Consider the following 51,700-nt stretch of genomic DNA (forward strand, 5'->3'; position numbering starts at 1 on the left):
TGTCTTCGCGGGTCGTTCCAGCCTTGCAGGCCCTGCGCAAGGACGGTGTGCAAATCATTCGTTCTTCCCACGTCAACGCCGGTGGTTTCGTACTGCGTAATGCGGAACAGCCTGACGACAAGAACGACTGGGTCGTGGCACATGACCTGAACCCGCAGAAAGCTCGCATCCTGGCCATGGTCGCGCTGACCAAGACCAATGACAGCAAAGAGCTGCAACGGATGTTCTGGGAATACTGATACACCCTCGCCCGACCCGTTCCGGTCGGGCACTGCTTCTCTCACTCGCCAGCCCCGGCGAGTGATCCCTCAGCTGATAAAAAAACTCTCTCTTCCTACACCAAACGGTAAAAACCGCTGTCAGAGGATTTTCTTGAATTTTAAGCGGTTGCGAAATTGCTTACAGTTAAATACTGTATGCACGTACAGCTTAATAAGGATAAATCCGTGGCCACGACTTCCGTCTCTCCCGACGCCTATCAACGCATGGGCATTCGCGTTCAGAAAATCATCAACTCCCCCACCGCCCAAAAAGCCAAAGCGGCGCTGATCTTCCGTCTTCCCGACGAGCCAGTGGATGAGTGGGAACAGTTGCTCGAAGAAATCGACGAAAACGACAACGTCACCCTCGCCTATCGCGACGATGGCGGTGTGCAGATTTTCTGGGTTGTGCCGAAGGAAGATTGAGTCAATGAGTGTTCGTTGTTTAGCTTTATTGTTTTTGCTGTTGGCGATGGGTGCCCAGGCAGACGCCCCGCGCACGTTCAACGAAGCCAAGAAAGTCGCCTGGAAGCTTTATGCCCCGCAATCCACCGAGTTCTACTGCGGGTGCAAATACACCGGCAACAAGGTGAACCTTTCGGCCTGCGGCTATGTTCCGCGCAAAAATGCCAAACGCGCTGCCCGCATCGAGTGGGAGCACATCGTCCCCGCCTGGCAGATCGGCCATCAGCGCCAATGCTGGCAGGAAGGCGGACGCAAGAACTGCACGCGTTACGACCCGACCTACCAGAAAGCCGAAGCCGATTTGCACAATCTGGTGCCGAGCATCGGTGAGGTGAATGGGGATCGCAGCAATTTCAGCTTTGGCTGGCTGCCGGAGCAATCCGGTCAATACGGCTCATGCCTGACCCAGGTCGACTTCAAGGCGAAGAAGGTCATGCCGCGCCCGTCCATCCGCGGCATGATCGCCCGAACCTACTTTTACATGAGCAAACAGTACGGCTTGCGCTTGTCGAAACAGGATCGGCAGCTGTACGAAGCCTGGAACAAAACCTATCCGGTCCAGGCGTGGGAACGCCAACGCAACCAAAGCGTGGCGTGTGTGATGGGACGCGGCAACGAATTCGTCGGGCCGGTGAACCTTAAAGCGTGTGGTTAAACGATCAGACCGTCACTGAGTCACAGGACGCTCTGTGACCAGTAACTCGATATTCTGTTTTTTCGCACGAGTCAGTGCCGCGCGCACCTCTGCTTCTTTGGCCTCAGCCTCGGCCTTCGAATTGAAAGGCCCCATCAGAATGCGGGTCTTGCCATTTTCCTTGACCACGCTGGAAACGAAACTGTGCTCAATCAGCCAGCCGCTCAGGTCACTGACCGCTTGAGTGATTTCACCGCGCACCTCCAGATCCCACTGGGGCGCGGAGGCGGCTGCGGGCGTTGCGATTGTCGCCGGTTGCGGTTTTTGCGCGTCAACGCTCTTGCCTTCACCACATCCCGCCATTGCCAGTACTGCGATTACCACGGCCATTTTGCGCACAACGCTTCCCTCTGAATGCTGAAAGCGGGGATTTTAACATTCATGAATACTTCCCGAGTGCCGCAAAATGGGCGCAAAACAACGAGAATCATGGATGCGGCCTCTGTATAGTTACGCCTTGGGAATTAATGCAGCATCTGCGCGTCAGAAAGAGGCACCCAAACCGTGAGACTTCGCACTAATCTATACATACCACCGACCTCTGCACTGTCCGAATCAGGTGCCCTACAAAGCAATCAAGGAGAAGACCATGCTGATACTCACCCGCAAAGTCGGTGAAAGCATAAACATTGGTGATGACATTACGATCACCATTCTGGGCGTAAGCGGCCAGCAAGTCAGAATTGGCATCAACGCCCCGAAAGACGTTGCGGTGCACCGCGAAGAGATTTATCAGCGCATCCAGGCTGGCCTGACCGCCCCGGACAAGCCGCAATCCTGAATCCGGCTGCAGTCCGTAGCCAGCCCGTTCGCCCCGGAACCACGGCTGGCTAAAATTCGAGTGTCGCCGGCAGCCCTGCACCTACCCACATCGTGAGCCGATACTAACGGCATGCCTCTGAGTCTGGCTGTCGGACATTTCCGATAAAACCGGGGGAAGTCGGTAATCGTACTGCGCTAACCAAACGTCACACCCCGCGCCATACCCGTGGCCGCCACCACCATCAACAACACCAGCAACGCTTCGATATGACTGATCCGCGCGAACAGCTTTGCACGGCCGGAATCGATAGCGGCACCGCGCGCCAGCGCAATGCGCCACTTGATCAGCGTTATCATCGGTGCAACTTCGAGCAACAGAATAAGAACGAAAAGCGTCATCTTCAGATGGAACAGCGGTTGGTGCAGGTAGTAGTCAGTGCCTTTTTCGTACCCGCCGAAGGCTCGCATCCCCCCGGTGACCAGCAAGATAAGTGCAGAAATCCCCCACAGATTGTCTGCAATCAATACGCCCCGCGCATCACCAGCCCCGGCAGCCAAGCGCCGGAACGCCGCGCTGCGAGTGAGGACTGCCCAAAATCCCAAGGCGAACGCCAGGAGGTGGATTGCGGCAAGAAACCAGTGCACAAGCATTTGAATACTCCCGTCAGGCCGACATTCAGATCGGCCTGAAAGTAGTAGTCGAAAAAACTGGAATGTGCCTGCAACCGGCGACCGAAGAGGGCTCGCAGAAAATTGCCAGCGCCCGCCCCGGCAACCCCGGTAAAGTCGAGAGGATTACTGACGCCTCTGCATCCACCCTATCAACATGAATGCGAGCCCGGGTATTAATAGTCCGGGGGCGACATACGCGAATGTCCCTTCGCTGATCAGCCCCGTCAAACCGAAGCAAAAGCCGCAAACCGTGAGTGGGATCCCGCAGAGAAACATCGGGTTTCGCAACGCCTTTTCCATGGCACATCTTTCCTTTCAATCAGGTCCGTGAAGAATTGAAAACAATTTTTTTAGAAATTACGTAATTCAAGACAAACGCGACGCCTTCGGTAAAAATCTTTGCAACGTACGGCCAGCCCGTTTCTGCACTCAATACTCCGACCAGGAGACTCGTAAAACACAGATTGATCGCCCACAGTATTAGGTATCGTTTTGCGCGCGTCGCATGCGCCCCCTGCTGATCCCCAAATGTGAAATGAGTGTGAACGTAGAAAGCAGTGACGCCAGAAAAAACCTTGGAAATCGCATTACTACCTGCAGATGGCAGTCCCAAGTGCAGGAGAACGGCAAAGATCAGGAAATCAAGGCCAAAGCATCCTATCTGAATGGAAAAATATTTGAGAAACCTTATCATTTTACAAGCTTGCGAAGAGATTTCTGACGCGGGCGCGTGGGTATGCTGCTCACGTCATAGGCAATAAAGGATAGAAGTAATTGAAGGCCTAGTATCACCGGTAGAGCAGACAGCATGACGGTGCCCGCGGTGGCAGGTACACCTGCGAAGAACGAAAGCGCCCAGGCGTAGCCCCCGAAGCCCAAACCGAAAAGAAACAGTGGCACCCCAAACAACAACTCGAACGTCGCGGCCGACATATCACGCAGAAAGTAGTTATAGCCCACGCGCTTCACAAAATTACGCAAATGACCAAAGCTGAAATCAACTAATGCGCGGCCATATCGTAAATTGCTGACCTCATCTCCATACACCGCATCCATGGGTATCTCGACAACAACGGCCTTAATTGTGCCGAGCCGGAATAGCATGTCGGTTTCAAAAAAATACCGGTTACTAATCTTTTCCAAGGGAAGATGCTGGACGATTTCAGCGTGAATAGCAGTATAGCCATTCGCCGGATCAAATATATTCCAGTAACCCGAAGACAATTTGTTCAACATCGAAAGTGCTGCATTCATTACCAGACGCAGACGTGGCATACGATGCAATTCGGTTGTATCAAAGAAACGATTGCCCTTTGTGTAATCTGCCTCTTTGTCGAGAATCGGCGCTACGAACATTGGAATCAGGCGCGGATCCATTTGACCGTCGCCATCCAGCTTAACAATCACATCAGCCCCGGCGGCGACCGCAGCACGGTAACCCGTCATAACTGCCCCGCCGACCCCCTGGTTCATTTCATGGTGAATAACCACTACTCGCGGATCCACCACGGTATCAATGACGTAATGCCCTGAACCGTCTGGACATTTGTCATCGATGACAAATATTGAGGTCACCTCGGGCCCGATTCGAGCGATCAAATCCGAAATATGCCTGACTACTTTGTACGATGGAATAACAACTGCAATGTGGTGATTCATAGATTAGCTCTTATTCACTCTTCAAGCGTTTAAGTCGCAGCGTGCCGCCATCTCTGGCAACGGCAAACGATGCCGGCGAAATCCCCTGATCCGCGGGAGCAAACCAACTGCCATAACGCACCCAAAACTCTGCATCCACTTTCCCCAGGGCCAGGAAATCGTAACCATCCAAAGCCGCATCAAGGGGAAGATCACACGCATAGATATCGTCCTTGGAGACAGGAACGCGGAGCACCCAGCATTTGGTATTGATCACCATTGGAGCCATCTCATACCGGAACATGAAGAACGTATAACCGGTCGAGTACGGATCGATGAAGTAGGTCTTTTGATTCGGTTTCGCAACAGATCGAATATCAATGGACAACTGACGAGAGATATCCCGCAAGCCAGATAGCTCTTGGTGCCTGGCCTTGCCTTCGTCTGTAAAGAAGGCAGCATGCACCTTCGGTATCAACACGAAAACCATCAGGAGGAGTGGCAGCATCACAAAAGACACAAGCCGTGATCGTTGCATTACTGCAATCTGTTGGCCGGCAGCACCTGCCAACGCAAAGCCCCATGCGAGCAGATAAGAACCAAAATATCGCTCAAAGGAAGCCAGCCGTACACTTTCGTAGTCTGAAAAATAAAAACCATAGCTCAGCAGCAGAAGACAGCTGAATGCGACGAGACCCGCCGCAACAATACTGAAGATAAATAGCTGGCGAACCCTGATAGCCGTGGGCAATAGCCACACGTGAATGCCTGTAAGCACAACAAGGATGAGCGCTTCTAATGCGGGGCTAATCAGAGACACCCCACTCGAAGCATCAGCGGGCAGTATTCGTTGCCAAAACTCGGCCCATACCGCTACATGCTTATCGGAAGTAGGGTTTATGAAAAACTCGAGCACGTTACTGATCGTCATCACTCTGGCATAAGGATCAGTCACACCAAGGCTAAGATAATAGGAATGCCAGCTCAATTGAGTGAACGCTACACCTGCGATTGCTGCGAAAACACAGGCAGCGATACGAATTCTCTGTTGCCGGCTCGGCAGGGTACGGCAATCAAAAACGGCCGCTACCACCATCGCGCCGAGCCCCACCAACGCAAACGCAAATCCGACGTGCTTCACTAACGGCAGAAACATCAACATCGGGATAACGATCAAATACCCTCTGATGTCAGATTTTTTTGCAAGCAAAATTGCTACTGCAGCACCTAACAAAGCACCCAGTATAAGATCGACGTAAATTTCGTATATATCGTAGCCAAGCCCATATATAACAACAAAACACACCATCAATATGGAGATAGCAACCAGTGGTTTTCGGGCAGAGTTACTGACCAAAGCCAAAACAGCTGCAGCAAGTAATGACATGTGCGCAAACAGGATCGTACCGTCTGCCGCTCCCATGACTTGCGCGAAATAATACTGAAACAGCGCTGTACCTGGCGGATAGGCCAAGAACATGATCTGCGAATCGGCGGTGAATAATCTATTTTCAGCGATCAGGTACTTGGCAACCAGTGCCCAGTGAGAAAACTCGTCCCAACCGAGAAACTGATAGCGCTTGTTCCATATAAAGCCGAAGACCACAAATGCGAGAATGGCGCCACAAACAAACACATTCTCTGTCAACTTCAATTGCCGGAATTTTAATCTCATTGCCGCCAAAACAGAGACTGCTGCACCGCACCACAACAAAACCATTGCTGTTTCATGTAAATACCCGAGCAACGACCCACAATAGAGCACAATGCTTATCGAGCAGAAAACCGCAAGTAAAGCTTCGCCGATAGAACTACGCGTTGCCTTGGCAAAAAAAACAACATACCCAAACATAGATATTGCGAAAAATAAAACCTTTAACAAGTGCATCTCCTAATTGAAAAACTTCGTGATGACGGCGATGAGACAAGGTCCTTGAAGCTCATTGACACCTATAAGAGAACCGTCATAACGTCCCTACTTGATAAAACTTATATTTCGCTTTCAATTTACGTTTTTGTTCAAGACGTGTTTTAGATCTTTTAGCCCTGCAGATCTCTCCCAAAAATGGGCGGCCTTGTCTGTAGGACGAATCTTACACGGCGCTGCCGAGTGTTGCTATTCTTTGCAGGATCCTCCGACTGGACTGCTTGAAGGGATTGCCAAGGTCTCTCACCGACGGCCCACCCCCTTCAAGCGAGCGATATCACGCAAACTGTCGGGCTACTACAACGGCAGGCCGCGCGGTTTGGTGAGTTGGTTTACTTGATCGTGGGCTGATCGAAGACGTGAAGCGACTGTAGCGGCCCATGAACGGCAAGGAAGGAGTTCATCTGACCCTAAGCAGGGTGCTTAGGCAGTAAGCGGTACCAAGACCGGGTGAACGCACTTACGTAGTTACGCACAACGCAACCGACAATCAGAAAACGCTCAAAAACTCTGCCTCGCGATTTTGATAATTCATCTACCAACCTGGCAGTACCAGCGGGCAAGGCGCATGAATGTGCGCGCAGCCGCATAAATACATCCGGGCGCTGATGGGGCATGCGAACGAGAAGATGACGAACCATTATCGGGCAGCACTACGAGAAGACGATTCGAGTACCGGGAGGTGTGCGCTGAGTTGGCGTTTTATGGAGATTGCAAAATTGCGACAACAAAAAAGGGCCCACCTTTCGGTGAGCCCTTCTAGACCGCCCAGCAGAGCGGATTTTGTTTGGTAGGCGCGATTGGACTCGAACCAACGACCCCCACCATGTCAAGGTGGTGCTCTAACCAACTGAGCTACGTGCCTGCTGTGAGGCGGCATTCTACGGAATTCCGGAGGGGTGTCAACACCTTTTTTCGAGCTAACCCTATGAATATGCAAAATATTTAATTTGGTTGCGACGACGTCGAATTTGCGGTGGCTGGCGGTCGATTTTTAACTCGGGTAGGATCGGAGCACTCGTAAAATATATTAAACAGAGGCTGCAGGATGGCGAACATTCCCTACCCAGAGTCCTATTACGCGGCGTCGGCCAATGCGGTTCCGCCCCGCCCCGCCTTGCAGGGTGAAGTAGAGACGGATGTCTGTGTGATTGGCGCGGGTTACACCGGTCTGTCCTCTGCCCTGTTTCTGCTGGAGAACGGTTTCAAGGTCACGGTGCTGGAGGCTGCCAGGGTCGGCTTCGGGGCGTCGGGTCGCAATGGTGGCCAGATTGTTAACAGCTACAGCCGCGACATCGATGTGATCGAGCGCACGGTCGGCCCCAAGCAGGCACAGTTGCTGGGTCAGATGGCGTTTGAGGGTGGGCGGATTATTCGTGAGCGGGTGGCCAAGTACAACATTCAGTGCGATTTGAAGGACGGCGGTGTGTTTGCCGCGATCACTGCCAGGCAGATGGCCCATCTGGAATCGCAGAAGCGTTTGTGGGAGCGTTTTGGTCACACGCAGCTGGAGCTGATGGATCAACGGCGCATTCGCGAAGTGGTCAGCTGCGAGCAATACGTCGGCGGCATGCTCGACATGAGTGGCGGGCACATTCATCCGCTGAACCTGGCGTTGGGCGAAGCGGCCGCCATCGAATCATTAGGCGGCACTGTCTATGAGCAGTCGCCGGCGGTGCGCATCGAGCGCGGTGCCAATCCGGTGGTGCATACGCCTCAGGGTAGAGTCCGGGCCAAGTTCATCATCGTCGCCGGCAACGCCTACCTCGGGAATCTGGTGCCGGAATTGGCGGCCAAATCGATGCCTTGCGGAACTCAGGTGATTACGACCGAGCCGCTGGGCGAGGCCCTGGCCAAGCGTTTGTTGCCGCAGGATTACTGCGTCGAAGATTGCAATTATCTGCTCGACTATTACCGTCTGACCGGCGACAAGCGTCTGGTGTTCGGCGGTGGTGTGGTGTACGGCGCGCGGGATCCGGCGAACATCGAGGCGATCATTCGGCCGAAGATGCTCAAGGCGTTCCCGCAGCTCAAGGATGTGAAGATCGATTACGCCTGGACTGGCAATTTCCTGCTGACCCTGTCGCGTCTTCCGCAGGTCGGGCGCCTGGGCGATAACATTTACTATTCCCAGGGTTGCAGCGGCCACGGCGTGACGTATACGCACCTGGCGGGCAAGGTGCTGGCCGAAGCATTGCGCGGCCAGGCTGAGCGTTTCGACGCGTTTGCAGATTTGCCGCACTACCCTTTCCCCGGCGGACAGCTACTGGGGACGCCGTTTGCGGCATTGGGGGCCTGGTATTACGGGTTGCGGGATAAGCTCGGGTTCTGACAGACACCCTAAACCCTGTGGGAGCGAGCCTGCTCGCGAAGACGGATAAACATTCAATATTGATTTTGAATGTGAAAACCGCTTCGCGAGCAGGCTCGCTCCCACAATGGCCGGGGTGTCAGAGCCGATGCCGGGGGATGCCGCTGCGGATCCGCAGGATGTCGGCGAGGACGGCCAGGGCGATTTCCGCGGGGGTTTTGCTGCCCAGGTTCAGGCCGATCGGTGCATGGATTCTCGCTATTTCGCCGTCGCCCAAACCACCAATCCTGCGTAGCCGCTCGAAGCGTTTTTGCGAGGTCTGCATCGACCCCATCACACCGATGTAGAACGCCTCGGTGCGCACCGCTTCCATCATTGCCAAATCATCAATGCGTGGATCGTGAGTCAGTGCCACCACTGCCGTGTCGCTGTGACAGCCGCCATCGGCGATGAACACCGACGGCAATTGTCGTCGAATCTCGACGTTGTCCAGCACCACGCCTTCGAGCACGTCATCGCGCGGGTCGCAGAGAATCACCTCGAAACCCAGGCCCACCGCAAACTCCGCACACGCCTGAGCAACGCTGGAGTACCCGGCGAGCAATAACCGCTGAGCCGCACCGATGCGCACGCGAACCCGGTCGACTTCTCGCTCGATGCGCACACCCTGCTCACGATCATCAAACAAAGTGCGCGCACCACTGGCCAGATCAACCTCACGAATCAACCGACGCTGGCCCAGCAACGCCGACTCCAGCTCGCGCAGATGCGCCTGAACCTCGCACTCAGGTTCAAGCTTTTCCACCAGTACATCGAGCACACCGCCACAGGGCAGGCTCACCCGGGAACGCGGATCATCGCCCTCGCCATACCGCACGACAGTCACGGATTCGAGAAACGCACCTTCGGCGACGCGCTCGAGAAAATCCTCCTCGACACAGCCGCCGGACAACGAACCGATCCAGTGTCCGTCTGCATTTACCGCCAACAGCGAGCCCGGCGCACGTGGCGCCGAGCCGTAGGTGGCAAGTACCGTGCACAGCCAGATGCGCTGCCCGGCCATTGACCATTGCAGCGCCCGGCGCACCACTTGCAGATCGAGATGCTGCATGTCAGTGCACCTTGTGCTCAAGCGGCGGGGCATCGGCCCGTAGCGTCTGCACGTCGCTCACTGCCAGATCACCCGGTTGACCACCCCAACCCTGACGCAGGTAGTTCAGCAGATCAGTCAGTTGTTCGTGGCTGAGTTTTTCAGCGAAGCCCGGCATTGGTTGCATGTGTTCGAAGCCGGAAAATTTCTGCTCCCCGATACCGTCGTCGATCACCCGCACCAGGTTGCGCGGATCTTCCAGACGCAGCGTTGTGTTGCCACGCATCGCCACCGCAATGTGCGGTTTGCCTTCGCCTCCCGCTGCGTGGCAACCGGCGCAGACGTTCAGGTAATCCTGACGACCTCGCTGGGCGCTGGCACTCAGTTGCTCCAGCGGCACGTCCGTCAGCACCTTCGCCGCTGGCGGTTGATCGCCGAGCAGGTAAGTCGCCATGGCCGCCAGATCCGGGTCATTGAGGCCTTGGGTGCTGTTGTGGAACACCGGGAACATCTCGTTGAACATCGTGCCTTGCGCGCTCATGCCGTGCTTGAGGAACGAGCTCAGGTCCTGATGATTCCAGCCGCGAGCGGCCAGGTCATTGGCCAGCAGGCTCGGCGCCAGATAGCCGTTGAGCAGGCCGCCGGTCATGCGCTTGTCCTGCTGCATCGCGCCGGGCAAACCACGCGGGGTGTGGCATTCGCCGCAATGGCCGAGCACGTCGACCATGTACTGACCGCGCTTGAAAGCCTCGCTCTTGCCTTCGGTGGACGACAGTTTCACGTCCTTGCCGTAGAGCATGTTCCAGCCCATCAGACCGAGGCGCACGTTGAACGGAAAGCCCAGACGGGTGACCGGCGCTGCACGCTCGATCGGCTCGACGGTTTTCAGGTACGCGTGAATCGCGTCCGAATCTGCACGCGGCATCAAATGATACGAGGTGTACGGCATCGCCGGGTACAGGTTGGCGCCATCGCGACGCTTGCCCGCGGTGAGCGCGGCGAAGAATTCGTCATCGCTGTACAGGCCGATGCCATGCTCTTTGCTCGGGGTGATGTTGGTGCCGTAGATCGTACCGAACGGCGAGACGATTGGCAGACCGCCCGCATACGGCGCGCCACCCGGTGCGGTGTGGCAGGCCATGCAGTCAGCGGCGCGGGCGAGATAGGCCCCGCGAACCACCTGATCATCCGCCTGCGCCAACAACACCGGCGCAGCCAGACCAACCGCCAACGCCAGGCGGGAAAGTAAATGCTTCATGCTTAACCCTCCTTGACCAGGCCGAGATCGGTCAACACATTGCGCGTCGCGCTGTAGTAGCGCACGTAGCCGGTGCAGCGGCAGATGTGGTGACCGAGGCTGTCTTCGATGACTTGTTCCAGCTGGCTTTTGACGATCGGCTGACGCTGCAATTTTTCCACCAGTACCGTCGCTGCATTGACGAAACCCGGCGCGCAATAGCTGCACTGGAAAGCGAATTCATCGACGAAGCGCTGCTGGATCGGGTTCAGCTCGGTGACCTTGCCCTGCTCGTCGCGGGTTGCGTGACCTTCAATGGTCCGGACTTTTTTGCCTTCGAAATAATGCGCACCGGTGATGCAGGTGCGCACTTCTTCGCTGGTGCCATCGGGGTTGTCGACGATGACCACGCAAGCGTGGCAGATGCCTTGACCGCAACCGAGGCGCGAGCCGGTGAGGTTTTTGTATTCGTGCAAATAGTCGATCATCGGCAGGTCATCAGGGATGTCCACCGGGCCGACGGCTTGACCGTTGAGGGTCAGTTGAAGCGGACGGTTAGGCATTGAGGGCCTCCTTGATGCGGGCAGCAGTGATAGGCAGGTCGCGGACCCGTTTACCGATGGCATGCGCCACGGCGTTACCGATGGCGCCGACCACCGGGATCATCACCACTTCGGCAATGCCCTTCGACGGATCGCTCGGCGACAGCGGCGGCAGGATCTCGGCCGTCTGTTTCCACACCGCGACATGGCGCGCCATCGGCAAGCGGTAGCGGTTGAAGTTCCAGTCCCCCTCCCCCGGTCCGCCTTCGTACAGTGGCATCTCTTCCATCAGCGCATGACCAATGCCCATGGCGATACCGCCTTCGAGCTGACCCTTGACCAACTCTTCCACCAGTACCCGACCGCACTCGACCCACGAGTGATGGTTGAGCACCTGCACTTCGGCCGTCCCTTTGTTGACTTTGAGTTCCACCAGCGTCGCGACCGGGCTGTAGTAAGTCACCGCCGCGTTGTTCAACTGCGTGTCCGGGTAGTGCACGTTCTGGCGGTCGAGCAGATGGAAACCGGCACTGTTCATCTGCGCCTTTTTCACGCTGGGCGCACCGTCGCCGTACTTCACCGCCAAGCTGTCGAGCGGCAGACGCTCGCGCACGCCATCAATGCTGAATTCGGCTTCGGCCCAGCTCCAGCGGTTGAAACCGTGCACGGTCGCGCCGGTCACCAGCCCTTTTTCGTGAGCATGCCTGGCCAATTGTTCGAAGCTCAGCGGTTGCATGCCGTTGGCGGTGAGTTTGCCGTCGACCCAATGCGCATCCTCGCGACGCACCACATACGGGTTGGCCTGGCCGCCGTAAGGGCCCTGCCCCCAGATCTGCAACGCTGCCGGCCACAAGCCATGGTTGAAAAGCACGCGCGCCGCTTCTCGGGTGGCGTGGCTGAAGTAGTACGCGGAGTTGGTCGCCGAGGACGCCGAAGCCAGTTTGCCGACCCAGCGCGGGTTACGCAGGAAGTTGTCCTGCTCGGCCTGACTCATGATGTACGGGTTGCCGCCGGTGATCAGCTGCAATTCCTTCCATTCGGTCTCGCCGGTCTTCACTTCAGTAGCCGGGCTGCCGAGGAAATCGGCCACCACCAGCGCTTGCGAAGTGGACATGCCGGTGCCGATTTCGATACCGATGTGGCGCAGGGTGATGTGCCCTTCAGCGGTGAATTCGATGCTCGCCATCGGCGCTTCGGAACCGGTGCCAAAATCTTTCTGGCAGATCGCGAAACCCACGCCGTACCAGTTATCCGGATCCTGGGCTTCGCGCTGTTGCTTGAGCACGTCGCGATTTTTCCAGACTTCGTTGACGGCCGCCTTGTCGAGAATCTCGTGCAGGCGCAAGGCACCCGCCGGCACCGCGCCCTGGGTATTTTTCATGCCTGAGAGCATGGCGTTTTTCTTGCGCAGGTCGATGGCGTCGATACCGAGACGACCGGCAATTTCATCGATCATCATCTCGGTGGCGGCCATGCTTTGCAGCGTGCCGTAGCCGCGCATCGACCCGGCCTCGACCGCACGCGAATGATAGGCGGTGACCTGCAGATCGTTCTGCGGCATGTAGTAAATCGACTGCGCGGCCGTGGCGCCCACCGCCGCCACCGACGGGCTGTAGTTGACGCGTCCGCCGCCGTCGACGCTCATCTCGGCGCGGAAAATCTTGAAGCTGTGATCGGTCTTGTCCACGGCCAGCTGGTAGCGGATGTCGAACGGGTGACGCTTGATGCCGCTCTGGAATTGCTCGTAGCGATCGTTGGCCAGGCGCACCGGCACACCGGCACCGTACAACGCCGCCAGCGCTGCGTAGTAGACGAAAATGTTGTGGTCTTTAGAGCCGTAGCCGACGGTGTAACCCGGGTGCATATTGAGGTTGGCCAGACCGAAACGCGACGGCGCGATCATCTTCGCGGTCTCGGTCGCGGTTTCCAGCGGGCACTGAGTGGCGACGACAAAATGCAGGGTCTTGGTCGCCGGGTCGTACCAGCCGTTGCCGTTGTCCGGCTCCATGGCTGCGGGTTCGATCGACGGGGTTTTGTAGCGCTCGTCGAACACCAGCCAGTTGTCTGGCGGGGCGTCGATCTGTTGTTTCATGCGCTCGGCGTAGAACAGGCCGCGCTCGGTCAGGTTGCCGTGCAGGTTCGGTTGCGAGTTCCACACCGGGCGACGGTTGCGCAGCATCGGGAACAGGATCGAGTCCTTGAGGCTGGCGAATTCGTCTTCATCCGCCGAGGTTGCACCGCCGACGCGCACGTAGCGAAAACTGCCGTAGGGGTCGCCTTCGTAGAACGGCGCCGTGTCGCCATAGCGAATGGCTTTGTCATTGAATTTGAGTTGGGCCTTGGCCTGGCGGAAGCGTTCGAAGTTGTTCCAGATCAGGATCGCCACCGGATGCCCGATGAACATCGGCACCTTGCCTTCGGGCAGCAGCGGATCAGGCGCGTGCTCTTCCGGGAACGCAATGCCGTCCTTCTCCAGGTCGGCGGCGGTAACGATGCGGTCGGGCTGCAAATCGGCTCCGAGCCACGACAGGTCGTAACCGGCGTAAATGCGGTCGGCCTTGATGGTTTTCAGCAGCATCGCGTGGCCCTGTTGCTGGGGCCAGCCCGGCATGTCCTTGGCGCGAATGTCGCGGGCAAACACTTTGCTGCCGCAGACTTTCGACAAGGCATCGTTACGCGAGCGCGCCTTGCCGTTGTTGCCAAGCCATTGCTCGGACGGCACGGTCACGCTGTTTTCCATCAAGGCGGCCAGGGCCTGACTGCTAAGCGGCGTGAGCGTCACGCTCACACCCGCCACCAGCCCGCCCTGAAGGAACGAGCGCCGGGATATATCACGGTTGGACATGGATCATCCTCTGGGCGGTTATAGGTCCGCCCTTCTGGTTATGTTCTGGAAATCTCGAGTCTTGCAGGAGCCCTTCTGGACGAATCAAAGGGCTGTGTTGACAGTGCAAAGCTGACCGAAAGGTTAACTTTATAGACTTCTGCACTTTTAGAAAACAACTGGTTACAAGTATCTGACTAAAGAATCAGAAAATCTTGGTTTGCGCCGTGGCGGATTGGCAGTCTGAGCCTTGGGGCGGTGATGCTGATGTCGCCTTCGCGAGCAAGCTCGCTCCCACAGTTGATTTGCATGCAACTCCGGTCAAGTGTGGGAGCGAGCTTGCTCGCGAAGGCGTCAGTTCATTTCAAGGAGAGGCTTCAGAAATCAACGGTCGCCGACAGCAGGTAGGTGCGTGGCGTCGAGAGCGTCAAGCCTGGCTCACTGTCATCCGAGGCACCGGCGGAACTCCAGTAGCGTTTGTCCGCCACGTTCTCGATATTGGCGCGCAGGGTGATGTTCTTGTCCTCGACCTTGAACGCATAACGCGCGCCCACGTCGAAACGCTCCCAGGAATCGATTTCCTTATTGTTGGACTGGTCCAGGTACTGCGAACTCGAATAGAGGCCGCGACTGGTCAGGGTCAGGCCCTGCACGGTCGGCACGTCCCACTCGGCGCCGAGGTTGACGTTGTATTTGGGCGTGGCCGGCGCGCGGTTGCCGTCGAAGGTGCCGTTGGTGGTGTGGGTCAACTCGCTGTCGATGTACATCACGCCGCCAAGCAGGCGGAAACCGGCGAGCGGTTCACCGAACACGGTCACTTCCACACCGTCGTTCTGCCGCTTGCCGTTCGGGCCGAAGACCCGCGTCGTGGCGTTGGTTTCGTACGCTGGCTGCTTGATCCGGAACACCGCCGCCGTCACGGCGAACGCCCCCGCGTCATACTTGGCGCCGACCTCAACCTGGCGGCTGACGAATGTCGGGAAGATTTCGTCCTCGTTGATCGAGGTCGACGGTGCGATCTTGCCCTGGCTCAGGCCTTCCATGTAGTTGGCATACACCGACAGCTTATCGGTGGCCTTGAACAGAATGCCTCCCGACGGCGAGACTTTTTCCTCATCGTAGGCCGTGTCGCCTTTGACGTTGTCCGTCCAGTCATCGACCTTGACCCGCTGCCAGCGCGCACCCAGCGTCAGCAGCAGCCGATCGTCGAAGAAGCCCAGCGTGTCGGACAGCGCCACGCCGCTGAAGCGGTTCTCGGTGTAGACCTTCGAATCGAGTCGAGTCGGCCGGACCGGCGTCGGTGTTTCCACCGGGTTGTAGAGGTTGCTGGGGGCCGCGGCATAACGGGCGCCGCCATTTTCGAAGTCCATGTAGAAATAGCTGGCCGCCAGGTTGACCTCATGGCTCACCGGGCCGGTATGAAACCAGTTACGCACCCCCGCCGTCGCCGTCCGGACATTTTCGTCGCGGGTGAAGTCACGCGGCTGCACGCTGAAATCACCGGCATTGTTGGTGACTGCAACGGCATGCCGCAGGAAGTCATGATTGCTTTTGCGCGCGCCGACACCGCCGTACAGCATCACCGAATCGCTGACATCGAATTCGCCGTTGACCGTGCCGAAGGTGTCGTTGGTGCTGGCCTTGCTCCAGGGCTGCGCATAGTTGTCGCGCACGTCGTTGGCATTTGGCACTTTCGCATTGGCACCGACCTGCACGCGCTCCTGCGGCGCATCGGTATCGCGCTCGGTGCGCCCGAAGTCAGTCGACAGGCGCAAACGCTCACCGCGAAAGTCCAGGCCCAGCACAGCCATCTCGCGATCGACATTCTGGTGATCCCATTCAGTGTCACCGGACTGCTTCACCCCGTTGAATCGAAGTCCGAACTTATTGTCCTCGCCGAAGCGTCTACCGATATCCACGGCGCCGCCGACCTGGCTGTCGGACGCGTAATTGCCGGTGAACGAAGTGATGGGCTTGTCAGTCGCGTGCTTGGGCACCACGTTGATCCCGCCACCGACGCTGCCCCGGGGCGAGATGCCGTTGATCAGCTGGCTCGGGCCCTTGATGATGTCGACGCGGTCGGCCATCTCCATGTCGATGGTGTAAGTCGGCAGCACGCCGTAAAGACCGTTGAAGGCGACATCACTGTTGAACAGGCTGAAGCCGCGAATGGTGAACTGCTCGTAACGGCCGCCCGCCGGGTTGGTGGCGCGCACCGACGGATCGCTGGCGATCAGGTCGCCCAGAGTCCGCGCCTGCAAGTTCTGCACTGCCTCACTGGTGTAGGTGGTCATGCTGAACGGCGTTTCCATGAAATCCTTCGAGCCCAGCAAACCTTGCGAACCACGGCGCGCCACCTGGCCACCGGCATACGCTTCGCCATCCGCCGAGCCGGTCGCGCCGAGAATCGACGTGGGGGCCAGTTGCAGGCTGCTTCCTTCCGGGGCCGGGGTCAGAATGTACGCTTGCTCGCCCACCGGTTGCAGTTGCAGGCCGGAACCCTTCAACAGTCGCGCAAAGCCCTCCTCGACCGCGAACTCACCGGAGAGACCGGAACTGCTGCGACCGCTGACCAGTGCCGGATCCACCGAAAGATTGACGCCCGACAGGCCGGCGAACCGGGTCAGCGCATCACTCAGGCTGCCGGCGGGCACCTGATACTGCCGGCGGCCAGTGTCCTCGGCCCAACTGGTGGTGACAAACATCGGACTGGCGCTCAAACCCAACAACAGGCTCAGGTGCAACAACGGACGCAGACGGAAGGAAGCCGGGCGTGGAAAGGCGGTGGGCATTGAATTTACTCTCTTGATTCGTTCACATGCCTTGAATGACAAGCGAGTCGAAAAAAGGGGACAGGCTTCACACACTATTTTTGCGCGGCAGCAACGTGACCCAGTAACGGGTTCGGGAATGCACCTCCAGCGGCAGGCTGGCCGCGAGCAATGCGAGGACGCGATCAGTGTCGTCCACACGGAAACTGCCGGTGACGCTCAGCGTTTCCAGCTCCGGCTCCCAACGCAGAACGCCGGGGCGGTACGCACTCAGCTCCCGGAGGAAATCGCCCAGCGGTTGATTGTTCGCCATCAGCACACCTTCGCGCCAACCGGGAGCAAGCGCATCGAATGGCGTGATCGATCCGGCGCCTGAAACTTGCAGGCTGACCTGCTGACCTCCGCGCAACAGCAGGGCAGGCCCGTGCAGGGGTTGTACCGATACGGATCCGTTGAACACCGACACCCGGCAGCCGTGGGCATCCTGACGAACGCAGACTTCGCTTTGGCTGACGACGACACTTGCGAACTTCGTGTGGATCGTCAGCGGCGACGTACCCGCCACCTTCAGCGACATTTCACCCTCTATCAACTTCAGCCGGCGGTTGTGCATATCCACATCAACGGCGCTGGCGGTGTTGAGTTGCAAGGCACTGCCATCGCCGAGCTGCACCTTTTTGCGCTCGCCGGTGGCGGTGTGCAGGTCGGCACGCCAGACATCCAGCGGCAGTTGTCGGCTGATCAGCCAGGCCGTCGGCACCAGCGCCACCGCTCCCAACGCGCGCTTGAGCAACACGCGTCGCCCCTGATCCGGTCGATCCAGACTGCTCAGTGCCAGCGCCGAAGGCAGATCGGCGAAACGCTGGCGCAAGGCTTGAGCCTTCTGCCAGGCCTGCTCGTGACTGGCGCACGCATCGCGCCAACGCTGCAAATTAGCCCGATCCTGCTCATTGGCGCCGCCTGACTCCAGCAGCGCAAGCCACTGCGCGGCGGCACGGACTGCCTGCCGGGCATCGCTGGCCTGACTGTTCACAGGTCCACCAGCAGGCAATGCTCATAGGCTTGGGCCATGTAGCGTTTAATCGTGCGCTCGGACACCCGCAGACGCTCGGCGATTTGCTGGTAATTCAAGCCTTCGAGCTGACTCCACAGAAACGCCCGCCGCACTGCCCTAGGCAATCCATCAAGCAGTTCATCCAGGGCTTGCAGGGTTTCCAGCCATAGCCAGCGCTGTTCAGGGGATGGCGCGCACGCTTCGGGCATCGACGCCAACGCGGCCAGATAGGCCTGTTCCAGGCTGCGGCGCTGGTAGAAATTACTCAGCAGGCGCTTGCCCACGGTCAGCAGATAGGCACGGGGCTCTTGCAGGTCGGCGATCCGCTGGGAGCTGGCGAGCAGACGCACGAACGTATCCTGGCTCAGGTCTGCGGCATCACAGCCGTTGCCAAGGCGTCTTCGCAACCAGTCTTCCAGCCAGCCACGGTGATCGCGGTACAGGTCGTGAAGGGTTTGCTCCTTCGGCATCGCTGCATCACTCATCTGGAAGCCCTGTGCCAAGGAGTTATCGTAAATGAGAGTGATTCTAATTAATGTTGATGCCGCGAAGGAAGCGCTTTCTGCGCCGACCGGGCAGAAAGGTGTGAATCGTGAAACCACCCCCCTGTAGGAGCGAGCTTGCTCGCGAAAAACGCCAACGATGACGCAGCACTTCTGTAAGCCCGCGCCGTCTGAACGTTTTTCGCGAGCAAGCTCGCTCCTACAGGGGGGCGGGGTTTCAGTTAGGGGAACGCTGAATCGCAGACACAAAAAACCCCGGTCTTTCGACCAGGGTCTTTGCTATCGACTCGAATAAGCCAGTGGCTTTCTTCGTAGCTTCAAGGCGTTCAGTGGGCCTTGAGGCAGATATGGCGCAGCGGACGGGACTCGAACCCGCGACCCCCGGCGTGACAGGCCGGTATTCTAACCGACTGAACTACCGCTGCGTATCGCTTTGGACTTGCGTCCAGGTAACTCGTCTGACTGGAAAGCTTCGAGGCTTTTCAATCTCGAACCAGTTAAAAACTGACTCGGTAAATATGGCGCAGCGGACGGGACTCGAACCCGCGACCCCCGGCGTGACAGGCCGGTATTCTAACCGACTGAACTACCGCTGCGCGTCGGTGGAGGCTTTTCAGCTTCCCTCTTGCTTTCGCAAGACTCTCAAGAAGTGGTGGGTGATGACGGGATCGAACCGCCGACATTCTGCTTGTAAGGCAGACGCTCTCCCAGCTGAGCTAATCACCCTTTGCTTCTCTGAGGCCGCGAAATTTACGCAGGTAACGAACCTAAGTCAATAGCAGGATTGAAGTTTTTCCGAGAAAGACAAAAATACTTCATTCCTGACAATGTCGGCTTTTGACAGACCGCATTCGCGAGCAGGCTCGCTCCCACATTGAAACGCGGCGCCCCTGTCGGAGCGAGCCTGCTCGCGAAGACGGCAGCACATTCAATACCAGTGCTGGATCCTGCTACTCGCTGTAAATCATCTTCTTGGTCATGCCACCATCGACCACAAACTCCTGCCCGGTAACAAACCCGGCATTCTTCGACAACAACCACGCCACCATCGCCGCAACGTCTTCGACCGTCCCCACCCTGCCCGCCGGATGCTGCGCGTGGTCGGCATCGGTGAGCGGCTCGGCACGTCTCACGACGGGATCCCGCGCATCGATCCAACCCGGGCTCACAGCATTGACGCGAATCTCCGGCCCGAGGCTGATCGCCAGCGCGTGAGTCAACGCCAACAGGCCGCCCTTGCTCGCCGCGTAGGCCTCCGTGTCGGGTTCTGACTGACCGGCGCGGGTCGAGGCCAGATTGACGATCGCACCACTGTGAGCGCGCAGGTATGGCGCACAATGCTTGGCTAATAACATCGGCCCGCTGAGGTTCACCGCCAGCACCCGATTCCAGTACGCCAGATCGAGACTTTCCAGGGTGATGTTGTGCGGATCAGCCACGGCAGCGTTGCACACCAGCGCATCCAGACGCCCGAACTGTCCCAGCACTTCGGCAACACCCAGCGCCACCTGCCCTTCGTTCGACACGTCCATGGCGATGAACCAGGCATTGTCGCCCAGCACTTTCGCCACTTTTGAACCGCGCACCCTATCCAGGTCCGTCAGTACCACCTGCCAGCCTTCGCTGATCAGCCAAGCGGCGATCCCCAGCCCTATGCCCCGTGCTGCACCGGTCACCACTGCAACGCGGCCATTGGCACCGGAGGTCGGCGTGGACAACTCGATCACAAGGCCGCCAACCCACGCGACAGATCGGCCTGCAGGTCGGCCACGTCTTCCAGGCCTACCGCCACCCGGATCAGGCTGTCGCGAATGCCCGCCGCTTCACGCTCTTGCGGCGCCAGACGACCGTGAGAGGTGGTGCTCGGGTGAGTGATGGTGGTTTTGCTGTCGCCAAGGTTGGCGGTGATCGAAATCAAACGGGTCGCATCGATAAAGCGCCACGCGCCCTCTTTGCCGCCCTTGACCTCGAAACTCACCACGGCGCCGAAGCCTTTCTGCTGACGCAAGGCCAGTTCGTGCTGCGGATGGCTCTTGAGGCCGGCGTAATGGACTTTCTCGATACCGTCCTGCTGCTCCAGCCACTCGGCCAGTTGCTGCGCGTTGGCGCAATGCGCCTTCATCCGCAGGCTCAGGGTTTCCAGGCCTTTGAGGAAGATCCAGGCGTTGAACGGGCTCAGGGTTGGCCCGGCGGTACGCAGGAAACCGACGATTTCTTTCATCTGCTCGCTGCGACCGGCGACGACACCGCCCATGCAACGACCCTGGCCGTCAATGAACTTGGTCGCCGAGTGCACGACGATGTCCGCACCCATCTTCAGCGGCTGCTGCAATGCCGGCGTGCAGAAGCAGTTGTCGACTACCAGCATCGCGCCTTTGGCGTGGGCGATTTTCGCCAGTTCGGCGATGTCCACCAGCTCGGCCAGCGGATTGGACGGAGACTCGACGAACAGTAATTTGGTGTTGGCCTTGATCGCCGCCTCCCAACCGGACAAATCCGCCAGAGGCACGTAATCGACTTCGATGCCGAAGCGTTTGAAGTATTTCTCGAACAGGCTGATGGTTGAACCGAAGACGCTGCGCGAGACCAGCACATGGTCGCCCGCGCTACACAGGCTCATCACCACTGCCATGATCGCAGCCATGCCGGTGGCGGTGGCGACCGCTTGCTCGGCGCTTTCCAGCGCGGCGATGCGTTCTTCGAACGCGCGCACGGTCGGGTTGGTGTAACGCGAGTAGACGTTGCCCGGTACTTCCCCGGCAAAACGCGCCGCTGCGTCGGCGGCGGTGCGGAACACGTAGCTGGACGTGAAGAACATCGGCTCACCGTGTTCGCCTTCCGGCGTGCGGTGCTGACCGGCGCGAACGGCCAGGGTATCGAACGCTACGCCTTCGAGGTCGCTGTCCAGCCGACCGGCATCCCAATCCTGACTCATGCTGTCACTCCTTGCCTTGCTCTTTTAGTAGATACAAAACCGGCCCCTCAGGGCCGGTAGTTACTCAGTTGTTATACAGATCAATGATCGCGCTGACCGCCTGCGTCTTGACCTTGGAGGCATCGTTGCGTGCCTGCTCGATCTTGTTCAGGTACGCCTCGTCGACGTCGCCGGTGACGTACTGGCCGTCGAACACCGCGCAATCGAACTTGTCGATCTTGATCTTGCCGCCACCGACCGCTTCGATCAAGTCAGGCAAGTCCTGATAGATCAGCCAGTCAGCGCCGATCAGGTCAGCAACGTCCTGGGTCGAACGATTGTGGGCGATCAGCTCGTGAGCGCTCGGCATGTCGATCCCGTAGACGTTCGGGTAGCGAACGGCCGGTGCCGCCGAGCAGAAATACACGTTTTTCGCGCCGGCTTCGCGAGCCATCTGGATGATCTGCTTGCAGGTGGTGCCGCGCACGATCGAGTCGTCCACCAGCATCACGTTCTTGCCGCGAAATTCCAGCTCGATGGCGTTGAGCTTCTGGCGTACGGATTTTTTCCGTGCGGCCTGGCCCGGCATGATGAAGGTCCGGCCGATGTAGCGGTTCTTCACGAAGCCTTCGCGGAACTTGACGCCCAGGTGGTTCGCCAGCTCCAGGGCTGCGGTGCGGCTGGTGTCCGGAATCGGGATGACCACGTCGATGTCGTGATCCGGACGCTCGCGCAGGATCTTCTCGGCCAGCTTCTCACCCATGCGCAGACGGGCTTTGTACACCGAGACGCCATCGATGATCGAATCCGGACGCGCCAGGTAGACGTGTTCGAAGATGCACGGGGTCAGGGACGGGTTGGTCGCGCACTGGCGGGTGTGCAGCTTGCCGTCTTCAGTGATGTAGACCGCTTCGCCCGGGGCGAGGTCGCGGATCAGGGTGAAACCGAGCACGTCCAGGGACACGCTTTCGGAAGCGATCATGTACTCGACGCCTTCGTCGGTGTGACGCTGGCCGAAAACGATCGGGCGGATGCCGTGCGGGTCGCGGAAACCGACGATGCCGTAACCGGTGACCATCGCCACGACGGCGTAGCCACCGACGCAACGGTTGTGCACGTCAGTGACGGCAGCGAACACGTCTTCTTCGGTCGGCTGCAACTTGCCGCGCTGGGCCAGCTCGTGCGCAAACACGTTGAGCAGCACTTCCGAGTCGGAATTGGTGTTGACGTGGCGCAGGTCAGATTCGTAAATCTCCTTGGCCAGCTGTTCAACGTTGGTCAGGTTACCGTTGTGCGCCAAGGTGATGCCGTAAGGCGAGTTGACGTAAAACGGTTGAGCTTCGGCCGAAGTCGAGCTGCCTGCGGTCGGGTAACGCACATGGCCAATGCCCATGTGGCCGACCAGGCGCTGCATGTGACGCTGATGGAACACGTCACGCACCAGGCCATTGTCCTTGCGCAGGAATAACCGGCCGTCATGGCTGGTCACGATACCGGCAGCGTCCTGGCCGCGGTGCTGGAGGACGGTTAGCGCGTCATACAGCGCCTGATTGACGTTCGACTTACCGACGATACCGACGATGCCACACATGCGACGCAACCCCTACTTAATGGATCTGAACTGAACACAACTCACTGAGGCGTTTTGGCCATCGGCAAGAGGTGTTCCTTGAACGGTATCTCAGCGGGTACGCTGATACCGCTGGCCAGCCACTGACTGCTCCACCCGAGGATCAGGTTTTTGGACCAGTCTGCAACCAATAGAAATTTTGGCACGAGTTGCGACTGTTGCCACCACCCGTCCTGCTGTACCGGCCCCAGGCTCAACAGCCCGACCGCCACGACCACCAGCAACACGCCACGCGCGGCGCCGAAGGCCATGCCGAGGAATCGATCGGTCCCGGACAAGCCGGTGACGCGAACCAATTCGCCGATAAGATAATTGATCATTGCGCCTACGATCAGCGTGGCGACAAACATAATTGCGCAGCCCGCGATCACGCGGGCCGAAGGTGTTTCGATGTATCCGGCGAGGTATTCGGACAATGCACCACCGAACATCCAGGCGACGACTCCTGCGATGATCCAGGTCACCAGCGATAACGCTTCTTTGACGAAGCCGCGGCTCAGACTGATCAATGCGGAGATGGCGATGATTGCAACGATCGCCCAGTCAACCCAGGTAAATGGCACAGTGCAGCCTACAGACGGATAAGGCGGCGCATTTTAGCAGAGCCCATGCTTATCGGTAAGCTGCGATTGTCAGTGCATTTCAAATCGGGGCGATAGTTTTTAACCGCGCTCAGGCTGGAAGCGCACGACAAAACCCTTGAGGTTCTGCTGCCGGTTCAACAAGTCACGCAGACGATCGGCTTCTGCCCGCTCGATCAGCGGCCCGACGAACACCCGATTCTTGCCGTCCGCGGTGCGAATGTAGGCGTTGTAGCCTTGGCTGCGCAGGGTTTTTTGCAGGTTTTCCGCACTGGCGCGATTCGACAGGCTGGCCAGTTGCACCGACCAGCTGACCGACAGGCCATTGGCATCGACGCGGCTTTGCGTGGTGTCAGGTTTGCCGGGGGTGGCAGTGATTGGCTGGCTCGGCGCGGTCGTGGGTTTGCTCACCGGAGCCGGTGCCGGCGGTGGCGTTACCGGTTTCGTGGCGGGCGCAGGCGCTGGAACGACTGGCGCAGCCGGGACAGTCGGTGCGATCGGCATCGCCGGCTCTTCTTGCTGCGCGATGTCGTCATCGCTCGGCACCGGTTCCTGGGGCAAGGCTTGCGGCTCAGGCACGACCACCGGCTCAACCTGCACTTGCGGCACCGAGGGCGCCTGCGGTGCTGCCGGCGCTTCGACCGTGACCTGGCGCTGTTCGTCCTGACGGGAAAACAGCATCGGCAGGAAAATCACTGCCAGCGCCACCAGTACCAGGGCGCCGACCATGCGTTGTTTGTAGGCCTTATCCAGCAATGCCATTTGCCGCTTCCTCCGTGGAGCGCCGGGCCAGCCATTCAAGGGCCTCGGCGACACAATAAAATGATCCGAACAACAGAATCTCGTCGTCGCTCGTCGCTTGCGCGCACTGCCCTTCCAGGGCGGCGGCCACGCTGTCATAGGACGTTACCGACGCACCAAGGTTCTGCAACACCCGGTGCAAATCGGCAACCGGTCGCGCCCGCGGTGAATCCAGCGGTGCGACAGCCCAGTGCTGGACACTAGCATTCAATTCGCCGACAACACCATCCAGATCCTTGTCCGCCAGCAATCCAAACACCGCCAGGCGCTTGCCAATGGGTGGGCGACTGGCCAGACGACGAGCCAGATACTCGGCGGCGTGGGGGTTATGCCCGACATCCAGCAACAGATTCAGGCGCTTGCCCTGCCAGTCGAACTCACGGCGATCGAGGCGACCGACCACCCGCGTGGCTTTCAACGCATCAATGATCTGCGCGTCCACCCACGGCAGACCGAGCAGCAGATAGGCCTGCAGCGCGAGCGCGGCGTTTTCCATCGGCAAATCGAGCAACGGCAGACCGTGCAGCTCAACGACCTGCCCTTGAGCGTCGACACCGCGCCATTGCCAGTCGTGATCGGTCACACCGAGGTCAAAATCGCGCCCACGCAGGAAAAACGGGCAAGCCAGCTCGCGCACTTTATCCAGCAGAGGTTGTGGAGGATTCAGATCGCCACAGAGCGCAGGCGCGCCCTGGCGGAAGATGCCGGCTTTCTCGTAAGCCACGGATTCACGGGTGTCGCCCAGGTAATCCGCGTGATCAACGCCGATGCTGGTGACCAGCGCCATGTCAGCGTCCACCACGTTGACCGTGTCCAGACGCCCGCCCAGACCGACTTCCAGGACCACGGCATCCAACGCTGACCGTTGAAACAGCCAGAACGCCGCCAGCGTGCCCATCTCGAAATACGTCAGGGACGTGTCGCCACGACCGGCCTCTACCGCAGCAAAGGCCTCGCACAGCTCGGCATCAGTCGCTTCGACGCCATTGACCTGCACCCGCTCGTTGTAACGCAGCAAGTGTGGAGAGTTGTAGACACCCACCTTCAGACCCTGCGCCCGCAGCAACGAAGCCACGAAGGCGCAGGTAGAACCCTTGCCGTTGGTGCCAGTGACCGTGATCACCCGAGGGGCCGGCTTGCCCAGTCCCATGCGGGACGCTACCTGTTGCGAGCGCTCAAGGCCCATGTCGATGGCCGAAGGGTGCAACTGCTCAAGGTAGGCGAGCCACTCGCCAAGGGTGCGTTGGGTCATATGTTTGCAGGCACCGGCGGAACCACGATTGGCTCGATAGGCGCGGCGACGAATTTTGGCGTCGGCTTGCCGGTCAGTTGCGCCAGCAGGTTACCCAGACGCGGACGCAGCTCCTGACGGTGAATGATCATGTCGATCGCGCCATGCTCCAGCAGGAACTCGCTGCGCTGGAAGCCTTCCGGCAGTTTTTCGCGAACAGTCTGCTCGATTACGCGCGGACCGGCGAAGCCGATCAGGGCTTTCGGCTCGCCGACGATCACGTCGCCAAGCATCGCCAGGCTGGCGGAAACGCCGCCGTAGACCGGGTCGGTCAACACCGAGATGAACGGAATGCCTTCTTCACGCAGACGCGCCAGCACCGCCGAGGTCTTGGCCATTTGCATCAGGGAAATCAGGGCTTCCTGCATCCGCGCACCACCGGAAGCGGCGAAGCAGATCATCGGGCATTTGTTTTCCAGCGCGTAGTTGGCGGCGCGAACAAAACGCTCACCGACGATGGCGCCCATGGAACCGCCCATGAAGGAGAACTCAAAGGCCGAGACCACCACTGGCATGCCCAGCAAGGTGCCGCTCATCGAGATCAATGCATCTTTTTCGCCCGTCTGCTTTTGCGCGGCAACCAGGCGATCCTTGTATTTCTTGCCGTCACGGAATTTCAGACGGTCAACCGGCTCCAGGTCCGCGCCCAGCTCGTTGCGGCCTTCGGCGTCGAGGAAAATGTCAATGCGGGCGCGGGCGCCGATACGCATGTGGTGGTTGCACTTGGGGCAAACGTCCAGGGTCTTTTCCAGCTCCGGACGATACAGCACAGCCTCGCAAGACGGGCATTTGTGCCACAGACCTTCAGGCACCGAGCTCTTCTTGACCTCGGAACGCATGATCGAAGGGATCAGTTTGTCTACTAACCAGTTGCTCATGCTTTCTTTCTCCAGTACCGGCGGCCCGAACGCTCTGGTTCGCAGCCCCGCGTATGCCCTTGAGCTAAATTCATGTGTGTGGCGATGATTGAAGGGAGGCCGGATCAGCTAAACGTGACCTGCGTACACCCCAAAAACCCTCAGCCATGCCTGTGGACGGCGGCAGTGTGCCAGCCGTCACATCAAGTAACGCGTACCGCTTTAATGAACGCCTGAATCTTTGCGTGATCCTTGATGCCCTTGCTCGCCTCTACCCCGCCGCTGACGTCTACGGCATAAGGCCGAACCCGTGCAATCGCTTCAGCGACGTTATCCGGCGTCAAGCCACCCGCCAGAATGATCGGTTTGCTCAAGCCTTGCGGTATCAAAGACCAGTCGAACGCTTCGCCGGTTCCGCCCGGTATGCCTTCAACGTAGGCGTCGAGCAGGATACCGCTGGCGCTCGGAAATGCATCGCATGCCGCGGCGATATCGTCACCGGCCTTGACCCGCAGCGCCTTGATGTACGGCCGATGCCAGCCCTCGCAATCGGCGGCGGTTTCGTCGCCATGGAACTGCAACAGGTCCAGCGGCACGGCGTCGAGCAATTCGCCCAACTCGCAGCGGCTGGCGTTGACGAACAAACCCACGGTAGTAACAAACGGCGGCAGCGCCTTGATGATGTCGCGCGCCTGCTGAAACGTTACGGCCCGCGGGCTCTTGGCGTAAAACACAAACCCAATGGCGTCCGCCCCGGCCTCGACTGCCGCCAACGCATCTTCTATGCAGGTAATCCCGCAAATCTTGCTGCGAACGGCTGACATGTCGATAAAACCCCAAGGCAAATCCGAGAAAGTCCCGGATGGTAACAAATGCGTTCGAGGGCGTCAGCCGTCAAGTTCGGCGAAACCGGTGAGGAAGTGTGGGCCGATGTAACGCTCAGGCAATTCGAACTCGTCGCGGTACTCGACCTGCACCAGATACAGGCCATAGGGATGCGCCGTCACCCCGCCGGAACGCCGGATGCGGCTCTCCAGCACTTCTTTCATCCACGCCACCGGACGCTCGCCGGCGCCGATGGTCATCAGCACGCCGGCGATGTTACGCACCATGTGGTGCAGGAAGGCGCTGGCGCGAATGTCCAGCACGATCATCTTGCCGTGGCGGGTGACGCGCAGATGATGCAGTTCCTTGATCGGCGATTTGGCTTGGCACTGACCCGCGCGAAAAGCACTGAAATCGTGGGTGCCGACCAGGTACTGCGCGGCCTCGGCCATGCGCTCGACGTCGAGGGGGCGGTGGTTCCAGGTAATTTCTTCGTTCAGGTGCGCCGGTCGGATCTGATCGTTGTAGATCACGTAGCGATAGCGCCGGGCGATGGCCTTGAACCGTGCGTGAAAATGCGCCGGCATGACCTTGGCCCAACTGACACTGACATCGTGGGGCAAATTGATGTTGGCACCCATGACCCAGGCTTTCATCGAACGCTCGACCTGCGTGTCGAAGTGCACCACCTGACCGCAGGCGTGCACGCCGGCATCTGTGCGCCCGGCGCAGAGCAGCGACACCGGCGAGTCGGCGACTTTGGACAAGGCCTTTTCCAGGGTTTCCTGCACGGTGAGCACGCCGGACGCCTGACGCTGCCAGCCGCGATAACGCGAGCCTTTGTATTCAACGCCCAGGGCGATCCGGAAAAAGCCGTCGGCTGCCAGTTCGGCGGCCGGGTTATCTATATTTGCCAAGGAGTGACAGCCTGCTGAGGTACGCAAAGGCGGGCATTATAAGGCTGTGAGTCGGGGATGCCAGTGCAACCGTCAGAACTGTGTTGAAGGTGATGACCCCTTCGCGAGCAGGCTCGCTCCCACAGGGTTTTTGCGCTGCCCACAAAACCCGTGGGAGCGAGCCTGCTCGCGAAAGCGGCGGGACAGACACCCTCACAGCCGGCGCAAACAAAAACGGCAGCCTCACCGGGCTGCCGTTTTGTTTACGCCTTATCGATCACTCAAGCCAGTCGCGAAAGCATTTCCTCGGCTTCGCTCTTCTGACCCGCATCACCTTCGGTCACCACCTCATTGAGGATGTCCCGAGCGCCGTCGGCGTCGCCCATGTCGATGTAGGCCTGGGCCAGATCGAGCTTGGTGGCGACTTCATCGGTGCCTGAGAGGAAATCGAATTCCGGCTCATCCGCCGCAGAGGCCAATGCATCTTCTGCGGTGAAAGTCGGCTCGCCCATGCTCTGGGACAGACGATCCAGCTCGGCGTTGACGTCATCCAGTTCGGCCGCAAAAGCATCCGGCGCGTCAGGCGCGTCCATTTCATCGGCCAGCGACAAGTCGAAATCGGCGGGCAACTCGAGATCGTCCAGCGCCACTTCAGGGACAGGCGGTACTTCAGCCGCAGGTAGGTCCTTGACGTCGTCGTCCAGGCTCAAGAGGAAATCGTCTTCAGCGAGGGTCGCCGGCGAAGGATTGCCACCGAGATCCATGTCCAGATCGAAGTCTGAGAGGTCGTCGAGGTTTTCCTTGATTTCAGTCTGCTGTTGCAGCACCGACTCAAAGCTCAGGTCGTCGTCCAGCGGAAACTCGTCGAGCTCGGCCAAGGATTCTGGCTCGGGCGCGGGCTCTGGAACTACGACTGCAGGCGAGGCCGTTTCCAAGTCGTCCAGACTCAGATCGAACGCGCTGTCGAAGTCATCATCGGCCAGTGTCGGTGCCGGTTCTTCCGGCTCGTCCATCAACAGGTCCTTGACGTACTGGGCGTCGAGTTCGGCAGCGATGGCCGCCGCCGCCAAACCACCGGCGATAACCGCCATGGCCGGAAAACGGCTTTTCAGCTCTTCCACACGGGCGAAGTTTTCACCGTTGGCTACCAGTTGACGCTCTTGGGCCACAAATGCATCGCGATCACCCTGCTGACCGTAGACTTCCATCAATTTCAGCCGCAGGTCACTGCGCTGAGGCTCCTGCTTGATGCCATCTTCGAGCAAGGCTGCGGCCTGATTCAGACGACCGGCAGCGAGGTGCGACTGCGCCTTGGTCAGCACGTCGTCATCGGGATGGCCCGCGGGCGAGACCAGCGGTGCGGCGATTGGCGGTGTCACCACCACGGGCGCAATAATCGGGGCGGGAGCCGGGGTTGGCTCCGGCTCGGGGGTCGGAGGGGTCGGAGGGGTCGCGAGTTTCACGCTCGGCGGCGGCACTTCCAGGCCTTCGAAACTGCTTTCCGGCAAGTCCTGATGAACAGAGAATTCCTGCTCTTCGGACAAGGCACGGGCCATGCGCAGGTGTTTCTCTGCTTCCTGCTGGGCCTTGCGGCGACGGGCCAGCAACAACAGCAACAGCAGCAGAACCACCGCACCGCCGCCGACCAGACCCAATAGCACCGGATTCGTCAGCAGGTCATTGAATTTTTGCTCGTCGGACGCTGCAGGTGTCGGCTCGACCGGAGCCGGCGCGGCCTCAGGAGTGGCCGCCGTCGGAGCCGGCGTTACCGGCGCTGTTTCGGCAGGCGCAGCTTCGGGTGCTGGCGCAGGACTCGGCGTCAGTTCGGCCGAAACGACTGGAGTTGTCCCCGCATCGGCAGCCGGTGCCTCAGGTATAGCCGCAGCACCCGCTGCGCCTTCAGCCTGCAACTTGGCCAGTTGATTGTTCTTCAGTTCGATCAGCCGCTGCAGCTTGTCCATCTGACTCTGCAGGTCGGTCATGCGGCTTTTCAGCTCAGCGTTGTCACGACGGGTGGTATCGAGGCTTTCCTTGGTCACGGCCAGCCTGTTCTTCGCGTCGCCTGCGGCGCCTTTGCCCGTCTTGCCGGACTCGCCAGAGATCAGGCTCAGATTGTCCTTGGCGGGTTGCGCAGGAGCGCCATCAGCGCGAGGGCGCTTGGTGGCGTCGAGTTGCTGCTGCCCTGCCCCCGGCTTCGCCACATAGCGACGACCTTGACGCCACGCGGTGTTCTGCGCGGCGACTTCAGCAATGGCCTTGGGTTGCGGCAACGCGGCGCTTTGTGCCTGATCCGGCAAGCGCAGGACCTGACCGGTTTTCAGCAAGTTGATGTTGCCGTTGATGAACGCATCCGGGTTCAGCGCCTGGATCGCCAGCATGGTTTGCTGAATCGAGCCGCCGTTACGCGCCTTCGCGGCGATTTCCCACAAAGTATCGCGCGGCGTAGTGGTGTATTCGGTGGGTTTGGTCGCGCCGGTGACCGGGGCGGTGACCGCCTGAGTCGGTGCCGGTTGCGCCGCCGCGTCAGCGGTTTGCGGCGAGAATTTCGATGGATCGAGCAGCACGCTGTAATCGCGCAACAGGCGACCATTGGGCCACGTCACCTGAACCAGAAATTTGAACATCGGTTCGGACAGCGGCTTGCTGGACGTCACGCGCAGAATGCTTTTGCCACTGGGGTTGAGCACCGGGGTGAAGCTCAAGTCATTTAGAAATGCCTGACGGTCGACACCGGCCCGGATGAAATCTTCCGGATACGCAAGGCTCGGCACCACTTCGGCCGCGGTGAGATCCTTGACGTCGAGCAGCTCGATTTCTGCATCCAGCGGCTGGTTCACCGACGACTTCAGGGTCAGTTCCCCGAGTCCGAGGGCATGCGCCATACCGGAGGACAGCGCCGAGGCGGCCGCTATTGCTAACACCAGTTTGCGAACTTGAACCATAGCCTCATCCTTTGTTTGAACATTCCTCGGCCAGCGAGAAGGTGTTGATAGTCGCTGCCGTAAGGCATTGCGCGCGGCGGCGAAGGGTCGCCGCGCGCGATCATTTCTTTCATGCCCGGAAAGCCCCGCAGGGCGGCTCGCCATCAGCAATCTGGCCAAGCATAGCGCCCGGCGAGAATCATTCTGCAAATTGTGTCCAAGTATCTTTTACAGCAGGTCTTTTATCAACAATTCGGCGACCTGCACAGCATTGAGCGCCGCGCCTTTGCGTACGTTATCTGACGTCAGCCACATATTTAGTTCCGACGGGTCGTCGATTCCCGCGCGAACCCGACCGACGTAGACCACGTCCTGCCCTACCGCATCGCCGACAGCCGTAGGGTAATCGCCGGCTTCCACCAGCTCGATACCCGGAGCGTCTTCCAGCGCTTCGTTGATTTTCGCCAAGTCCACATCGCTACCGGACTGCAAGGTCACGTTAAAGCTATCGCCAAAAAACACCGGGGCTTGAATGCAAGTGACGGAAATCTTTAATAAAGGCAACGCCATGACCTGACGCAGCTCGCGCACCAGGCGTTTTTCCAGCAGCGTATGACCCTGGTCATCCGGCTTGCCGACTTGCGCCAGCAGGTTGAACGCCATCTGCCGATCGAAGAAGGTTGGTTCCAGCGGGCGCACGTTCAGCAGCTCGGCGGTTTGCCGGGCCAGCTCGGTCACGGCTTCGCGCCCCTGGGCAGAGACGGCCAGGCTGGCGGTCAGGTTGATGCGTTGCAGATCAAGCAAACCGAGGAGCGGCGCCAGCACCACGGCCAACGTGGTCGCCGACGGGCTGGGACTGCTGACCTGGAACGGTTTTTTCAGGTTGGCCAGCACCTGGGCATTGGCTTCGGGCACCACTTGCGGCGCCTGATCGGCGGGCAAGGCGCCGGACAGATCGATCAGCGAGCAACCGGCGGCGGTGGCTCGCGAAGCAAAACTCAGGGTCACCGCCGGGCCTGCAGCGAAAAACACCAATTGCACTTTGCTGAAATCGAATTCATCGACCTCACGCACCCGCACGTTCTTGCCGCGAAACGGCACCGAATGCCCGGCGGATTCGCTGCTGGCCAACAGGTGCAGATTGCCCACCGGAAAATCGCGCTCCTCGAGAATCTGCACCAGCGTTTCGCCGACAGTACCGGTGGCGCCGATCACGGCAATATCAAAGGACTGGCTCATGGTTCTACCTCTGGCGAAACGGGGGGAGCGGCACTTTACCGGGTGGGTGGCGGTTCGGCAATTTAGAGCCAAAGATCGCAGCCTTCGGCAGCGCCTACAGTGACCGCGTGCAAACCCGATCCTGTAGGAGCTGCCGAAGGCTGCGATCTTTCCTGAGGCTCAAAAAAAACCCGCGTCTTTTTCAAGACGCGGGTTGTTTTATTGCTTCAATCAATTAACGCTCAAGCAGAATCCGCAGCATGCGACGCAGCGGTTCGGCCGCGCCCCACAGCAGCTGGTCGCCGACGGTGAACGCGCCGACGTATTGCGTGCCCATGTTCAGCTTGCGCAGACGACCCACCGGAACATTCAGGGTGCCGGTGACCTTGGTCGGGCTCAACTCCTGCATGCTGATTTCACGGTTGTTCGGCACCAGTTTGACCCAAGGGTTGTGCTGGCTGATCAGCCCTTCGATGTCGGCGATCGGTACGTCTTTGTTCAGCTTGATGGTCAGCGCCTGGCTGTGGCAGCGCATGGCGCCGACGCGCACGCAGATGCCGTCGACCGGGATCGGGCTCTTGAAGCGGCCGAGGATCTTGTTGGTCTCGGCCTGGGCCTTCCACTCTTCGCGGCTCTGACCGTTCGGCAGTTCCTTGTCGATCCACGGGATCAGGCTGCCGGCCAGCGGTACGCCGAAGTGTTCAGTCGGGTACGCGTCGCTGCGCATGGCTTCGGCAACACGGCGGTCGATGTCGAGGATCGCGCTGGCCGGGTCGGCCAATTGATCGGCGACTGCGCCGTGGGTTACACCCATTTGCTTGATCAGTTCACGCATGTGCTGCGCGCCGCCACCCGAAGCGGCCTGATAGGTCATGGCGCTCATCCACTCCACCAGACCGGCTTCGAACAGACCGCCCAGGCCCATCAGCATCAGGCTGACCGTGCAGTTGCCGCCGATGTAGTTCTTGGTGCCCGCGTCGAGCTGCTGATCGATGACCTTGCGGTTCACCGGGTCCAGCACGATCACCGCGTCGTCCTGCATGCGCAGGCTGGAAGCGGCATCGATCCAGTAACCCTGCCAGCCGGCTTCGCGCAGTTTCGGGAAGACTTCGCTGGTGTAGTCGCCACCCTGACAGGTCAGAATCACGTCGAGGGTTTTCAGCTCTTCAATGCTGTAAGCGTCCTTGAGCGGAGCAATGTCCTTGCCCACGGACGGGCCTTGGCCACCGACATTGGAAGTGGTGAAAAACACCGGCTCGATAAGATCGAAATCCTGCTCTTCCAGCATCCGCTGCATGAGCACGGAACCGACCATACCGCGCCAACCGATCAGACCTACACGTTTCATCGCAACTACACCTTCTTGAAAAGTGGGCCGCTGCTTTCGAAGTGGAAAGTGGCAGCGGGCCCGAGAGATTACAGATTCCGCAACGCGGCGACTACTGCGTCACCCATTTGCTGCGTACCGACTTTAGTGCAACCGGCCGACCAGATGTCGCCCGTGCGCAGCCCTTGATCCAATACCAGGCTCACGGCCTTCTCGATCGCATCCGCTGCGGACTGCTGATTGAAGCTGTAACGCAACATCATCGACACCGACAAAATGGTCGCCAGCGGGTTGGCAATGCCTTGGCCCGCGATGTCCGGCGCCGAACCGTGGCACGGCTCGTACATGCCTTTGTTGTGCGTATCGAGCGACGCCGACGGCAGCATGCCGATGGAACCGGTGAGCATCGACGCCTGGTCGGACAGGATGTCGCCAAACAGGTTGTCGGTGACGATCACGTCGAACTGCTTCGGCGCGCGCACCAGCTGCATGGCGGCGTTGTCGACGTACATGTGGCTCAGTTCGACTTCCGGGTAATCCTTGGCCACTTGCTCGACGATTTCACGCCACAACTGGCTGGACGCCAATACGTTGGCCTTGTCCACCGAGCACAGCTTCTTGCCACGCACCATGGCCATGTCGAAACCGACACGGGCGATGCGGCGGATTTCGCTCTCGCTGTAGGGCAGCGTGTCGTACGCCTGACGCTCGCCATTTTCCAGGGTGCGAGTGCCACGCGGCGCGCCGAAGTAGATACCACCGGTCAGTTCGCGAACGATCAGGATATCCAGGCCCGAAACGATTTCCGGTTTCAGGCTCGAAGCCTCGGCCAGTTGCGGGTACAGGATGGCCGGGCGCAGGTTGCCGAACAGGCCCAGTTGCGCACGGATTTTCAGCAGGCCGCGCTCAGGGCGGATGTCACGCTCGATGGTGTCCCATTTCGGGCCGCCCACAGCGCCCAGCAGAACCGCGTCGGCTGCGCGGGCACGCTCCAGGGTTTCGTCGGCCAGCGGCACGCCGTGCTTGTCGATGGCCGCGCCGCCGATCACGTCGTGGCTCAGCTCGAAGCCGAGGCTGTACTTGTCGTTGGCCAGTTCCAGCACCTTGACCGCTTCGGCCATGATTTCCGGGCCGATACCGTCACCCGGGAGAATCAGAATCTGCTTGCTCATGCTTTCCTCATGTCATCAGTCGGTGCGCCCGTGGGCGCACCCGGAAAAAGTCTATCGTTCGGCGCTTATCGTTCTGCCCATAGCACCAGCACATCAGTACTGAACGAACCATCGGCCTCAATTTCAAAATATTCGCGTACTTCGTTGCCCATCGACTGCTGCAACTCGCGGATCGCTGCGCGCATCACCGGCGGTGTGCGCATGCGTTCGACCCAACTGTTGTACTCCAGACGCAGGCGTTGACGGGTGGTGCTGCGAGTGTGCAGCCCCGCCTCGCTGACCTGACGCAACCACTCACCGGCAGAATAATCGCGCACATGGCTGGTGTCGCGCAGCACTTCGACGCTTTGCAGGTAAGTGTCGAACAGCGGGCTGCCCGGTGACAACACGTCAATGAACGCCGCCACACCACCCGGCTTGAGCACCCGACGCACTTCACGCAAGGCCTGGCCGAGATCGCTCCAATGGTGCGCCGAATAGCGGCTGAAGACGAAATCGAACTCGCCATCGGCGAACGGCAAGTGTTCGGCGGCACCGAGGACCGTGGACACGTTGCTCAAGCCACGATCGACGGCGGCAGCGGTCACCACGTCGAGCATTTGTGGTGACAGGTCGTACGCCACCACTTCCCTGACCAGCGAGGCGACGTGAAAACTCACATGTCCGGCGCCGCACCCCAAGTCCAGCACGCGTGCATCGCCCTGCCCGGCCAGCTCAGCCTGTAGCAGAGCAAATTCAGTGCCTTGAGCGTGGACAGCGCTGCTCAGGTAGGCCGCGGCCTGTTCACCGAATTGCTTCTGGACGACTTGGGTGTGTTGGGCGGTGCGGGTCATGGGAATTCCTTTTTGGGGTTGCCGTTTTCTCAAGATCAAAAGATCGCAGCCTTCGGCAGCTCCTACATGGAATGGCATGCACCTGTAGGAGCTGTTTTCTCAGGCAAAAGATCGCAGCCTTCGGCAGCTCCTACATGGAATGGCATGCACCTGTAGGAGCTGCCGAAGGCTGCGATCTTTTGAGGGTCACCTCAAATCATCAGGCATCACGAAACAACCAAGGCTGGCTAGCACGATGCTTGGCCTCAAACGTCGCAATCGCCTCATGGTCCTGCAAGGTCAGGCCGATGTCGTCCAGCCCGTTGAGCAGGCAATGCTTGCGAAACGCGTCAATCTCAAAGCTCAACACCTTGCCATCCGGACGGGTCACGGTCTGGGCTTGCAGATCGACCTGCAACTGATAGCCAGGATTCGCTTCGACCTGCTTGAACAACTCATCCACGTCAGCGTCACTGAGGATGATCGGCAGCAGGCCGTTCTTGAAGCTGTTGTTGAAGAAAATGTCGGCATAGCTCGGCGCAATGATGCTGCGGAAACCGTACTCTTCCAGCGCCCACGGCGCGTGTTCGCGGCTGGAACCGCAACCGAAGTTTTCCCGGGCGAGCAATACGCTGGCGCCTTGATAACGCTCGGCGTTGAGCACAAAGTCCTTGTTCAGCGGGCGCTTGGAGTTGTCCTGATACGGCTGCCCGACGTCCAGGTAACGCCATTCATCGAACAGGTTCGGGCCGAAACCCGTGCGCTTGATCGACTTCAGGAATTGCTTCGGAATGATCTGGTCGGTGTCGACGTTGGCACGATCCAGAGGCGCGACAAGGCCGGTGTGCTGGGTAAAAGCTCTCATGTTTACTGCGCTCCCTGAGTCAATTCACGGACGTCGATGAAACGCCCGTTCACCGCGGCGGCGGCGGCCATGGCCGGGCTCACCAGGTGAGTACGACCACCGGCGCCCTGCCGGCCTTCGAAGTTGCGGTTGGAGGTCGACGCGCAATGCTCGCCCGATTCCAAACGGTCCGGGTTCATCGCCAGGCACATCGAGCAACCCGGCTCACGCCATTCGAAACCGGCCTCGAGGAAAATCTTGTCCAGACCTTCGGATTCCGCCTGCGCCTTTACCAGGCCCGAGCCCGGCACCACGATGGCCTGCTTGATGGTCGACGCCACTTTGCGACCCTTGGCGATGACGGCGGCAGCGCGCAAATCTTCGATCCGCGAGTTGGTGCAGGAGCCGATGAACACACGGTCCAGTTGAATGTCGGTGATCGCCTGATTGGCAGTCAAACCCATGTACTTCAAGGCGCGCTCAATGGAACCGCGCTTGACCAGATCCATCTCCTGCGCAGGGTCCGGAACGTTCTGATCGACGGCCAGGACCATCTCAGGCGACGTGCCCCAGCTGACTTGCGGTTTGATCTGGGTGGCGTCGAGTTCGACGATGGTGTCGAATTTGGCATCTTCATCCGTTACCAGGTCTTTCCACGCTTCGACGGCCAGGTCCCATTCCGCGCCTTTCGGGGCGAATGGACGGCCCTTCACGTAGGCCACGGTTTTTTCATCCGCCGCCACCAGCCCCACGCGTGCGCCAGCCTCGATGGACATGTTGCAGATGGTCATGCGGCCTTCGACCGACAGATCGCGAATCGCGCTGCCGGCGAATTCGATGGCATGGCCGTTACCGCCGGCGGTGCCGATCTTGCCGATCACGGCGAGAACGATGTCCTTGGCGGTCACGCCGAACGGCAACTGGCCTTCGACCGACACCCGCATGTTCTTCATTTTCTTGGCGACCAGGCACTGAGTGGCAAGCACGTGCTCGACCTCGGAAGTGCCGATGCCGTGAGCCAGCGCGCCGAAAGCGCCGTGGGTCGAGGTGTGAGAATCACCACAGACCACGGTCATGCCCGGCAAGGTCGCGCCCTGCTCCGGGCCGATCACGTGAACGATGCCTTGACGCACGTCATTCATCTTGAATTCGACGATGCCATATTCGTCGCAGTTATCGTCGAGGGTCTGAACCTGCAAACGCGAGACCTGGTCGGCAATGGCTTCGATCCCGCCCTTGCGCTCCGGCGTGGTCGGTACGTTGTGGTCCGGGGTCGCGATGTTGGCATCGATGCGCCATGGCTTGCGCCCGGCAAGACGCAGGCCTTCGAAGGCTTGCGGCGAAGTCACTTCGTGAATGATGTGACGATCGATGTAAATCAGCGCAGAGCCATCGTCGCGCTGTTTAACCAAGTGCGAATCCCAGAGTTTGTCGTAGAGCGTTTTGCCGGCCATCAGACGGTTTCCTCATCAGCGTGTTTCTATGCCCTGGATCGTGAGAGACCCTTCGGCTTGTGAGGTCGATCCTAGGGGGTTACATTAAATAACTCAAATTCATATTTTTTATGCTTTGGATAACCAACTGGAATACATCAATGGACCTCGCCAACCTCAATGCCTTTATCGCTATTGCCGAGACGGGAAGCTTCTCCGGTGCCGGGGAACGGTTGCACCTGACGCAGCCGGCGATCAGCAAGCGCATTGCCGGGCTGGAACAACAGTTGAAGGTGCGCCTGTTTGATCGCCTCGGGCGCGAAGTCGGCCTGACCGAGGCCGGTCGCGCCCTGCTGCCGCGGGCCTACCAGATTCTCAATGTGCTGGACGACACCCGCCGCGCGCTGACCAACCTCACCGGCGAAGTGACCGGGCGGCTGACCCTGGCCACCAGTCACCACATCGGCCTGCACCGCTTGCCCCCTCTATTAAGGGAGTTCACTCGACGTTACCCACAAGTGGCGCTGGATATTCAGTTCCTCGATTCGGAAGTGGCCTACGAAGAAATCCTCCATGGCCGGGCGGAACTGGCGGTCATCACCCTGGCGCCCGAGCCCCACACCCTGGTCAAAGCCACACCGGTCTGGGACGACCCACTGGATTTCGTGGTTGCCCCGGAGCATTCACTGATCAGCAATGGACCGGTCACCCTCGCGGACATCGCCCTCCATCCAGCGGTATTTCCCGGCGGCAACACCTTTACTCACCACATCGTCCATCGGCTGTTCGAAGCACAAAACCTGGTGCCGAATATCGCCATGAGCACCAATTATCTGGAAACCATCAAGATGATGGTGTCGATCGGCCTGGCCTGGAGTGTGTTGCCGCGAACCATGCTCGATGATCAAGTGGCGCGCATACCTTTGCCGGGCATACAGCTCACTCGCCAGCTAGGCTATATCTTGCACACCGAACGGACGCTATCGAACGCAGCACGGGCCTTCATGGCTTTACTGGATGCGCAAATCGAACGGCCAGGGACTCAAGGCTAACGAGTGCTACTGCGATAGAGCCGCGAATGTCTGTGCCTAACACCCACATCAGCCCAAGGCTTGCCAATGCCGAAATCTGTTGACCGTATTCCGCCGATGCCACGTATTCAGGCGCTTGACCCGAAACGGTCCGAGCAGAGCTGGGAAAGCGCACCACAATTACTCGCCGCCCTTAACGGCGCGCGTTTGGGCGCCTGGTATTGGGACATCGAACGCGGGCAGATCAGCTGGTCGCGGGGTACGCAGGCACTGTTCGGTTTCGATCCCCACCAGCCGTTGCCGGCCGATCTGGAATACCTCGACCTGTTGCCGCCCGAAGACCGGGCCAAAACCATTCGCGCGTTCCACGCCGTGATTGCCGGCGCTCCCCTGGAACAGGCCATGCACCACCGCATTCGGTGGCCCGACGGCAGCCTGCACTGGCTGGAGATAAACGGCAGCCTGCTGCCGGACAAAGACGGGCGCCCGCGGATGATCGGGGTTATCCGCGAGATCACCCATCAACGCCAGCGCGAACAGGCACTGAGCAGCTCGGAAAAACGCTTCGCGACGTTGTTTCATCTATGCCCGAACATGGTCTTGCTGACCCGTCAGGAAGACGGCCTGATCACCGAAGCCAACCAGTATTTCGAAAGCCTGTTCGGCTGGCCGGTGCAAAATGCGATTGGCCGCACCACCCTCGAACTGGGTTTGTGGGTGCACCCGGAGCAACGGGAAAAACTGGTCAAGGCGACCAAGGCCAAAGGCGATCTGGTCAGCATGGAAGTGCAGTTTCGCGCGAGCAATGGCCAGGTCCATGACGGCATTCTCAGCGCGCAAAAAGTCGAGCTCGAGGGGCAGCCCTATCTGCTCAGCACCTTCCTCGACACCACGGAAAGCAAGGCCGCCGAACTCGCCCTGAAAGACAGCCAGGAGCGCCTCGACCTGGCCCTGGATTCGGCACAACTGGGCACTTGGGACTGGCACATTCCCAGCGGTATGCTCTATGGCTCGGCACGCGCCGCGCAGTTGCACGGGATGGAAGCGAAGCCCTTCCATGAATCGTTCGAAGAGTTTTTCGAAGGCGTGCCCGGCGAAGAACGCGACAGCATGCGCGACGCTTACCGCAGCCTGCGCGAAGGCCCGGCCGGCAACTATCAACTGACCTACCGCGTGCAGCTGGAGGACGGCACTTCCCGTTATCTGGAAAGCCGCGCCCGGCTCTATCGCGATGAAAACGGTGTGCCGCTGCGCATGGCGGGCACCTTGCTGGACATCACCGACCAGGTGGAACGCGAACAAAAACTGGTCGCCTCCGAAGAGAAATTTGCGACGCTGTTTCAAGTCAGTCCGGACCCGATTTGCGTCACCCGCCAGGACACCGGCCAGTTCATCGAAATCAATTCCAGTTTTACCCAGACCTTCGGCTGGAGTACCGCCGAAGTCATCGGCCGCACGGCTGACGAAATCGGCCTGTGGGACGCGACTGCAAAAAGCCTGCGCCGGATCGAACAGGTCATCCGCGAACAGGGCCTGAACAACGTCGCCATCCTCGTGCAGCACAAGGACGGCCAACCGCTGACCTGCGTGATTTCCAGTCGCCAGATCAACGTCGGCAATCAGCCGTGCATCGTCACCACCTTGCGCGACATCACCCAGCAGCAACGTTCCGAAGCGGCGCTCAAGGCCAGCGAAGAGAAGTTCGCCAAAGCCTTTCACTCCAGTCCCGACGCCATCACCATCACCGAGCGCGACACCGGGCGCTATCTGGAGGTTAACGATGGTTTCTGCCGCCTGACGGGTTATCGCGCCGACGAGGTGATCGGCCGCACGGTGTATCAAGTCGGCATCTGGGCGGAAGAGAAACAACGTTCAGCGTTGCTGGCCGAGCTACAGATCAAGGGTCGGGTGCATCACCAGGAAATGCTCGGTCGCAACAAGCGCGGCGAGTTGCTGACCGTCGAAGTCTCGGTGGAGCCCATCACCCTCAACGAAACCGCTTGCCTGCTGCTGACCGCGCGTGACGTCAGCCTGCTGAAAAACGCCGAAGCGCAGATCCGTCACCTGGCCTATCACGACCCGCTGACCAATCTGCCCAATCGCGCGCTGCTGATGGACCGCCTGAGCCAGCAGATCGCCCTGCTCAAACGCCACAACCTGCGCGGCGCCCTGATGTTTCTCGACCTCGACCACTTCAAGCACATCAATGATTCACTCGGCCACCCGGTGGGCGACACGGTGCTGAAAATCATCACTGCGCGCCTTGAAGCCAGTGTGCGCATGGAAGACACCGTGGCGCGGCTGGGCGGTGACGAATTTGTGGTGCTGCTCAGCGGCCTCGAGGGCTCGCGCAATGAAGTCAGTGACCAGGTCCGCGAACTGGCGGACACCTTGCGCGAACTGCTGTCCGAGCCGATGTTTCTCGACGGCCAGCGGTTGCAAGTGACCCCGAGTATCGGCATCGCGCTGATTCCCGATCACGGTTCGACCCCGACCGACCTGCTCAAGCGCGCCGATATCGCGCTGTATCGCGCCAAGGATTCGGGGCGCAACACCACGCAGATGTATCACAACACCATGCAGAAGGCCGCGAGCGAACGCCTGCGCATGGAAACCGATTTGCGCCTGGCGCTTTCCCGGGGCGAATTCGACGTGCATTACCAGCCTCAGGTGGACGCCCGCGACAATCGCATTGTCGGCGCCGAGGCGTTGGTGCGCTGGAACCACCCGGAGCTCGGTGCGCAATCACCCACTGAGTTCATCAAGGTTCTGGAAGATAGCGGCCTGATTCTTGAGGTCGGCACCTGGATTGTCGACGAAGCCTGCAATGCCTTCAAAACGTTGATTGCCGAGGGTCTGATCGATCCACTGAATTTCAGCCTGTGCGTGAACATCAGCCCACGGCAGTTTCGCCAGAACGACTTCGTCGAGCGCATCGAGCAGTGCCTCAGCAGTCACGGTCTGCCTTCCTCGCTGCTGAAACTGGAAATCACCGAAGGCATTGTCATCCAGAACCTGGAAGACACCATCAACAAGATGCACCGCCTGAAAAAACTCGGCGTGAGTTTCGCCATGGACGACTTCGGCACCGGTTACTCCTCGCTGACCTACTTAAAGCGCCTGCCGGTCGACACCCTGAAAATCGACCAGTCGTTCATCCGCGACGCCACCACCGACCCGAACGACGCCGAGATCATCCGCGCCATCGTCGCCATGGCCCGCAGCCTCGATTTGAAAGTCATCGCCGAAGGGGTGGAGACGCCGGAGCAGTTGGAGTTTTTGCAGGGGCTGGGTTGCCATTTTTATCAGGGGTATTTGCATAGCCAGCCATTGCCGGTGGAGTCCTTCCAGAAACTCTTGAAATAAGGGGGACGGCGTAAGAGCTGCCGAAGGCTGCGATCTTTTGATTTTGATTTTGATTTTGATTTTCAGTGACACAACTCGCTTAAAGATCAAAAGATCGCAGCCTTCGGCAGCTCCTACGGGTGACAGACGCAAAAAAGGGCGCCATTGGCGCCCTTTTTGTTGGTTTGCGTTAGTGCTGCAGTGCCGGTTTTTCCGCGCCGTTGATCGGAATGCGTTTGGCTTTCGCCTCTTCCGGAATCACCCGCAGCAGGTCGATGCTCAACAGACCGTTGCGCAGGTCGGCCGCCTTGATCTCGATGTGATCGGCCAGGCGGAACGACAGTTTGAACGCTCGCTGGGCGATGCCCTGGTGCAGGAAGGTCACGCCTTCAGTCCCATCGCGCTTGCCGCCACTGATGGTCAGCACACCCTTCTCGACTTGCAGGTCCAGGTCTTCTTCCTGAAAACCGGCCGCCGCCACGACGATGCGGTATTGATCATCACCGTGTTTTTCGACGTTGTAAGGTGGGTAAGTGCTGCCCGGCTCATTGCGCAGTGCGGTTTCAAACAGGTCGTTGAAACGGTCGAAGCCCACCGAGGAACGGAACAAGGGAGCCAGGGAAAATGCAGTGTTCATGGTTCAAATCTCCTGAAAAAAATCAGCAAGGTTTTTATCTCCGCGACCCGAATTCGGCATCGCGTAAACCCTAGATAAGGACCGCCAATTACTTTTCAAGAGCGTATTTGAAGATTTTTTTCAGGCCGCTTCAGCCACTGTCAGGCCCAGCAAACGCGAGACCTGATCCAGTTCGGTTTCGCGGCGCAGGACGGTAAACAGCTCGACCGCCTCCGGATAATTGCGGGTCAGCATCGCCAGCCACTGCTTCAGGCGACCCGGCGATTGGCGTGGGGTCATCTGCGCTTTGGCTTGCAGCCAGAAGTCCTGAATCAGCGGCAGCAGCTCGGCCCAGGTCATCTCGACCACCTCTTCACCCGCCCGCGCCGCGGCGATTTGCCGGGCCAGGTCCGGACGCGACACCAGTCCGCGACCGAGCATGATGTCTTCAACGCCGCTGATTTCGCGGCAACGACGCCAGTCTTCGACGCTCCAGATATCACCATTGGCGAACACCGGCACCTTGACCACGTCCTGCACCCGCGGAATCCATTCCCAATGCGCCGGCGGTTTGTAGCCGTCGGTTTTGGTCCGCGCATGCACCACAATGTGCGCCGCGCCGCCCTCGGCCAACGCCGTGGCGCAAACCAGCGAACCGTCGGGACTGTCGAAACCCAGGCGCATTTTGGCGGTGACCGGAATGTGCGCGGGAACCGCGCGACGGACATGTTCGACGATCTGGTTGAGCAGCTCGGGTTCCTTGAGCAGCACCGCACCGCCACGGGATTTGTTGACGGTCTTGGCCGGGCAACCGAAATTCAGGTCGATCACTTCGCTGCCGAGTTCGCAGGCCAGCGCTGCGTTTTCCGCCAGGCACACCGGGTCAGAACCCAAGAGCTGCACGCGCAACGGCACGCCGGACGCAGTGCGCGCGCCTGTCAGCAACTCAGGTCCGAACTTGTGGAAATAGGCAGGGGTGAGCAGCTGGTCGTTGATCCGGATGAACTCGGTCACGCACCAATCGATACCGCCCACACGGGTCAGCACGTCCCGCAGGATGTTGTCGACCAACCCCTCCATGGGCGCCAAAGCAATTTGCATGAAAAACACACTCGACGAAAAACGTGCGGCAGTTTACTGGATTGCGCCGTAAGAAAGGTAACCCCGTAGGAGCTGCCGAAGGCTGCGATCTTTTGATCTTGATCCTGCAATGACATACAGGCTTAAAGATCAAAAGATCGCAGCCTTCGGCAGCTCCTACGGGAAGAGAGATGTCAAATCGCTATTTGCAACGCCGGGCCATAGCCTTCGATAAACTCTGCCGGCATGCGCTTGGGCTTGCCCGTGGACAATTCGATGCAAACAAAGGTGGTTTGCGCCCGCAGCAACGTGGTGTTGTCGCTCGGGCGCTTGAGCTGGAAGTGCCGGGTCATTTTGAGCCGCTGGTCCCAGTCGACGATCCAGGTCGCCAATTGCAACTCATCGCCTTCATAGGCCGCGGCCAGGTAATCGATCTCGTGCCGCACCACCGCCATCGCCCGATCCAGCCGCCGGTACTCGACCAGATCCAGGCCCAGGCGCTGGGAGTGGCGCCACGCGCAGCGTTCGAGCCAGGTGACGTAGACCGCGTTGTTCGCGTGGCCCAGCCCGTCGATGTCTTCGGCGCCCACTTCCAGATCAATGATAAACGGCGTTGCCCGATCCCAGCCCATGCCCACTCCCGGTCAGATTGTTTCGACCGGGGCAGTGTAACGGATGCTCAGGCCGATTGGCGCGATTGCAGGCTGCGGCCGGCCAGCAGTGATAACACGCTATCAATTACCCGAGGGTCCGCCAGCACGCGCTGGTGACCGCCCTCCTCCAGACGCAGCAACCGGCTGTCGAACCAGGCTTCGTGGATCAGTGAAGATTCCTTGACCGAGACAAACCGATCATCCTCGGCATGAACGATCAGGCCCGGCATGTCGAGTTGATAGTGCGCGACATCAAGTGTCGCCGCGCGCATGCCAACGTCTTGTTCAACCTGACGAATAAACGCCGAGCGGGCTTTTGGCGGCAGTCGAACGTAGCGGGCGAAACCGCGCAAAACCCCGAGAATCCGCGCCGGCGCGGCGATCGTCACCAGGGTTTCAGTGCGCAGGCCCAGTTGTACGGCAAGCATGGCACTGGCGCCGCCCATGGAGTGACCGATGACGGCTTGCAGCGGCGGCAACTCCGCCGCGGCCTCCAGCATGGCTCGGGCGAACAGCACGACGTTCGCTTCGCTACCGGGCGAGCGACCATGCGCCGGGCCGTCCAGGGCGACCACGGTGTAACCGGCATCCACCAGCGCCGTGATCAGGCTGGCAAATTGCGTCGGCCGGCCTTCCCAGCCGTGCATCAGTAACACTGCCGGGCCTTGTCCCCAGCGCAGCGCCGAGAGGCCAAAGCGCAAAGTGATGCGTTCGGATTTCGCCAATAACGGCAATTCCCAATCACGCGGCGGCAGATCCCGCGGCGTCATGAACGCCAGTCGCATTTTGCTTGCGACCAGTTTCGGTGCAAACCAGCCCAAGGTGCCATTAACGCCACGAACCCACTTCAACGTGCTCATCGCTCTCACTCCTCAGGCCACTGCCTTCAGGTCATAGCACCGCCGATTTGGCGGCGCGCAGCAATCGATCGGACAACTCTCCCGGCCCCAGCGCCCGTGCCAGAGCCAGACCACCGACCATCAAGGCCATATCGGCCAAGGCTTTGTCGGTGTCTTCCGGGCTGGCCGCCAACTGCGCGACCATCATTTCCACATGCTCATTCAACGCCACACGAAACGCGTCCGGCAGACGCCCCAACTCGCCGACCGAGGCCGGAATCGGGCAGGCCGACTCAGAAGAATCCCGGTGTTTGCGTGACAGGTAGAACGCGGCGACCAACGCGCGACGCTCCTCGCCGGTCAATTCGGCGTCCATGTCGGCGATCAAGCCACGGCGGTGACCGAGCAGTTGCTTGAACGCTTCCAGCATCATTGCGTCCTTGCTTTCGAAGTGTGCGTAGAAGCCGCCGACCGTCAGGCCAGCCGCGCCCATCACTTCGCCCACACTCGGCTCGGCCGGGCCGCGCTGAATCAGCGCTGCGCTCGCGGCCTTGAGGATGCGTTCGCGGGTTTGAGCTTTTTTATCGTTCATCGTTGCCTCCGAATATTACGACTAGAATATTATTCTCATAATAATTTTCCGCAAGTCGTGAATGTGACCGCTGGTCTGAAGTGCAGTGTGAGAGAAAATGAGGGATTTGGCCAAATGCCAGACAAACAAAAGGGCCATTCAATAATTGAATGACCCTTATAAAATCCCGCAGAGCGGGTAATCGTGGCGTCCCCTAGGGGACTCGAACCCCTGTTACCGCCGTGAAAGGGCGGTGTCCTAGGCCACTAGACGAAGGGGACGCAAAACCTTCTATACAACTGATCAGCGCTGAGAGCTGATCGATTCAAGGCCGGTGTGGCCAGACCTTGAACTGTAAAATTGGTGGAGCTAAACGGGATCGAACCGTTGACCTCCTGCATGCCATGCAGGCGCTCTCCCAGCTGAGCTATAGCCCCGATTTATCGCCTGGCGGCGGAGCAGCATCTTGCAACACTGCTTCTGTAAAACTGGCGTCCCCTAGGGGACTCGAACCCCTGTTACCGCCGTGAAAGGGCGGTGTCCTAGGCCACTAGACGAAGGGGACGCAAACCCTTCTATACAACAGATCAGCACTGAGTGTTGATCGCTTCAAGGCCGGTGTGGCCAGACCTTGAAGTGTAAATTGGTGGAGCTAGACGGGATCGAACCGTCGACCTCTTGCATGCCATGCAAGCGCTCTCCCAGCTGAGCTATAGCCCCTCATCGCTGAGGACGGGGCGAATCTTAATGGCGCATCGGAAACGTGTCAAATTTATTTTTAACTATTTCCAAAGTTTTTTGCCGACATAACAATCACTTACCGCCCTCCCCCGTAAATTCGGGCCATTAGGCGAAGAACGCAGGCCCCGTAGGAGCTGGCGAAGCCTGCGATCTTTTCAGGAGCACCAAGTGCAGGATCAAAAGATCGCAGCCTTCGGAAGCTCCTACGATCCGTGGTCAGGCGATGTTGGCCAGGAGTTTTTCCCATTCCTTGTTTTCTTTTTTCGACACGCCACCGAGCAAGTCGATGGCCTGGCGCAAGCGGAAGCGGGTCAGGTCGGGACCGAGAATTTCCATCGCGTCGAGCACCGACACCGAGCTGGCCTGGCCAGTGATCGCCGCGAACATCAGCGGCATGGCGTCTCGCAGTTTCAGCTCCAGTGATTCGACCACCGCCTGGATCGTCGCGGTGATGCTGTCCTTTTCCCACTGACGCAGGCTTTCCAGTTTCCACAGAATCAACTGCATCAACTGACGAACCTGATCGCCCGATAGTTTCTTCGATTCAAACAGCTTGGCATCCGGGTTCACGCCGCCGGCGAAGAAGAACCCGGCCAGCGGCGCGACCTGGCTGAAGGTTTCAACGCGGCCCTGAACATGCGGCGCGATCTTCATCATGTATTCAGGGTTCAACGCCCAGGTTTGCAAGCGGCTGGCGAACTCTTCCACCGGCAGGTCACGCAACCATTGACCGTTGAGCCACGACAACTTCTCGATATCAAAAATCGGCCCGCCGAGGGAAACGCGGCTCAGGTCGAAGTGATCGACCATCTCCTGCAGCGAGAATTTCTCGCGCTCGTCCGGCATCGACCAACCCATGCGACCAAGGTAGTTGAGCATCGCTTCCGGCATGAAGCCCATGCGCTCGTAAAAGGTCACCGAGGTCGGGTTCTTGCGCTTGGACAGCTTGCTCTTGTCCGGATTACGCAGCAGCGGCATGTAGCACAGCTCCGGTTGTTCCCAGCCGAAGTATTCGTATAGCAGAATCAGTTTCGGCGCCGAGGGCAGCCACTCTTCGCCGCGCAGGACATGGGTGATGCCCATCAGGTGGTCGTCGACCACGTTGGCCAGGAAGTACGTCGGCAAGCCGTCGGTCTTCATCAGCACTTGCATGTCCATGCGATCCCACGGGATTTCGACGTCGCCACGCAGCATGTCCGGAACCACGCACACACCTTCGCTCGGCACTTTCATGCGGATCACGTGCGGCTCGCCAGCTGCCAGACGACGGGCGACTTCTTCCGCCGACAACAGCAGTGCCCGGCCGTCGTAACGCGGGGTTTCGCCGCGAGCCATTTGCTCGGCGCGCATCTGGTCCAGCTCTTCGGCGGTGCAGAAGCACGGGAAGGCATGGCCCATCTCGACCAACTGCTGGCAGTACTTCTGATAGATCTCGCCGCGCTCGCTTTGACGATACGGACCGTGCGGGCCGCCAACGTCCGGACCTTCGCTCCAGTCGATACCCAACCAGCGCAGGGCGTCGAAAATCTGCTGTTCGGACTCGCGGGTCGAACGCAACTGATCGGTGTCTTCAATCCGCAGGATGAACTCGCCACCGTGCTGCTTGGCAAAGCAATAGTTGAACAAAGCGATGTAAGCGGTACCTACGTGGGGGTCCCCGGTAGGCGATGGCGCGATGCGCGTGCGGACGGTGGTCATGGCAAGTCTCGAAATGAAGATAAAACAAAGGGCGAATGGTAACAGGCGTTGCCCGCCCGGCTCCAGTGAGCAGGGCATTTAAGCCAAGTTTGCGTCTACAACAGGCCTGAGCGGCGCTGAATGATGGATTATCAACCGATGGCATTTACCCACTATCGACTGTATGCCAAATTCCCCTGCTGATAACTTTCCTTACAATTTCTCGACTACAGTTTGCCCCATGCCTGCCCAACTCAAGCGTCGCCTGTTTATTTTCCTGTTGATCGTCCTGCTGATTGCCGGGGGCTTTTTCGCCCAGTGGTTTTTCAAGGGACGGTTTTATGAAAGCACTGACAACGCCTATGTCCAGGGCGAGATCACCCGCGTGTCGAGCCAACTGGGCGCGCGCATCGATCAGGTGCTGGTGCAGGACAATCAGCACGTCGAAAAAGGCCAATTGCTGATCAGACTGGAGGGCGATGACTTCCACCTCGCCGTCGACCGCGCCAATGCCGCCCTCGCTACCCGCCAGGCCGAACGCCTGCAAGCCCAGAGCAAACTCACCCAGCAAGCCAGCCTGATCGCCGCCAGTGATGCGCAAGTCGCCTCCAGCCAGGCCAGCCTCGGGCGCTCGCAAATCGATTTGTCCCGGGCGCAAACCCTGCGTAAACCCGGTTACGTGTCCGAAGAACGCGTCACCACCCTGTCCGCCGACAACCACATCGCCCGCTCGCAGGTGACAAAAGCCCAGGCCGACGCCCAGAGCCAGCGCCAGCAAATCAATTCCCTGAGCGCCGAGATCAAACGCCTCGAAGCCATGATTGCCAACGCCAGAACCGACCTGGCCCAGGCCGAACTGAACCTGACCCGCAGCGAAATCCACGCGCCGATCAGCGGCCTGATCGGCCAGCGCGCCGCCCGCAATGGCCAATACGTGCAGGCCGGCGCGTATTTGCTATCGATTGTCCCGGATCAGGACATCTGGATTCAGGCCAACTTCAAGGAAACCCAGATCGGCCACATGCAGCCCGGGCAGAAAGCGCAACTGACCTTCGACGCCTACAGCGACATGCCAATCGACGCACGGGTCGACAGCCTGTTTGCTGCTTCAGGCGCGCAGTTCAGCCTGTTGCCGCCGGACAATGCCACGGGCAACTTCACCAAAGTCGTACAACGGATTCCGGTAAAACTGACCTTCGCCGCGGACAACCCGCTGCACGGCAAGATTCGCCCGGGGATGTCGGTCACCGCCAAAGTGAACATCAAAGACGCCCCTGACGATGGCCGGTGATCAACTGATCCGCCCGGTCGGCGAACCGACCCGGCGGGACTGGATCGCGGTGATGAGCGTGATGCTCGGCGCCTTCATGGCAGTGCTCGATATCCAGATCACCAATTCGTCGCTCAAGGATATTCAGGGCGCTCTGTCGGCGACGCTGGAAGAAGGCTCGTGGATTTCCACGTCGTACCTGGTCGCGGAAATCATCATGATTCCGCTGACCGCGTGGCTGGTGCAGCTGCTGTCTGCCCGGCGTCTGGCGGTGTGGGTGTCGCTCGGGTTTCTGGCCGCATCACTGCTGTGCTCGATGGCGTGGAGCCTGGAAAGCATGATCGTGTTCCGCGCCTTGCAAGGTTTCACCGGTGGCGCGCTGATTCCGCTGGCGTTCACCCTCACGCTGATCAAACTTCCCGAACACCACCGCGCCAAAGGCATGGCCATGTTCGCGATGACGGCGACGTTTGCGCCCTCCATCGGCCCGACGCTTGGCGGCTGGCTGACCGAAAACTGGGGCTGGGAATACATCTTCTACATCAACATCCCACCGGGCCTGATCATGATCGCCGGCCTGATGTATGGGCTGGAAAAGAAAGAAGCGCACTGGGAATTGCTGAAAAGCACCGACTACACCGGGATTCTCACCCTCGGTATCGGCCTTGGTTGTTTGCAGGTTTTTCTCGAGGAAGGTCATCGCAAGGACTGGCTGGAATCGAACCTGATCGTGTCCCTGGGCAGTATCGCGCTGGTCAGCCTGATCACGTTTGTCATCGTGCAGTTTTCCAAGCCCAACCCCCTGATCAACCTCGGCATCCTCGGCAATCGCAACTTCGGTTTATCGAGTATTTCCAGCCTCGGCATGGGCGTCGGGTTGTACGGCTCGATCTTTCTGTTGCCGCTGTACCTGGCGCAGATCCAGAACTACAACGCCTTGCAGATCGGCGAAGTGATCATGTGGATGGGCGTGCCGCAGCTGTTTCTGATTCCGCTGGTGCCGAAGCTGATGAAATACGTCTCGCCAAAATGGCTGTGCACCCTGGGTTTCGGGTTGTTCGGGCTGGCGAGTTTTTCCTCGGGGGTGCTGAACCCGGATTTCGCCGGGCCGCAGTTCAATCAGATCCAGATCATCCGCGCGCTGGGCCAGCCGCTGATCATGGTGACGATTTCGCTGATCGCGACCGCCTATATTCTGCCGCAGGATGCGGGCTCGGCGTCGAGCCTGTTCAACATCCTGCGCAACCTCGGCGGCGCCATCGGCATCGCCCTCCTCGCCACATTGCTGGACGCGCGCACAAAGACCTACTTTGATTATTTGCGTGAGGCGATAGTGCCGAGCAACCCGCAGGTTGCCGAACGGATTACGTCCCTGACGGAGCGCTTCGGCAGTGAAACAGCGGCGCTGGGCAAGCTCAGCGAGATTGCCCATCAGCAGGCGTCGATCATGGCGTATAACGATGCGTTTCACTTTGTCGGGATTGCGCTGGGGATCAGCATGCTGGCGGTGTTGTTGACCAAGCAGTTGCCGGCGGGGCTTAAGGCTGGCGAGGCGCATTAATTGAAAGCACCCCTGTAGGAACTGCCGAAGGCTGCGATCTTTTG

The 51,700-nt window shown here is 59.4% G+C and carries 43 protein-coding genes and 8 tRNA genes (1 of these 51 only partly in view); 9 read left to right on the forward strand and 42 right to left on the reverse strand.

Annotated features, from left to right (window positions below):
• The 3 genes from F8N62_RS15725 to F8N62_RS15735 form a co-directional block, all read left to right on the forward strand.
• A protein-coding gene (locus F8N62_RS15725; protein WP_150709188.1) for an asparaginase crosses the window boundary here: on the forward strand, positions 1-239 show its final stretch. 850 nt of this gene lie to the left of the window's left edge; only the last 239 of its 1,089 coding nucleotides appear in the window; its start codon lies beyond the left edge, outside the window; its stop codon occupies positions 237-239.
• Between the two features lie 177 nt (positions 240-416).
• The gene (locus F8N62_RS15730) at positions 417-686 is read left to right on the forward strand and encodes a DUF1654 domain-containing protein (protein ID WP_191632329.1); all 270 of its coding nucleotides are present in this window, start codon (positions 417-419) and stop codon (positions 684-686) included.
• Positions 687-690: 4 nt separating this feature from the next.
• Positions 691-1,380 (forward strand): endonuclease, encoded by a 690-nt coding sequence (locus F8N62_RS15735; protein ID WP_150709186.1) that lies wholly within the window; start codon positions 691-693, stop codon positions 1,378-1,380.
• Between the two features lie 12 nt (positions 1,381-1,392).
• Here F8N62_RS15735 and F8N62_RS15740 read toward each other — a convergent pair whose 3' ends face one another.
• Positions 1,393-1,758 (reverse strand): SPOR domain-containing protein, encoded by a 366-nt coding sequence (locus F8N62_RS15740; protein WP_150709185.1) that lies wholly within the window; start codon positions 1,756-1,758, stop codon positions 1,393-1,395.
• Between the two features lie 250 nt (positions 1,759-2,008).
• On the opposite strand from F8N62_RS15740, the gene csrA reads away from it, so the two are divergent.
• A complete protein-coding gene (gene csrA / locus F8N62_RS15745) occupies positions 2,009-2,200 on the forward strand; it encodes a carbon storage regulator CsrA (protein ID WP_008028241.1) in 192 nt (63 codons plus the stop codon).
• 176 nt (positions 2,201-2,376) lie between these two features.
• Here csrA and F8N62_RS15750 read toward each other — a convergent pair whose 3' ends face one another.
• The 5 genes from F8N62_RS15750 to F8N62_RS15770 all read right to left on the reverse strand — a co-directional run bounded on the left by F8N62_RS15750 (position 2,377) and on the right by F8N62_RS15770 (position 7,283).
• Positions 2,377-2,832: a DUF2214 family protein gene (locus F8N62_RS15750; RefSeq protein ID WP_150709184.1), complete on the reverse strand. Its 456-nt coding sequence runs from the start codon at positions 2,830-2,832 to the stop codon at positions 2,377-2,379.
• A 340-nt stretch (positions 2,833-3,172) separates the two neighbouring features.
• Positions 3,173-3,547 (reverse strand): GtrA family protein, encoded by a 375-nt coding sequence (locus tag F8N62_RS32310; RefSeq protein ID WP_150709183.1) that lies wholly within the window; start codon positions 3,545-3,547, stop codon positions 3,173-3,175.
• On the reverse strand, positions 3,544-4,512 hold the full coding sequence (locus F8N62_RS15760) for a glycosyltransferase family 2 protein (RefSeq protein WP_150709182.1): 969 nt from the start codon (positions 4,510-4,512) through the stop codon (positions 3,544-3,546). Before F8N62_RS15760 ends, F8N62_RS32310 begins: the two co-directional genes overlap by 4 nt.
• A gap of 10 nt (positions 4,513-4,522) precedes the next feature.
• Entirely contained in the window at positions 4,523-6,373 is a 1,851-nt protein-coding gene (locus F8N62_RS15765; RefSeq protein WP_150709181.1) for a hypothetical protein, read from the reverse strand.
• 833 nt (positions 6,374-7,206) lie between these two features.
• A tRNA-Val gene (locus tag F8N62_RS15770) sits at positions 7,207-7,283 on the reverse strand.
• 183 nt (positions 7,284-7,466) lie between these two features.
• Here F8N62_RS15770 and F8N62_RS15775 point away from each other — a divergent pair.
• Entirely contained in the window at positions 7,467-8,750 is a 1,284-nt protein-coding gene (locus F8N62_RS15775; RefSeq protein WP_150709180.1) for an NAD(P)/FAD-dependent oxidoreductase, read from the forward strand.
• 118 nt (positions 8,751-8,868) lie between these two features.
• Here F8N62_RS15775 and F8N62_RS15780 read toward each other — a convergent pair whose 3' ends face one another.
• The 26 genes from F8N62_RS15780 to leuC all read right to left on the reverse strand — a co-directional run bounded on the left by F8N62_RS15780 (position 8,869) and on the right by leuC (position 38,293).
• Positions 8,869-9,840 carry an XdhC family protein gene (locus tag F8N62_RS15780; RefSeq protein ID WP_150709179.1) on the reverse strand — a complete coding sequence of 324 codons (972 nt, stop codon included), beginning with the start codon at positions 9,838-9,840 and terminating at the stop codon, positions 8,869-8,871.
• Between the two features lies 1 nt (position 9,841).
• The gene (locus F8N62_RS15785) at positions 9,842-11,077 is read right to left on the reverse strand and encodes a c-type cytochrome (RefSeq protein WP_150709178.1); all 1,236 of its coding nucleotides are present in this window, start codon (positions 11,075-11,077) and stop codon (positions 9,842-9,844) included.
• Between the two features lie 2 nt (positions 11,078-11,079).
• The gene (locus tag F8N62_RS15790) at positions 11,080-11,619 is read right to left on the reverse strand and encodes a (2Fe-2S)-binding protein (RefSeq protein ID WP_150709177.1); all 540 of its coding nucleotides are present in this window, start codon (positions 11,617-11,619) and stop codon (positions 11,080-11,082) included.
• Positions 11,612-14,443 (reverse strand): xanthine dehydrogenase family protein molybdopterin-binding subunit, encoded by a 2,832-nt coding sequence (locus F8N62_RS15795; protein ID WP_150709176.1) that lies wholly within the window; start codon positions 14,441-14,443, stop codon positions 11,612-11,614. Before F8N62_RS15795 ends, F8N62_RS15790 begins: the two co-directional genes overlap by 8 nt.
• 356 nt (positions 14,444-14,799) lie before the next feature.
• Positions 14,800-17,214, reverse strand: coding sequence for a TonB-dependent receptor (locus F8N62_RS15800; protein WP_150709175.1), 2,415 nt, complete (start codon positions 17,212-17,214; stop codon positions 14,800-14,802).
• A 67-nt stretch (positions 17,215-17,281) separates the two neighbouring features.
• Complete coding sequence (locus F8N62_RS15805; RefSeq protein WP_150709174.1) at positions 17,282-18,226, reverse strand: FecR domain-containing protein; 945 nt, start codon at positions 18,224-18,226, stop codon at positions 17,282-17,284.
• Entirely contained in the window at positions 18,223-18,732 is a 510-nt protein-coding gene (locus F8N62_RS15810; protein WP_150709173.1) for a sigma-70 family RNA polymerase sigma factor, read from the reverse strand. The genes F8N62_RS15805 and F8N62_RS15810 overlap by 4 nt, the downstream gene beginning before the upstream one ends.
• A gap of 366 nt (positions 18,733-19,098) precedes the next feature.
• Positions 19,099-19,175 (reverse strand) — tRNA-Asp (locus F8N62_RS15815).
• A 94-nt stretch (positions 19,176-19,269) separates the two neighbouring features.
• Positions 19,270-19,346 (reverse strand) — tRNA-Asp (locus F8N62_RS15820).
• Between the two features lie 54 nt (positions 19,347-19,400).
• Positions 19,401-19,476, reverse strand: a tRNA-Val gene (locus F8N62_RS15825).
• A gap of 224 nt (positions 19,477-19,700) precedes the next feature.
• Positions 19,701-20,477, reverse strand: coding sequence for an SDR family oxidoreductase (locus F8N62_RS15830; protein ID WP_150709172.1), 777 nt, complete (start codon positions 20,475-20,477; stop codon positions 19,701-19,703).
• Positions 20,474-21,685, reverse strand: coding sequence for an O-succinylhomoserine sulfhydrylase (locus F8N62_RS15835; RefSeq protein WP_150709171.1), 1,212 nt, complete (start codon positions 21,683-21,685; stop codon positions 20,474-20,476). Before F8N62_RS15835 ends, F8N62_RS15830 begins: the two co-directional genes overlap by 4 nt.
• A 64-nt stretch (positions 21,686-21,749) precedes the next feature.
• Positions 21,750-23,255 carry an amidophosphoribosyltransferase gene (purF, locus tag F8N62_RS15840; protein ID WP_007935163.1) on the reverse strand — a complete coding sequence of 502 codons (1,506 nt, stop codon included), beginning with the start codon at positions 23,253-23,255 and terminating at the stop codon, positions 21,750-21,752.
• 41 nt (positions 23,256-23,296) lie between these two features.
• Positions 23,297-23,857, reverse strand: coding sequence for a CvpA family protein (locus tag F8N62_RS15845; RefSeq protein ID WP_150709170.1), 561 nt, complete (start codon positions 23,855-23,857; stop codon positions 23,297-23,299).
• Positions 23,858-23,956: 99 nt separating this feature from the next.
• Positions 23,957-24,637 (reverse strand): SPOR domain-containing protein, encoded by a 681-nt coding sequence (locus tag F8N62_RS15850; RefSeq protein ID WP_150709169.1) that lies wholly within the window; start codon positions 24,635-24,637, stop codon positions 23,957-23,959.
• Positions 24,621-25,928 (reverse strand): bifunctional tetrahydrofolate synthase/dihydrofolate synthase, encoded by a 1,308-nt coding sequence (folC, locus tag F8N62_RS15855; protein WP_150709168.1) that lies wholly within the window; start codon positions 25,926-25,928, stop codon positions 24,621-24,623. Before folC ends, F8N62_RS15850 begins: the two co-directional genes overlap by 17 nt.
• Positions 25,925-26,845 carry an acetyl-CoA carboxylase, carboxyltransferase subunit beta gene (gene accD / locus F8N62_RS15860; protein ID WP_150709167.1) on the reverse strand — a complete coding sequence of 307 codons (921 nt, stop codon included), beginning with the start codon at positions 26,843-26,845 and terminating at the stop codon, positions 25,925-25,927. The genes folC and accD overlap by 4 nt, the downstream gene beginning before the upstream one ends.
• A gap of 182 nt (positions 26,846-27,027) precedes the next feature.
• Positions 27,028-27,648, reverse strand: a complete 621-nt coding sequence (locus F8N62_RS15865) for a phosphoribosylanthranilate isomerase (protein WP_150709166.1) — start codon at positions 27,646-27,648, stop codon at positions 27,028-27,030.
• 63 nt (positions 27,649-27,711) lie between these two features.
• Positions 27,712-28,566, reverse strand: a complete 855-nt coding sequence (gene truA, locus F8N62_RS15870; protein WP_412071960.1) for a tRNA pseudouridine(38-40) synthase TruA — start codon at positions 28,564-28,566, stop codon at positions 27,712-27,714.
• Positions 28,567-28,826: 260 nt separating this feature from the next.
• Positions 28,827-31,487: a FimV/HubP family polar landmark protein gene (locus tag F8N62_RS15875; RefSeq protein ID WP_150709165.1), complete on the reverse strand. Its 2,661-nt coding sequence runs from the start codon at positions 31,485-31,487 to the stop codon at positions 28,827-28,829.
• A 207-nt stretch (positions 31,488-31,694) separates the two neighbouring features.
• The gene (locus F8N62_RS15880) at positions 31,695-32,705 is read right to left on the reverse strand and encodes an aspartate-semialdehyde dehydrogenase (protein WP_150709164.1); all 1,011 of its coding nucleotides are present in this window, start codon (positions 32,703-32,705) and stop codon (positions 31,695-31,697) included.
• Between the two features lie 214 nt (positions 32,706-32,919).
• On the reverse strand, positions 32,920-34,032 hold the full coding sequence (gene asd, locus F8N62_RS15885; RefSeq protein WP_150709163.1) for an aspartate-semialdehyde dehydrogenase: 1,113 nt from the start codon (positions 34,030-34,032) through the stop codon (positions 32,920-32,922).
• 68 nt (positions 34,033-34,100) lie between these two features.
• Positions 34,101-35,183, reverse strand: a complete 1,083-nt coding sequence (gene leuB, locus F8N62_RS15890; protein ID WP_150709162.1) for a 3-isopropylmalate dehydrogenase — start codon at positions 35,181-35,183, stop codon at positions 34,101-34,103.
• Between the two features lie 65 nt (positions 35,184-35,248).
• Positions 35,249-36,016, reverse strand: a complete 768-nt coding sequence (locus tag F8N62_RS15895) for a class I SAM-dependent methyltransferase (RefSeq protein WP_150709161.1) — start codon at positions 36,014-36,016, stop codon at positions 35,249-35,251.
• 199 nt (positions 36,017-36,215) lie between these two features.
• The gene (leuD, locus tag F8N62_RS15900) at positions 36,216-36,860 is read right to left on the reverse strand and encodes a 3-isopropylmalate dehydratase small subunit (RefSeq protein ID WP_150709160.1); all 645 of its coding nucleotides are present in this window, start codon (positions 36,858-36,860) and stop codon (positions 36,216-36,218) included.
• 2 nt (positions 36,861-36,862) lie between these two features.
• The gene (gene leuC / locus F8N62_RS15905; RefSeq protein ID WP_150709159.1) at positions 36,863-38,293 is read right to left on the reverse strand and encodes a 3-isopropylmalate dehydratase large subunit; all 1,431 of its coding nucleotides are present in this window, start codon (positions 38,291-38,293) and stop codon (positions 36,863-36,865) included.
• Positions 38,294-38,433: 140 nt separating this feature from the next.
• Here leuC and F8N62_RS15910 point away from each other — a divergent pair, with 140 nt between their 5' ends.
• Complete coding sequence (locus F8N62_RS15910; RefSeq protein ID WP_150709158.1) at positions 38,434-39,324, forward strand: LysR family transcriptional regulator; 891 nt, start codon at positions 38,434-38,436, stop codon at positions 39,322-39,324.
• 66 nt (positions 39,325-39,390) lie between these two features.
• Positions 39,391-42,669 carry a PAS domain S-box protein gene (locus tag F8N62_RS15915; RefSeq protein ID WP_150709157.1) on the forward strand — a complete coding sequence of 1,093 codons (3,279 nt, stop codon included), beginning with the start codon at positions 39,391-39,393 and terminating at the stop codon, positions 42,667-42,669.
• Between the two features lie 169 nt (positions 42,670-42,838).
• Here the strand turns inward: F8N62_RS15915 and F8N62_RS15920 are convergent, their stop codons facing one another.
• The 10 genes from F8N62_RS15920 to gltX form a co-directional block, all read right to left on the reverse strand.
• Positions 42,839-43,285: an Hsp20 family protein gene (locus tag F8N62_RS15920; RefSeq protein WP_150709156.1), complete on the reverse strand. Its 447-nt coding sequence runs from the start codon at positions 43,283-43,285 to the stop codon at positions 42,839-42,841.
• A gap of 120 nt (positions 43,286-43,405) precedes the next feature.
• Positions 43,406-44,365 (reverse strand): tRNA dihydrouridine synthase, encoded by a 960-nt coding sequence (locus F8N62_RS15925; protein WP_150709155.1) that lies wholly within the window; start codon positions 44,363-44,365, stop codon positions 43,406-43,408.
• Between the two features lie 173 nt (positions 44,366-44,538).
• Positions 44,539-44,976 carry an acyl-CoA thioesterase gene (locus tag F8N62_RS15930; protein ID WP_150709154.1) on the reverse strand — a complete coding sequence of 146 codons (438 nt, stop codon included), beginning with the start codon at positions 44,974-44,976 and terminating at the stop codon, positions 44,539-44,541.
• Between the two features lie 47 nt (positions 44,977-45,023).
• Entirely contained in the window at positions 45,024-45,857 is an 834-nt protein-coding gene (locus F8N62_RS15935; RefSeq protein ID WP_150709153.1) for an alpha/beta fold hydrolase, read from the reverse strand.
• A 31-nt stretch (positions 45,858-45,888) separates the two neighbouring features.
• A complete protein-coding gene (locus F8N62_RS15940; RefSeq protein ID WP_008028313.1) occupies positions 45,889-46,428 on the reverse strand; it encodes a TetR/AcrR family transcriptional regulator in 540 nt (179 codons plus the stop codon).
• Positions 46,429-46,612: 184 nt separating this feature from the next.
• Positions 46,613-46,688: transfer RNA gene (locus tag F8N62_RS15945), tRNA-Glu, on the reverse strand.
• An 80-nt stretch (positions 46,689-46,768) separates the two neighbouring features.
• A tRNA-Ala gene (locus tag F8N62_RS15950) sits at positions 46,769-46,844 on the reverse strand.
• 52 nt (positions 46,845-46,896) lie between these two features.
• Positions 46,897-46,972 (reverse strand) — tRNA-Glu (locus F8N62_RS15955).
• A 79-nt stretch (positions 46,973-47,051) separates the two neighbouring features.
• Positions 47,052-47,127, reverse strand: a tRNA-Ala gene (locus tag F8N62_RS15960).
• Between the two features lie 237 nt (positions 47,128-47,364).
• Positions 47,365-48,846, reverse strand: a complete 1,482-nt coding sequence (gene gltX, locus F8N62_RS15965) for a glutamate--tRNA ligase (protein WP_150711579.1) — start codon at positions 48,844-48,846, stop codon at positions 47,365-47,367.
• Positions 48,847-49,066: 220 nt separating this feature from the next.
• Here gltX and F8N62_RS15970 point away from each other — a divergent pair, with 220 nt between their 5' ends.
• Positions 49,067-50,116, forward strand: coding sequence for an HlyD family secretion protein (locus F8N62_RS15970; RefSeq protein ID WP_150711580.1), 1,050 nt, complete (start codon positions 49,067-49,069; stop codon positions 50,114-50,116).
• 49 nt (positions 50,117-50,165) lie between these two features.
• Positions 50,166-51,656, forward strand: a complete 1,491-nt coding sequence (locus F8N62_RS15975; protein WP_191632385.1) for an MDR family MFS transporter — start codon at positions 50,166-50,168, stop codon at positions 51,654-51,656.
• Positions 51,657-51,700: the final 44 nt, after the last annotated feature.

The organism is Pseudomonas fluorescens (genome assembly GCF_902497785.1).
GTDB classification, from domain to species: Bacteria; Pseudomonadota; Gammaproteobacteria; order Pseudomonadales; family Pseudomonadaceae; genus Aquipseudomonas; species Aquipseudomonas fluorescens_BO.

Coding starts and splice junctions, on each gene's coding strand:
- F8N62_RS15775 (WP_150709180.1), top strand. CDS start 7,467: ATGGCGAACATTCCCTACCCAGAGTCCTATTACGCGGCGTCGGCCAAT.
- accD (WP_150709167.1), bottom strand. CDS start 26,845: ATGAGCAACTGGTTAGTAGACAAACTGATCCCTTCGATCATGCGTTCC.
- F8N62_RS15910 (WP_150709158.1), top strand. CDS start 38,434: ATGGACCTCGCCAACCTCAATGCCTTTATCGCTATTGCCGAGACGGGA.
- leuB (WP_150709162.1), bottom strand. CDS start 35,183: ATGAGCAAGCAGATTCTGATTCTCCCGGGTGACGGTATCGGCCCGGAA.
- purF (WP_007935163.1), bottom strand. CDS start 23,255: ATGTGTGGCATCGTCGGTATCGTCGGTAAGTCGAACGTCAATCAGGCG.
- F8N62_RS15880 (WP_150709164.1), bottom strand. CDS start 32,705: ATGAGCCAGTCCTTTGATATTGCCGTGATCGGCGCCACCGGTACTGTC.
- F8N62_RS15800 (WP_150709175.1), bottom strand. CDS start 17,214: ATGCCCACCGCCTTTCCACGCCCGGCTTCCTTCCGTCTGCGTCCGTTG.
- F8N62_RS15760 (WP_150709182.1), bottom strand. CDS start 4,512: ATGAATCACCACATTGCAGTTGTTATTCCATCGTACAAAGTAGTCAGG.
- F8N62_RS15790 (WP_150709177.1), bottom strand. CDS start 11,619: ATGCCTAACCGTCCGCTTCAACTGACCCTCAACGGTCAAGCCGTCGGC.
- F8N62_RS15895 (WP_150709161.1), bottom strand. CDS start 36,016: ATGACCCGCACCGCCCAACACACCCAAGTCGTCCAGAAGCAATTCGGT.
- gltX (WP_150711579.1), bottom strand. CDS start 48,846: ATGACCACCGTCCGCACGCGCATCGCGCCATCGCCTACCGGGGACCCC.
- F8N62_RS15795 (WP_150709176.1), bottom strand. CDS start 14,443: ATGTCCAACCGTGATATATCCCGGCGCTCGTTCCTTCAGGGCGGGCTG.
- leuC (WP_150709159.1), bottom strand. CDS start 38,293: ATGGCCGGCAAAACGCTCTACGACAAACTCTGGGATTCGCACTTGGTT.
- F8N62_RS15810 (WP_150709173.1), bottom strand. CDS start 18,732: ATGAGTGATGCAGCGATGCCGAAGGAGCAAACCCTTCACGACCTGTAC.
- F8N62_RS15850 (WP_150709169.1), bottom strand. CDS start 24,637: ATGGCATTGCTGGATAAGGCCTACAAACAACGCATGGTCGGCGCCCTG.
- F8N62_RS15970 (WP_150711580.1), top strand. CDS start 49,067: ATGCCTGCCCAACTCAAGCGTCGCCTGTTTATTTTCCTGTTGATCGTC.
- F8N62_RS15935 (WP_150709153.1), bottom strand. CDS start 45,857: ATGAGCACGTTGAAGTGGGTTCGTGGCGTTAATGGCACCTTGGGCTGG.
- F8N62_RS15785 (WP_150709178.1), bottom strand. CDS start 11,077: ATGAAGCATTTACTTTCCCGCCTGGCGTTGGCGGTTGGTCTGGCTGCG.
- F8N62_RS15780 (WP_150709179.1), bottom strand. CDS start 9,840: ATGCAGCATCTCGATCTGCAAGTGGTGCGCCGGGCGCTGCAATGGTCA.
- leuD (WP_150709160.1), bottom strand. CDS start 36,860: ATGAGAGCTTTTACCCAGCACACCGGCCTTGTCGCGCCTCTGGATCGT.
- F8N62_RS15875 (WP_150709165.1), bottom strand. CDS start 31,487: ATGGTTCAAGTTCGCAAACTGGTGTTAGCAATAGCGGCCGCCTCGGCG.
- F8N62_RS15750 (WP_150709184.1), bottom strand. CDS start 2,832: ATGCTTGTGCACTGGTTTCTTGCCGCAATCCACCTCCTGGCGTTCGCC.
- F8N62_RS15730 (WP_191632329.1), top strand. CDS start 417: ATGCACGTACAGCTTAATAAGGATAAATCCGTGGCCACGACTTCCGTC.
- F8N62_RS15865 (WP_150709166.1), bottom strand. CDS start 27,648: ATGTCAGCCGTTCGCAGCAAGATTTGCGGGATTACCTGCATAGAAGAT.
- asd (WP_150709163.1), bottom strand. CDS start 34,032: ATGAAACGTGTAGGTCTGATCGGTTGGCGCGGTATGGTCGGTTCCGTG.
- F8N62_RS15915 (WP_150709157.1), top strand. CDS start 39,391: ATGCCGAAATCTGTTGACCGTATTCCGCCGATGCCACGTATTCAGGCG.
- F8N62_RS15930 (WP_150709154.1), bottom strand. CDS start 44,976: ATGGGCTGGGATCGGGCAACGCCGTTTATCATTGATCTGGAAGTGGGC.
- F8N62_RS15835 (WP_150709171.1), bottom strand. CDS start 21,685: ATGAGTCAGGATTGGGATGCCGGTCGGCTGGACAGCGACCTCGAAGGC.
- csrA (WP_008028241.1), top strand. CDS start 2,009: ATGCTGATACTCACCCGCAAAGTCGGTGAAAGCATAAACATTGGTGAT.
- F8N62_RS15920 (WP_150709156.1), bottom strand. CDS start 43,285: ATGAACACTGCATTTTCCCTGGCTCCCTTGTTCCGTTCCTCGGTGGGC.
- F8N62_RS15735 (WP_150709186.1), top strand. CDS start 691: ATGAGTGTTCGTTGTTTAGCTTTATTGTTTTTGCTGTTGGCGATGGGT.
- F8N62_RS32310 (WP_150709183.1), bottom strand. CDS start 3,547: ATGATAAGGTTTCTCAAATATTTTTCCATTCAGATAGGATGCTTTGGC.
- folC (WP_150709168.1), bottom strand. CDS start 25,928: ATGACCCAACGCACCCTTGGCGAGTGGCTCGCCTACCTTGAGCAGTTG.
- F8N62_RS15925 (WP_150709155.1), bottom strand. CDS start 44,365: ATGCAAATTGCTTTGGCGCCCATGGAGGGGTTGGTCGACAACATCCTG.
- F8N62_RS15940 (WP_008028313.1), bottom strand. CDS start 46,428: ATGAACGATAAAAAAGCTCAAACCCGCGAACGCATCCTCAAGGCCGCG.